Source organism: Chroogloeocystis siderophila 5.2 s.c.1 (assembly GCF_001904655.1).
In the GTDB taxonomy this organism is placed as follows: domain Bacteria; phylum Cyanobacteriota; class Cyanobacteriia; order Cyanobacteriales; family Chroococcidiopsidaceae; genus Chroogloeocystis; species Chroogloeocystis siderophila.
The window spans coordinates 1-57,671 of record NZ_MRCC01000014.1; the positions used below are offsets into that span (position 1 = coordinate 1).

Here is a 57,671-nt window from a genome sequence, read left to right on the forward strand (position 1 = left end):
CCTCATCCAGATGCTCTCAAAACTGGATAAACTGTCCTTTTCTAAATGGGCTATTTACCTCGGATTTGCTATGACAAAGCGACGCAAGCATTTCCTAAAGAAGAATTGTACGGATTGACAAGCCAAATGCGTCGTGCCTGCGTTTCAATTCCTGCTAATATTGCGGAAGGATGTGGTAGGAAAGGAGAAGCAGAATTAGCTCGATTTTTGCAGATTTCTATAGGTTCAGCTAGTGAGCTTGAGTACTACCTATTTCTGTCTAGGGATCTTCGCTTATTGACAAGCCAAGAATACGAAGACTTAGCAAAAGCCCTGAACGCACTAAAGCGAATGTTAAATTCCTTTATCCAAAAGCTTATGTACTAAATATTTGCTAATTGCTAACAGCTAACCGCTAAAAAATGACAACTCCCTCTATTCAATGGTATCCAGGTCACATTGCTAAAGCTGAAAAGGCACTTAAAGAACAGCTAAGGCTTGTTGATGTTGTGCTGGAAGTTCGTGATGCGCGAATTCCTTTAGCGACGCATCATCCGCAGGTTAAAGAGTGGGTAGGGAATAAAATGCGGGTTTTAGTCTTGAACCGCGTTGACATGATTCAACCGCAAGCGCAGCGAATGTGGGCTCAGTGGTTTAGAGAACAAGGCGAAGAACCGTGTTTCACGAATGCGCGAAAGGGAGAAGGTGTTATTGCAATTGCCAAAGCCGCACAAGCTGCGGGAGTAGCAGTGAACCAAAGAAGACGCGATCGCGGAATGTTACCGCGCCCTGTACGGGCTGTTGTGATTGGTTTTCCGAATGTTGGTAAGTCAGCCCTGATTAATCGGTTATTGAAGCGTAAAGTCGTCGAAAGCGCGGCGCGTCCTGGTGTGACGCGACAGTTACGCTGGGTGCGCATTTCGGATCAACTAGAGTTATTAGATGCGCCTGGAGTGATTCCCGCAAAGTTGAACGATCAACAAGCTGCTTTTAAGTTAGCGATTTGCGATGATATTGGTGATGCATCATATGACAATCAACGTGTTGCAGCTACTTTAGTTGACTTGCTCAAGTCTTTGACTGCCACTGCACCAGAATTATTTCCCGAAGATCCCCTAAATCGCTACAAACTCGATCCTACTTTGTTTACTGGTGAAGCTTATATTCATACCTTGGCACATCAACGCTATCAAGGCGATGTCGAGCGCACTGCACGAGCGCTCTTGACAGATTTCCGTAAAGGTGCGTTAGGAGCAATTTCTTTAGAGTTACCACCAGCTTAGAACTTTTGGCTTTATTGCGGATAACTCTAAAAATCAATCAGCGGTTCAACTATCTCAACAATGTTACACGCTGATTTCCTTGTACCAAATCTATTTTGTACTACAACATAACCTACGAGAGTAATTCCCGCAACATTGCTAACTTCTCTGGCAAAACTTGGTAATAAATCCACGTCCCACGTCGCTCTCGTTTGAGCAAACCTGCCTCATACATTAGCTTGAGATGATGACTTACGGTTGGTTGCGAAAGTCCTAACGGCTCTGCTAATTCACAAGCACAAACCTCTCTAGATGGCTGCGCTGCAATTAAACTCAGCATTTGCAACCGCACAGGCTCGCTCAACACGCGAAAAATTGCTGCTAGATGAGTCGCCTCATCTACTGTAAGACGACCAGAGAGCAAGGGTGTACAGCAAGATGTAACTTTAGGTAACTTCATACTTTTTATATTGACACATATCGATATAAGCTGCAAAATATTGATATGCTTAAATATTGACATTAATCAATATAAAGAGAATCAAACTATGTCTCGCGTTCAATTGGCGCTTAATGTTCGTGATATTGATTCTGCTGTTGATTTCTACAGCAAACTTTTTGCCACCGAGCCAGCAAAACGCCGCCCAGGTTATGCTAACTTTGCGATCGCCGAGCCTCCCTTGAAACTGGTACTGATCGAAAACCCGAAAGCAGCGGGTAAGTTAAATCATCTGGGAATTGAGGTAGAGTCATCTGAACAAGTCAAACAAGCTAGCGATCGCCTTCAAAAAAGTGACCTATCTGTGACACCCGAACACCAGACTACTTGTTGCTACGCTTTGCAAGATAAAGTTTCGGTGAAAGATCCAGATGGTGCTAACTGGGAAGTCTATGTAGTTTTGGAAGATTCGGCAACTTTTGGTGTGTCTCAGAAAACTGAAGCTCCAGTTTGTTGCTCCTAGACTGCTTACGTAGTTTTGAGCGCGTCTTTGGATAGAATTGAGTACCACCGCTAAGCTTCAAATCAATGTTTCTAGGCAAAAAATAAGCTGTATTATACGATATGTATTGTAGAAACCTGTCTTCACAGGTTTTTTCTGTGTAACTGCATTTTTACGCGCTCAGACTTGAGTAAGGTTTAGCTTCCACTTATAGAAGTCTCCAATCCCTTCACTGCGGTTTATCCATCTAAACATTGCGGTTTCGCTGTAGCTTGCAAATATCAGTAAAGTTAATCGTAAATATAAAATGTCCCTACTTTGCCACTTTTTTGTCCCGCTTTTGTTACTTTCACTGAATTAATCTATCTAAAGTTTAGAGAACTTCTACAGGAGATACATAACCCAGAAGTTCTGAAGTAACAAGTACTAAATGAAAAGAGGCAATTCCGATGAACAATATTGTTGTTATGAAAAGCGATCGCGCTTTATCCGCCCGCCAAAAGCGTTGAAAGACAAATGGCAAATACTCAGGCGCAATTCCGATTCCATCATCTTCTACACGAACAACAATACATCGCTTTTGTTGCACTATAGAAATGATAACGCTGCTCCCTGTAATTGTGTATTTAATCGCATTATCTAAGGATTGCGCAGTTCGTGCGAAGCATCCGCCGTAAATTCTTTGAGTTCGCTGAAAACTTTTTTTGATCGGTTCTAAAGCTTGCTGCGTCAGCCAAACTGCACCAATTGCAATAAATATAAGCGCAATTGCTTTGCCAATTCCTAAACCAACGACCAACCGCGCGATCGCAATTTCTGTTTCTTTTGTCGATTCACTGGCACGGATATAGCCTTCTAACTCTAATCGTTGCTAATTATTCCCGACGGTTGAACTTTGACTATCTGAGTAAACTGCGATCATCAGCGTCCGAATTTGCCCTTGCTGTTGAATAATTTAATCAGTTCGTTTCAAAGGTAAAGTGGAAAATAGCTTACCTTTTCGCGCCAAAATCTGTCCATTTGCATCAAACCATTCCAAACTCTGATCGCGTTTAAAGAGTTCGCGCCAGGGTAAATCTTGATTAATACTTTGTAGCCCTTCGGTTTTAACGTCTTTCAAACTCGGTACAGCAGCTTGCGCTAGAGTGATTAGCTGATTGTTTAAGTGTTGCTCGTGACTGCGAGTCACAAATGCGTACACTGCCATACTGGATGTTCCAAGTACGGCTGCCATCACTGTCAAGTACGATAGCAAAAGGCGACACCGCAGGTATTGAAACATTTGTTTAGGGGTTCGATTTGAGTCGATAACCCAACCCGTAAACTGTTTCAATAAGATCATCAGACGCTCCTACTCCTTTCAATTTCTGTCGCAGACGCTTAATGTGCGCCTTAACTGTATCCTCACTCGGTGGTTCTTCAAAAGACCAAAGATTCTCTAATATCGTATTGCGGTTGAGTACACTACTACCTTGACGTAAGAAAAGTTCTAAAAGGCGGTACTCTTTTGGCGTAATTTTTAACGGTTGTTGCTTATAGGTAACTTCGCAAGTATTCGAGTCAAGACATAAACCTTCCCACTCTAAAGCAGGAGGCAAAGTTGCAGTACCTCGCCGTAGTAAAGCACGAATGCGCGCCATTAATTCTTGCAGTTTATAAGGCTTAAGTACATAGTCATCAGCACCTGCATCTAGCCCTCTTACTTGATCGAGCGTCGTGTTGCAGTTAACATCAATGTGGGCATTGAATAGCCCTGTATGCGTAGTTGTTGACAAAAACTGATCCCATCTATTTTGGGTAGCATGAGATCGAGGACGAGCAGATTGTACGTAAACGATTTAACAAAATCCCAGCCCATTTGACCGTCAGCCGCGATATCAACAACATAATGTTGGTCAGTGAGAGCTTCTGCAAGCGAATCTGCAATACGCTCGTCATCTTCAGCTAATAAAATTCTCATGTTAGATGATTAACTTGAGCCTCAGCTTTAATGTGCAAAATAGCAATGTAGCTAATGATTTTTTAGCAGCAACGGCACTAAATAGCAAATGGAGAGAAATAAGATTTATTTATATTAAAAATAAAATTCGGTCTTATTTCCTCGATAGGACCGAATTCTCAAATTACCCTAATTTCATAGAACCTGTTTCCAAAGTCAATGTAATTACTGTTAGGCGCTTAATTAAGCATCTCCTAACTCTACATTCACTAAATGTTTAAATTAATACGGGTTGATGAAATTTAGATGAGAATTAAATGAGGAAATTCTTACTTTTCAAGCAAACATAGAATCTTATCATGTGCAAACTCAAGGCAGAACGTTGCTTTCTATCACAGAATCTTTCACACGGCAAACCCCATCTCGGCTAATCCTTGGCGTAACCGGTTTGCTTCGACAGGATTTTGTACTTCGTGGAGTGCTATTGACTGTTTAAAAGCAGCCAAACTATCGTTTAGCTTACCAAGTTTGAGAAGGACAACGCCCAAATTTTGATACGCTTCGGCGTATTTTGGATTGAGCGAGATCGCTTGCTGATACTTGATGATCGCTTCATTCAACAATCCCATCGCTTTCAAAGTCATTCCCAAGTTGTAGTACCCTACGGCAAATTTAGGATCGATCTGCAACGCAATTTCATACGCCAATTTTGCGCCGTTGAGATCGCCTGTTGCTTGCTTTAAGTTCCCTAAATTGTTGTACGCACCAAGTTTGAGTAAAGGATAAATCGATAACCCGATGGCTGCTTGATAGTGCGCGATCGCTTTTTGTAGCTGTTGTAAGCGACTATAAGCAATTCCTAAGTGATAGTGCAGTTCATATAAAATTTGCGCATTTAAACCACTGCGTTTCAGCCCTTGTTCTAATAATTCAATTCCGCGATGCCAAGAACCCGTCTCGACGTACAATGCACCAAGTTTGCTACACACGTACGGATCGTTCGGGTGCGTGCTAAAAAAGCCTTCCATTGCGGTTTGGGCTTGGGTAAACTTATCTTTTTGCGCGATCGCACCGCGTTGATATCCTTCGTGCAAAATTGCCACATTAGGTAAATAACCAACTTGCCATTGAGGTTCTTTGCTCATAATCCGAGCTACGCTATCATCGACTAATGCGTGATACGGGCGCGAAAAGCAAAGATTTGGGTGACGCCGAAATAAGCGTGAAACTTGCGAGTAAGGCGATTGCGCTGCGCCGACTTCTTGTCGCAATAAATTAATCAGCAAGAAGCGATCGTGTTGTATTGCTTGCTTCAGTGACGGAACAATTTCTGGAACTAAGACTTCATCTGCGTCTAACACCAAAACCCAATCCGTGCGGACATACTTTAAAGACTCATTACGTGCTTTAGCAAAGTCATTACACCACTCAAATGTATAAACCTTTGCACCAAATTTTTGAGCAATATCAGGTGTGCGATCGCTTGAACCTGTATCTAGAACAACAATTTCATCAACTAAACCCTGAACACTTCTCAGACACTGCGCTAGTGTTTGTTCTTCATTTTTCACAATCATGCACAAACTAAGTTGCATTTTCCCCGCACCCTACACATAGCAAGTGTGGCAATATTAACTTATCTTGACGCCTGCAGTGAGTAATCCCATTTCACTTTAAAGTTGCGACATCTGGGTAGCAGAGGAAGCAGAGAGAGAAATTAACTGTAGTTCTTATTTAGTGAAATGGTATAACTGTTAACGAGATAACAGTTATTAACTTACGTATAAACTTATGTCTACTAGCAAAAAAAAAGCTCCCTTGTCAGTTAATAACTAAAAAGGAGCCTTTAAATCGATTAATTACCTGTTACCACACACCGCAAGCAAGACATCCATGCATAAGTTTTAACTTTATTCAAAGCGCGGTATAACTACACTCTAATTAAAGACTAGGTGGTAACAATACTCTATCAATCGCGTGAATAACGCCATTGCTAGCTTGAATGTCTGGCTGAACAACTCTCGCATCATTTACTGTTACTCCACTTGCAGAAGTTTTAACATTAACTGCTTCACCTTCAACAGTTTTCACTTCCCCAGGCTGGAGTTCATTTGATTGAACGCGTGCGGGAACTACGTGGTAGGTTAAAATTTGTACTAAGAGTTGCCGATTTTCTGGTCTTAACAATTCCTGAAGCGCATCTTGTGGTAAAGCAGCAAAAGCTTCATCTGTAGGCGCAAAAACAGTAAACGGTCCTGTTCCTGACAAAGTTTCAGTCAAACCTGCGGCTTGTAATGCTGCTGTCAGTGTTTTGAAAGAACTATTTGCTGCGGCTAAAGCTACTATGTTGTTAGCCGCTCCTGGGGCTTCCCCTTGTGGAGGGGTCGTGGGTGCTGTAGGCGGTGTTACTGGTGCTGTAGGCGGTGCGGGTGCAACAGGAGGAGTAGCGCCTGGGGTTGTACCAGGAGTTCGGTTATAGGGAGGCTCATTAAAGATACTCGGTCTAGGGTTGAGAACGCCTTGGCTTTGTGCAACTATCGGAAAGTTCGCTGCGATACTAACGCCAACAATTCCTAGTAAGCTAGCTAACCTTTTAAGTGGAGTGCTGTGAATGTGCATTTTCGTCATGAGTCTTATTCTCAATTTTTAAGTTTTATAACATTAAACTCCAAATCTACAAAGTTTTTACCACACTATGACGCAAATCTTTCTTAAGAAAGATTCAAGTTATTAAAGTCAAATGATCACCTACATAACCATAGAGATGCACCAGACGTTTATAACTAGTACCTGTGGTATCGCCCGAAAGCAGCAGCTTGATATTGGCTTTGGCGTCAGTAACATCCAGATTCAGTACTGTGTAGCTTTGACAAATAATATCAGCGTCTGCTTAAATCCTTGTTTTTTTACTAAACAAGTCACAATTCAATTAAGTTATCTATACTACAAATTTATTGCCAGATACTCAAACAAACATTTTTCGAAAATTTCTCATGAAGTTTGTAAAAAATTAATAATTGCTACACCAAATTTTTATATGACTTTACAAAGTTTTGAAGCTCGTGTCTAAAGGAGTTTAAGCAAGCATAAAAGTACTAAATTTAGTTATGTTGGTACGCTTGATTAAAGAATAACGCACAACAAAAATTCTAACACCTTAGATTCTTACTTGCGATAGAGGCTAGCAGGATGTTGCAATTGATACTCTAATTTGTGAAAGGAAGAGAAAAAGCTAAGGTTAGGAGGATTTAAAAATGGAATTTCTAGCATGGATTGTTCTAGGTTTAATAGCAGGCGCGATCGCAAAAGCTATCTATCCTGGTCACCAAGGAGGCGGTATCCTAGCAACAATCATTTTAGGTATCTTGGGTGCATTAGTCGGGGGTTGGCTAGGTGGTGCCTTGTTTCCTGGAGCAGTAGGGGCAGCAGGAGCAGCAACAGGCGCGCTAAGTATACCCAGTATTCTTTTTGCGATTTTGGGTGCAATTATCCTTCTCTTCATCTGGGGATTGATCACTCGTCGTACTGCATAGATAGGCAATATAGTAAGCTTCACAAACGACAAAATTTTTGCTCCCCTGGTCGATACGAGGGGAGTTTCAATATATCTAAAGTAGTTGAAAAAGTCTCAAAAAACCAATAAAAATTGTTCTGCTATTTAGCGCGCACTAATAAAAAAATTCCCCTGAAACTAGAAATAAATACTAGAAAGCTCAGACTTGATACATAGGCTCAATTGAAAAATTCCTTCAGCAACTATTCTTCTAATAACTAAATACTTATAATGTTAGGTGTTTTATTGAAAAAAAACGGAGTGGCAGCAAAATGTTAGAACTCTACCAATTTGAACTATCACAATATTCAGAAAAAGTTCGCTTAATATTAGATTTTAAAGGATTAGCTTATCGCAAAATCGAGGTCACTCCTGGAGTAGGACAGCTAGAGCTTTTTCGGTTGACGGGTCAAAGACAAGTTCCCGTACTCAAGGATGGTAATCAATACATTGCTGATTCTACACAAATCGCTAAATATCTCGAACGCAAGTATCCTGATCGCCCAATTATTCCATCCGATCCAAAACAACGCGCAATGTGTTGGCTGATTGAAGAATGGGCAGACGAATCAATCGGTATCAAAAGCCGTAAAGCATTATTCGGAGCACTCACTAAAAGTGAAAGTTACCGTAAGTCACTGTTACCAATGGCAACTCCTGATGTAGTAAAAACACTGATAGGAGTTGTTCCTAATGATGTTCTAAAAGTACTAGGTTTTAGTGTGGGATATGGACCAGACGTTGTTAAATCCGCTGAAGAGGATTTAAAACAAGATTTAGAAGCACTTTGCTTGTTACTTGCAGAGAATCCCTACTTAGTTGGGGATCAACCAACGCTCGCTGATTTAGCTGTTGCAGGTTTGGCAATGTTACTCAAGTTCCCTGACGGACCTTATCTAGAATTACCAGCGACACTAAAAGGGAAAGGAATTCCTGGTTTAGGCGACAATATCGCGTATCAACCATTTTTTGAATGGCGCGATCGCCTGTATGCACAGTATCGTAAACCACTAACAGGAGTCAGTACAGTTGGTTCTACACCAACATCCATTCAAATCGACTAACTGAATTAAAAGATTGGAGATCAGGGGTCAGAGGTTAGGGAAAGACAAAAGTTTTTGCGGGAGGCATATTAAAGGTTTATCAAGTAGGAATTTCGCTGACCCCCGACCGCTGACCTCTTGAATAAATTGGTAGCCAGAAAGAAAAATCCGACGTAATATAAGGCTGCATAGGAATCGCAGGAAATGCTATGAATTCGGGACAGCCGTTAGGGTCAGTCACACACGGGTCACTCAGCCAGGGGTTAGAAGTGAGATTGCATCCGGATGTTTCTGTAGAAGATATGCGGGTAGGAAAATTCCTCATTGTCGAAGGCGTGCGATCGCGTTTCTTTTGTATGCTTACCGACGTCGCGCTTTCGACTTCTAGCCACCGCATAGTTGCTAATCCTCCTAGCCCTAATGACGATTTCTTACGAGATGTGCTAGCCGGAAGTGGAACCTATGGCACGATTAACCTCACGCCGATGTTGATGTTTACACCGGAAACCTTAGAGGAGCAAGGCAGTGCCTTGCCCATAGAGGTGAGAAACCAGCGATTGAACGTTACCAATGGCAGTTCATTAGCCTCGTTTCAGCCGCAGAGTAGTAGTAATATGGAACTCTTGCCGGTAAAGACGATTCCGAGTCACTTTAGTCAAGTTTATGAAGCTTCAGAACGTGATTTTCGCGCAGTGTTTGGCTGGGAAGACGATCCGCACCGCCGAAACTTTGCGATCGGTCAGCCATTAGATATGGATGTGCCAATTTGTCTTGACTTGGATCGTTTTGTCGAACGCAGTAACGGTGTCTTTGGCAAATCTGGTACGGGAAAATCATTTTTAACTCGCCTGCTATTATCTGGAATTATTCGCAAACGCGCAGCAGTCAACTTAATTTTTGATATGCACTCTGAATATGGCTGGGAAGCTGTATCGGAAGGAAAACAATTTAGCACTGTCAAAGGCTTGCGTCAGTTATTTCCTGGGCAAGTGCAAATGTACACCCTCGACCCTGAATCAACAAAACGGCGTGGGGTACGCGACGCCCAAGAACTGTATTTAAGTTACGACCAAATAGAAATTGAAGATATTCGCTTAGTCGGACAAGAATTAAATCTATCAGAAGCAAGTTTAGACAACGCCAATATTCTCTTTAGTGAATTTGGCAAATCCTGGATTCTTCGGTTGTTAAATATGACCAACGAAGAAATTCAGATGTTTTGCGATGAAAAGCGGGGTCACAAAGGTTCACTCCTCGCATTGCAACGTAAACTGATGCGCCTAGAAAATCTCAAGTATATGCGATCTGCGTGTCCGCACAACTATGTCGATCAAATATTACAGTCGCTTGAAGCAGGTAAACACGTTGTTGTCGAGTTCGGCTCGCAATCGGATATGCTTTCTTATATGCTCGTCACGAATATGATTACACGGCGTATTCACCGCGCGTATGTCCGTAAGGCTGAGAAATTTTTACAATCCAAAAATGCCAGCGATCGCCCAACGCCTTTGGTAATCACCATCGAAGAAGCCCACCGCTTTCTCGATCCTAGTGTTGTCGGACAAACGATTTTTGGAACAATTGCCCGAGAAATGCGCAAATACTTTGTTACCCTGCTTGTAGTAGATCAGCGCCCATCGGGAATTGATAATGAAGTTATGTCGCAAATCGGTACTAGAATCACCGCACTCCTCAACGACGAAAAAGACATTGATGCGATCTTCACAGGAGTTTCTGGCGCACAAAGTTTGCGGTCAGTTCTCGCCAAATTAGATTCTAAACAACAAGCTTTGATTCTTGGTCATGCCGTTCCTATGCCTGTCGTTGTGCGCACGCGCCCTTATGATACTCAATTCTACGCAGAAATCGGCGATGTTGCTTGGGAAGAAAAATCTGATTCAGAAGTCTTCGCAGCGGCTGAATTAGCTAAAGCCGATTTAGGCTTTTAAATACAGCAGTGAGAGGTAAGGCAGTGCCGCCTGTACTGATAGGTTCCAATGCGGAATACACGCCATCTTCACCGTAGTATCAGTACGGTTATCTCGCTACTGATGAACGCCTATTTCCGCGTTGGCTAAGTCATCATAATAAGAGTTAGAATATTTGTTTTGCTTTAAGTGCCTATCGCCCTTTACTCTTGTTGAGATTTATCATACAATTAAAAACAAAGTCATTACGACTTCAAGTTGATGGGATGTAGTAAATTGATTTTTTAACTAAAGTGCCAAGCGAGCGTGGCACTACAGTAACAAGCCCAGCCGCGCTGGGAAACTTCCCTCAAGGAGCATCGTCTCTACATCTTCTGTAGGATGCTTATCCACCAAGATTTAGCTAATGTTCCTGATATAAAGTTTGCGATTGCTTTCCCCATCTGCCCCAGCTAAAAAGTATCTGTTTTGTTTACGGAGTTGACGACGCACCAATGCCCACTGTTAACACCCCAACCGAAGAAACCACCAACACCCGCTTCACGGCTGATATGGTGCGCACTTATCTGCGCGAGATCGGTCGTGTCCCACTGCTAACTCGTGAGCAAGAAATTATCTATGGCAAGCAGGTACAGCAGATGATGTCTGTGCTAGACGCCAAAGAAGCTTTAGCAAAGAAATTGCACCGCGAACCAACCGTACAAGAGTGGGCTTCACACGTGAAAATGTCTGAAGCTGATTTGCACGACACAGTGCGGCGGGGACAACGCGCTAAGCAAAAGATGATCGAAGCAAACTTGCGTTTAGTGGTAGCTATTGCCAAGAAGTACCAAAAGCGTAATATGGAATTCCTGGATTTGATTCAGGAAGGAACGATGGGACTTGAACGCGGTGTCGAGAAGTTCGATCCTACACGTGGTTATAAGTTTTCCACGTATGCATATTGGTGGATTCGCCAAGCGATTACGCGTGCGATCGCCCAACAAGCCCGCACCATTCGTCTACCTATCCATATCACTGAAAAGCTGAACAAAATCAAGAAGATTCAGCGCGAACTTGCACAGCGCTTAGGTCGTAGTCCTAGCCCAGCCGAGATCGCAACCGAGTTAGAACTCGAACCTAGCCAAATTCGCGAGTACTTGAACCTGGCGCGTCAGCCAGTATCTCTCGATGTTCGTGTTGGCGATAACCAAGATACTGAGTTACAAGATTTGCTTGAAGATGAAGGACCATCTCCAGAGCATTACATGACTCAAGAGTCGTTACGTCAAGACCTCGACCATCTGATGGCAGAACTGACCCCACAACAGCGCGAAGTGTTAAACCTGCGATTTGGATTAGAAGACGGTAATGAGCTTTCTTTAGCCAAAGTAGGCGAACGTCTCAATCTTAGCCGCGAGCGAGTTCGACAACTAGAGCATCAAGCGTTAGCCCACTTGCGCCGCCGCAGAGCAAACGTACAAGAGTATATTGCTAGTTAATTGGCCAATATCCTCATGTACCTGCGGTGTATCCACAAGTCTGGCTTAAGTTTGAGCGTAGAGAAGCCCCCCAAGTTTCCCACTTGTGGGGACTTTGTTTTTGGAAGCTCTTTTTGTAGCAACTTTATAGTTCTATATGACTTACGCAATCTGAGCGTTTTAATCAGAACCAAGACTTGGGGGCTTCCCCCAAACCCTCTCCAAAAAAGCGGCTACTCATAAAGCAGCGATTGTTCAGGGTAGCTGTTGCGTAAGTCCTGTCCTAGTCAACATTAGGATGATTATAGAAGCTCATAATGATTTCCCTGACAAGAGTTTAACCCTGACTCCTGCTATGAAGTGAAACGGTATCAAAGGTATTGTTTTAATTGTTGGGCTAATGAATTCGTATGTCTTTAGCGAGTTGGCTCCAACCTAACGTGGCATCTCGACAGTGATTAGCAGGATCAAGCGCTTTGAATAGCGTAATGCAGTGAGGGTACTTTTGCGGCGTATATCGATACGCTGCTTGGCTATTGGCATAAAAGATCTGCAACATAGGCGCGATCGCGGACTCATCGACTAAGCGTAATTGCGACTCTTCCGGTATTAAATTAGCAATAGCTAACCATTGCCAGCGAGAAACTAATTCTGCTGTTGGCGCTTGCTATTTGCGTGTTGAGGTGCTTTCAGCCGTTGAGAATTAAGGACGATCGCAGTATAGTCTAGCAAAAACGGCAGCGTAGACCAGAGCACTGTTTTGAGCAAAACCTTGAGGCTATGACCAGGCGAAGGTTGATTCGCAGTAATTGGCGCTGGAGCATCAAAAATTGCCAAAAGTGCGACTTCTTGCCCTGCTTGCGTTAGTTGTTGCGCCATATCAAACGCAACAAGTCCCCCAAACGACCAACCACCCAAGTAATAGGAACCATGCGGCTGCACAGTTTGAATTGCTTGGATGTAATACGCTGCCATTGCTTCAATCTGTTTCAAAGGCGGTTGTTTGCCATCCAATCCCAGAGGTTGAAGTCCGTAGAAACTGCGATCGCTTCCTAGGTAATGTGCCAATTCTAGATAAAGATCGGATGAACGCAGAAAAAAGGTTGTTTGTGACCTCCAAGCGTTAAGGGAACTAACGGCGACCAAACTTCTGTAGCCTGCTTTAGAGATGGAGGATTTTGAATAACCGATTTGTCACTTGTTAACGATGATCGCAAGCGAATGTGTGCTGCGCGATCAAGCCGGACTAATGGCGAAACGTGTTGTGGTGCCGTGTTGCGCAATTTATCAATGACTACAGCCAGTTGCGCGATCGTTGGTGCTGCAAACACGCTGCGTAAAGGCAGTTTTAAACATATCACGCACGCGCGAGACAAGTTGTGTCGCTAGTAACGAATGTCCACCCAACTCAAAAAAATTGTCGTGAACACTCACGTGCTTAAGTCGTAATTCCTCCCAAATGTCGGCTAGCATAGATTCTGTATGCGATCGCTGGGCAAGCGTTGGCTTTGATGTCTGAGGTGCCTCTGGAAGCGGTAAAGCACGGCGGTCGATTTTACCTGTAGCCATTGGAACAAAGGATTCTACAGGTACAAGCACCGAAGGTATCATGTAGTCGGGTAAAGTTTGCCCTAAGTATTCGCGTAGCTACGGAACGAGTTGACGTGCAAACTGAGCTTGTAGCGGATTGTTTGTGTAATTCTTCCAAGCTTGATTCGCTTGCTACTGAGCGATCAGTAAATCAACTTCTTGACGTTTTTGTCGAATCAATACAACATCATAGCCACCCGTTTGTGTTTGTTTAGACCACGCAATTTCTACACCGTACGGCAGTACAGATTCTAAATCCCACCAATCTTGGGGATCAATCGCCAATTCTGTGGAGTCCAACGCTTCGCGCATTCGTTCAACAGTTTTTGGCGAGGTTTGATGAAATAGCCAATCGACGGTTTTGACTGCGGCGTTTACTCGACTGTTAGTAACGTTGGTTATACCAAAAATTTCTGGTTCAGCCTCTAGTAAATGATGTTGAACATCAGCAACGCTGAGTGGCTGCTGCTTCCAATCTCTCCATGCGATCAAAGTTGTCGTCGCAGTTTCGTCCATGTAGAGCAACACGTTGTAGTGAAATTGTGTCATTCCTGTTGCTTCACACCAACAAGGATGTTGTTTTAACCTATTAAGCAGAGTTAACTGGTTAAGGTTACTATCTGAATAGTCATCAACCTTTAGTCCATTAAACTGCAAGCTTACCATCAAATAGGCACTTTCTACGACTTCCCGCCACCGTTCAATTTGCTTATAGTGAGTCATCCGAAAATCTGCCCAACCTAAGTAATTTTTGCAGTGCTTGAAGCCATACTCTATCCAGGTTCTCAAACCATATAAATTGCCGATTTCTTTGTCTAGAGACTGGGGCAGTAGTTCAACTGGGTCAGTTGTAATTGTCCAGTAACGCCAGTCACGTCGTTTACCAAATATGATTTCTTGTAGATAGCGCACCTCACTCTTTCCATTGGAAAAGATGCGGTCGAAAGCTTTCCACCGATTGGTTCTTACACGTTGCTCCTTGGGCATTAACACGCCATGATTCGAGCGAATTGCTACAATCCAGGGATACTCCAGTTCGTCTAATGAACGGATGAAGGGATGGCTCTCTCCATAAAGACTGTCTGCTAAAACTAGCCCAAATTTAAAACCAAAAGCCTTTAATTCTCGGATAATTTGTTTAGCTAACTGGAATTTTAGTTTGATAAATATCTCCCGGAAGAAGTCTTTTTTGAGGCTTAAAGATTTTAAACATCAAGGGAAAAGTCATTGCTGCGCTGCGTGAATACGTTACATTTCATCGTGAAATCAGGGAGAACGTTGAATATAAAGATCGAGTTTATGATTATTTAACTTATTGTGAAAAACATAGAAAAAAAGATTTATTGGATGTGTTATTTAAAAAAAGAGAAATAAACTTTAATTCTATAAAGAGGACAATTAGGGAAACTCTATCGGTCTCTCGTCACAAAAAAACGAGGGGATAAATTGAGAGAATCAAAATTAGAAGATGAAAGAAATATTGGCATACTGCGTAATACTGCAAGTCCTGAAACTTTGAAGAATGTTGAGCTAAAAATTATACAACATGAGTTAAAACCAATTCAATACAAAGAAAAGCTTGATGATGTTTTTATGTATTTCCTCTCACTTTTTATTGTTGTTACATTTTTAACAGCATTTGAAATAGATGTAACAGAACTTAATACAAATTTAATTTACGGAATGTTCAACACTCTGACAGCAATGATAGGGCTAGTATTATTAGTAATCAAGATTTATACTCATTTGATATTTCGATATCAGCATAGAGAAATTGATAAGCGTATATACCTTGTGCAGAGAGCACAGATGAAACAACCTTCAAATGATCAAGCAAAGCATGATCAATAGTCAACCAATGATCAAAAAAAGCCGAGTCTGATGTCGCAACTTAAAAATATTAGAATTGATGAACCAGACGACTTTGCTGCAAATTTAGATTTATACTTGAGCGGCGAAAAGCGTGTCGAATAGAATATTTGTTGACAGTGGGTTTATTATTGCATTAGTTAATTACATAGATCAATACCATCAAGAAGCATGAAAATTAGCAGACAGATTTGAAAGTTCTCCTATACTTACAACTGATGCTGTATTATTAGAAATAGTAATGCTCTTGTACTTAATTACAGGCAACAAGCATCTGAAATTATTGATAAATTTTTAGCTTCCGAAGAAGTAACACTTGTTAATCTTAACCAAAACTTATTTAAACAAGTTTTAAAATTGTACAAAATGTATCAAGATAAGGAATAGAGTTTAGTTGATTGTGTCTCTTTTGTAGTCATGCGGGAAGCCAGTGTAAATCAAGTGTTAACTTTTGACCGACATTTTGCACAAGCAGGTTTTCAAGTGTTGAGTATATGAACTATGAGGCGGGCAAAAAGCCCACCTTGTCACTTATTGAATCACGCCAGAATGACCAGGGATATCTCCCATCGGTTCAAATCTTCCACCTAAGTATTTTGCCAAAAACTCCTCCGCTATAGCATAAAAGTGTAAGCGGTTTTCGGGACGTGCAAAGCCGTGTCCTTCATCGGTGTAAAGCGCATATTCTACAGGTTTACCTGCTTTCTTTACAGCTTCGACAATTTGATCGCTTTCGGCTTGTTTAACGCGCGGATCGTTCGCACCTTGGGCAATCAGTAGCGGTTTTTCGATGCGGTCAGCGTAAAATAAAGGCGATCGCGACTTTAAAAATTCCTGTTCGGTTTCCAAGTTACCAATACGATGCGCTTCCATTGCTCTTAATGGTTCCCAATATTGGGGAATACTCTCCATCATCGTAATTAAATTACTTGGACCCACAATATCTACACCCGCAGCAAAGACATCAGGGGTAAACGTTAACCCCACTAGAGTTGCATAACCGCCATACGAACCACCCATAATTGCAATCTTTTGCGGGTCAGAAATTCCTTTTTCGACTAGCCAATTTACCGCATCGATTAAATCATCGTGCATTTTTGCACCCCATTCGCGATTACCCGCGTTGAGGAAGTTTTTACCATAACCTGTAGAACCTCGGAAATTAACTTGCAACACCGCATAGCCACGATTTGCTAGCCATTGCACTTCCGGATCGTAACCCCAAGTATCCCGCGCCCAAGGACCACCGTGAACTAACAGTACCGTTGGTAAATTCTTTGCTTCGATTCCTATAGGAGTTGTTAAATAGCCATGAATTGTTAGCCCATCGCGTGCAGTATAAGAAACAGGTTGCATCGACGCAAGTTGCAAGCCTTCTAGTTTCGGCTGGTTGCTGAAGAGTAAAGTGCTATTTTTCGATTCGCGATCGTAAGTGTAGTAATAAACGGGACCATCATCAGTGAGGTAAGATACTAACCATGTTTTATCGGCTAAGTCGCGGCTACTGATACCAAATTCACCGTGACGTACTTGCGAAATTGCGGCAAAATCAGGTGCAATACTTTGATCGAGAATTTGCCACTCTTCTTTGTCTTTGTAGAAAGAAACAGCTTGAATCCGCCGCGAAAGCGGTTGCACAAGCACACCATCAACGTCATATTGAGAATCTTCAGCAATGACTGTTTCTTCACGAGTCGCTAAATTTAGGGCAATAAGTCGCTGTGTATTTGCTTCGTGGCTAGCAATGAGATACAGTGTTTGACCATCATTAGAAAATAATACTGGCGCACCTTCGTCATCAGGTCCCCAGTGGCGTAACAATTGCCAATCTTGATCTAGGGTTTCTCGATACAAAAGATCTGAACCACCATCTGGGGTAGTTGCGATCGCCGCTTTGATCTGAAACTGTGCATCAGCTAACCAGCCAACGATATTTCCTGGATTCTCGGTATCAAACTCCACTGCACCATTTTTCAAATTAACTCGATAGACATCGTGTTTACGCAAATCTTGTAAATTCAACCCAACTAAAATTTCATTGGGAAAATTCGGATCAAGCCCTACGGGTTGTGCTTGAATTCCTTGAAAGGGCGTTAAATCACGGACGATCTGTGTTGTGATATTAACCGAATACAAGTGCCAGTTTTCATCGCCATCGGTATCTTGCAGGTAAATTAACTGTTCACCTTCATACGTCCAAAAATAGACGCGGATACCACGTTTTTTATCGTCGGTGAGTTTGCGATCGTCTTCTTGTCCTACTGTACGCAACCATACTTGTAAAACGTTCTTCTCATCCGGTGCAATATATGCTAAATATTTCCCATCAGGCGATAACTGCGGACGCGCCCGTTCAGGATTACCAAAAAGAATATCACGCGGAATCAGCGGTGGTAGCTTGGATAATTCTACTTCTGTTACAGTTTGCATTGTGAGATACTTGCGTATTATGTTGCTTTTTCTACAGTAGATGAAAGCTCCTCGCAGTTGCATCGTATTTGCTAAAGTGCAAGTAGAGTAATAACACTACTTGCAGTCCACATCATATTTACAGCAAGAGGGAACTATGGAAGCTTTAGTAAAACAAAAGTGTACTGCGTGTCATAAAGATGCACCCCGCGTTACAGATGCAGAAATTGCCGAACTCAAACCACAAATTCCTGACTGGAATATTGTTGAAGTAGATGGAGAAGCGCGTTTAGAACGTACTTACAAGTTTCGCGATTTTCAAGCTGCACTCGATTTTACTAACCGCGTTGGTGCAATTGCAGAAGAAGAAGGACATCATCCCGCATTACTGACTGAATGGGGTAAAGTAAAAGTCAGTTGGTGGACTCATGCAATTTCTGGGTTACACCGTAATGATTTCATTATGGCAGCAAAAACCGATCAAATTGCAGCAGGTTGATTGCGTGAAGTTAGAGGATGAGTGATAGTGTAGCAATCTTAAATCATTGGTGAAAATCTCTCTTTATTCTTCTCTCTGTGTCTACGGACACTTTGACGCTAGTTGCTACAACGGGGGAAACCCCCGCACCTTTCATGTGTCCTCCTTTGCGTCTGGAGTGGTTCGTTGAAAAGTATAGGTAATGGTTGATGTTTGGTTGCTGGTAGAAGCGATCGCTCAATTATTGCTAATATTTTTCATTGATCTAGCGACGTAGTACCTGCAATGACACTCATCCTTTCCCTGACTGAGTTGCTTGAACTGTATGAACAACACGCTCAAAGTCACACGCATGATGTCTTAATTGATGAGTTTGAGTCGTTGTATAAATTACCTGAATGTTTGGGTGATGGATATCAACGTGAGATCAATATTGCCCCAGGAGTTGGATTAGTCATCTTCAATAACAAGTACGCTGATAATGTGGTACTTAAAGTTCCCGTACATGACCATTTGGTACAATTTTCCGTACTCTCATCAGGGTTGATTCATCACGACGAAGTTTATCCAGTTTTGGGTGGAAAATGCACGTATTTATCTGGGAGTGGTGTATCACCTGCTTATGTTGCAAGATACCAAAAGTCACAAAACATTCTAGGTGTAAGTATTGAGCTTGAGCCTGAGTTGCTACAACAATTTCTTGTAAGTGGGCATTCTTGCTTGGAATTTTTAATAAAAAACAATGATTGGAAGGAATCATTTTTTCCAGATGTTACACCAGCAATGCAAGTTGTGGTGCAGCAAATTCTTAATTGTCCCTATCAAGGGGTTACAAAGCGATTGTATCTTCAAGGAAAAGTGTTTGAATTACTGGCAATGCAGTTAAACCCAATTTTGGCAGAATGGGGTCAACTTCAGCCTTCACCTCGGCTTAAACCAGACACTATTGAGAGACTGTATCACGCAAGAGATATTTTAACAAGACAGCTAGAAAATCCCCCTTCGTTGTTAGAACTAGCGCAGCAAGTAGGAGTGAGCGATCGCACTCTCCGCCGTGGCTTCCAAAAATTGTTTGGGACAACGGTATTTGGTTACTTGACGCATCAAAGGATGAAAAGATCCGAACAGCTTTTACTTGATGGCGATCGCACCATAGCCGAGGTTGCAAATATGGTAGGTTATTGTCATTTAGGACATTTTGCTGCTGCCTTTAAGCGCCATTTTGGTATCACTCCGAGTGAATTAACAAGTAGACGGACGCTTCGTGGGTTACAAGGCGATTAACAGCAAGCAGTCACGATTGTGTGACGCAAGTCCGTTTCGGGATCTCAATTGCCGTTTGCGGATAGACGCTTTCCCACACTAAGCCTTATTGTCTGTTAAGAATCATTTTCAACTAAGCGTGTGGGCTGATGTGGAAGGAGTTGTTATGACTGGGCGTTTTTGTGGCGTGCAAGTTATTTTGTGGTCGATTGTGGTATCGAGTTGCATTCCCGATGTTATAAATTTATCGCCTGCATGGGCAGAACAATTAGAAACGGCTCAAACGCATCAACGCAAGTATCCTGCGACTACGGTTGATGAATGGATGACGCAAATTGCCCAAGCCATTACCCAAATTAATCGAGTCGAAGTCAACGCCACAGCGACAGGATTAGAAATTGTATTACAAACCGCCGCAGGTGAAATTACAGTTCCAACAACAACTATTGTAGGCAACGATGTGATCGCAGATATTCCGAATACTGTGCTAGCATTGCCAGAGGGCGATCAGTTTCAACAAGTAAATCCCAGCGAAGGCATTGAAACAGTAAGCGTTTTCAACATACCAAATAACGGCGTTCGGGTTGTGATTACAGGAATTGATGCACCACCTACAGCAGCGATCGCAACCAAACCACAAAGCTTGATAATAAGTGTAACTCCAGAAGCTGAGGAAGACACAATAGAAATAGTTGTTACAGGCGAACAAGACGAAGGTTATAACCCCTCTAGTGCAGCTACTGCGACACGAACTAATACCCCATTGCGCGACGTTCCAGCCTCGATTCAAGTGATTTCGCAACAAGTGATTGAAGATCAAGGTAGGCTTCGCTTATCAGATGCAGTCAGAAATAATGCACCAGGAGTAACAACCTCAAACAGCTATGCAGGGACAGGACAAGGCGAATTTATTATTCGGGGATTTCGACAAAATTCTAACTTTAGAAACGGTTTTCGCGATGGTCAGTTTGGCTTTATCGCAGATTTGTCTAATATTGAACAAATCGAGGTATTACGAGGTCCCGCTTCGGTCTTATTTGGGCAAGTACAGCCTGGTGGTATTGTTAACATCGTAACCAAACAACCGCTAAGTGAACCGACTTACACGGTTGGTTTCACAGGCGGACAGTTCAACTTTTATCGCCCAGAAATTGACTTTTCTGCACCTTTAACCGACGATGAAAGTTTACGCTATCGCCTCAATGTAGCGTATCAAAATGCAGGCAGTTTTCGCGATTTTGTCAACGAAGAACGTTTATTCATTGCACCCGTTTTGCAATGGGATATGAGCGAAGATACAACTTTAACACTCGATTTTTCCTACTTGTACAACGACCCAGTGTTTGATCGCGGTGTGGTTGCGCTTAATGATGGTTCTTTACCGTTACCAATAAATCGCTTTTTAGGCTATCCGTCGTTAGATGATTATTATGAAACGCAATCTCGCGCAAGCTATCGACTTGAGCATCGCTTTAGCGAAAACTGGCAAATTCGCAATGCGTTTTTCTTAACTTCAATTTTGCAGACGGGATTACGTGCTGATATTGGTGGTGCGTTAGTTGATGATCGCTTTCTCCCCAGAGATTATATAGATAGTGAATATCTCAACGAAAATTTTGGCTTGCAAACTGACTTGATTGGTCGTTTCACAACAGGTTCAATTGAACATCAACTCTTAATAGGTATCGATCTCAATCGCATCACCGATCAATATGAAGATCGTTTCGCCCCTTTACCACCAATTGATATTTTCGATCCAAATTACGATGTTGCTGTCCCAGAAGCTTTTGAACCTGGTTATTTCCAAACCATTTTCACCGATAACCTCGGACTTTATGTGCAAGATCAAATTAGCGTACTGGAAAACTTAAAATTGCTCATAGGTGGAAGACTAGATTTTGTATGGCAAGATCAAAATTTGTTTGGTGAAGAATCAACGCAATCGGATACCGCATTTAGCCCGCGTATTGGTGTTGTTTATCAACCGATTGAGCCAATTTCGCTTTATGCTAGTTTCAGCCAATCTTTCTTTCCGGTAGTAGGGCGATCGCGAACTAACACTGCATTTGAACCCGAACGCGGTACACAATACGAAATTGGTATTAAAGCTGAGATTAACGATAATTTATCTGCTACACTCGCCGCTTTTGATATTACCAAACGCAACGTCCTAACGAGCGATCCTATTGATTCAAATTTCTCAATTCAAGTAGGCGAACAACGCAGTCAAGGCATTGAATTCAACATCGCCGGTGAAATCTTACCAGGATGGAACATTATCGCAGGTTATGCCTACACCGATGCGCGAGTTACCCAAGACAATCGCCTTCCCGAAGGTGACTTTTTGAACAATGTTCCCGAAAATGCCTTGAATCTATGGACAACATATGAAATTCAGACTGGTTCGCTGCAAGGATTAGGGTTTGGATTAGGACTATTTTTTGTCGGCGAACGTCAAGGACAACTGCCTAATAGTAACTTACAGCTACCGAGTTATGTCCGTGCTGATGCTGCACTATTTTACCGTCATGAGAATTGGAGGGCTGCAATCAATATCCAAAATTTATTTGACATTGAATACTACGAAGTTGCTCAAAACAGAACCACAATTTATCCAGGCGCACCATTCAACATTCGGGCAACAATCTCGTATGATTTTTAATTTGGTAGTAGCCTCCCAAGGGCGCACTGGCTCTCCATTCTGGGGGACTTTGATTTGTGTAGTAGTCTCAGACGAACTATAAAAAACTCTCTGTCTTCACTCTCTGCGCACTCTGCGTCTCTGGGGTTCGTTTAAAAAGTAATATGTAATTCAAATAACCTACTCATGCAAATTAAAAAACTCAGTATTTGCTTAATTCCTATTCTGATTGCAGCGTGTCATCTTAATCAAGTTCCTACAGCTAGCTATAATACAGCCTCGCAATGCCGCAACGTTGACCATGAGTTTGGTAACACTCAAATTTGTGGACAGCCGCAACGAATTATCGCCTACGATCCAGGATCGCTCGATCTACTCCTAGCGCTTGGGGTTGAACCCGTTGGCTACACGGGCTTTTCTCAAGTTGTTCCTAATTCTCTCAAAGCGGGAGACTCAATCAACGAATTTGGTTATTTCAGCGATCGCCTAACAACATCACCAACTTACATTGGTAATTACAGCAGTCCTTCGCTAGAAACGATCCTCAAACTCAAACCTGATTTAATTTTAATGACTTACAGCTACGGCGATCGCACGCAATACGACCAATTCAGCAAAGTTGCACCCACATTAGCACTATCGGGTGAGGATTTCCCTTGGCAACAACGCCTACTTACCCTCGCCCAAGTGCTGAACCGTGAACCGCAAGCACAGCAGGTACTCGCACAATATCAACAAAAGGTTGCAGCAGTTAAAGTAAAGCTAGAACCTATCAGTCGCAACAACAAGGTACTACTACTTTATTTCTCACGACCCGATCATATTCCCATATCCACCGATAAAATCTTTGCAGGTGCGTTACTCAAAGATTTAGGCTTTCAGCTTGTCATTCCCCAACGCACAATTGATGTTGATGGCGTAATTCGCGGAATTTCACTAGAAGTGCTACCACAACTTGAAGCTGATATCATTATCGTCATGGCAGGCGGTTCTGAAGGGATACGCAATGTCAAACAGCTATGGAGTCAAAATCCGCTTCTGCAATCTATCAGTGACAATGTAAAGCAAGTTTATTTCGTAAATGGTTATCTCTGGGCATTTTTAGATGGACCAATCGCCGCTGAACAAATTATGAATAATGTTCTAGAACTAATGTTACCAGCATCAAATAAACTATCTCTATATTGACGTTAATTAACGTCAATATATTAAGATAAACTCGTCTACTGTCTAAGAAGAAATGTACTTATTTACTATTTACAGCACAGCTTTTCTTTGAGAAAATCGCAGTTTAAGAGAACTGATATCAAATTTTTTGACAGATTCTTGAACTAATTGAATCATTTCTTGCAATTGCAGCTTCCACGACGATACTTTAGATACTTTTAGCTCTAACTGTGTAGGATAACGCTCAAATATAATATCGAGTTGACTTTTTCCTTGAGAATTCCACAATTCTTCTATTGGCTTAAATTCTTCATTATGAGGAAAGAGAGGATTGTCAACCAACAACCCTTTTGCATATTTAGTCAAAGGTTTAAAATGAATTGAATACTCTAATTTTCCATCTGAATTTTCTCTCAAGTCAAAGCAAGGAAAGAACTCAGGAAAGCGTTTCCTAGCTTCTCGAAACCGATTGTAAACTTCTTGCTGCCAACGTCTGCGACAGAGGCTAATAAAAGTAGTGTTAATATTCTGCGTTTGTTCAAAATTCAACAAATCATCAGCCGTTAATGATTGTTGCTTAGTACGTGGAAGGAACTTTGGTGATGAAGCGAGGAAAGGAAAAGATAGTGTTGCAGTAAATAGTGGATTTTGAAGTGGTTGATTCCATTGCCCAAAACTATATAGTACGATGGGTGCAGTTATCAGTGTCGAATCATCAGATAATATACATTTTTTTGCCAATACTGTTTTGCTGCTTTGATTGGTTAGTTCTTGCATAATCTCTCACCCGATTTGATGCACAAGAGAACTTAATGTAGTTTTCAGAATATCGGTTGAGTATGGCAAGCGCATGACAAACTAGTGACAGTGGTATGGATCTGAAAGATTATTTGTTTTAATTGCAGCAAGTACATCGGGCTACAGTTGCTAGAAACTAGGTATTTTTAGTTGCTGGGTGATCGCACCTGAACCGTGCTTCATTTTCTTGAAGAGAATCACTGTGAATATGAACAATTTATCCAAGCGCACCGATAAATGTTCGGTTAACTGATTTTTACGAGTTTTAATATCTACGCAATTTTATTCATAACAACAGACTTGTGAATCAGATAGTAGCCAGGTTAAATCGATTTAACCCTCTGATTGAATTTGTCTGATTAGCTCTTGCGTAGCAGGGAAGTACGTCTCATCTCCTTGAGCGCGGAATAATCGCGATGCTTGTTCTAAATCTGCGATCGCAGTTTGCCGATTATCTAAATACCAATAAATTAATCCTCTATTAAGGTAAACTTTTGCATTGTTTGGCTGGTATCTTAGCAGTTGAGTATAGCCCTCGATTGCTTCTTCAAAATTCTGATTATCTAAATTCTGGCGAATTTGAGTATAAATAGGTGTTAAGTTAACTAACTTTTTCGACCCTAAATCATTATTGACTTTACAAATATGCTCTAGGTTAATAGTATTACCTGACATAGTGACCATAAAACAGCGAAAATTATCGGTTTGAGCAGCGGCTATGCCTTCGCCAACAGTTACTACTAAAGCAACAATTCCAGAAATAGTCATAATTTGAGCGAGGCGCATATATTAATTCCTCTTGCAATCAGCCCGCAACTAAGAGCCTGGATAGGCCAGCATTTTAATTGAATACTGTGAATTCAAAACGATAACAAACTATCAAGGCAAAGGCTATGTAGGCTCATCATCTAATATCAATGGATAAGTAGGATTGAGTTGGGTGTAGTGGTTAAACTCATACGGCGGAGATTCCCACGCATCTACCCGTAACACTTCGGGCTGTACAGGTTCTTCAGTAGGATAAAACGTTAGGTAACAGCACTCTTGTGTAAAAGCCCCGTCAATATCCTCAAGATATTGCGAACTATTCAAATACTTTGGATCGTTGCGCAGCTTAATCTCAAACACCAGCGCATAATTTTCACTCGATCCAAGCCAAAATCGTAATTCCACTTCAAAGCCATTTGAAAGCACAATTCCTTTTTTAGAATAAGGAAGTGAGAACGGAACTTTGACCGCGCGGATTGTATCATCTCGCAGCACAATCTCTTGATGTGGGCTGTAGATTTCTGGTGTCCAAATCTCAACTGCTAGATTCCTACATTCACCAAGAGTAGAAAATATATAACTTCTGGGGTGTCCAGAAAACCCTTGAGTCAGAATGTGTTCTGCTGCATGATTCAATGAGGAAAAATCAAGAGTGCCATCATACACGTGAATTAGGGAGTTATTGGGATAAAACTCCACAGCTGTCAGTCGGTTCATTTTTCAACCTAGAATCAGAAATTTGATCAGCATTTTAATTAACTCTTGTAAGTTAAAAACAAATTACCAAGGCAAAGACTGTGTAGGTTCAGCATCTAATATCAGTGGATAAGTAGGAGCAAGCGGTGTATATCGACTAAACTCATACGGCGGAGATGTCCACGCATCGATGCGCAACACTTCGGGCTGTACAGGCTTCTCAGTAGGATAAAACGTCAGGTAACAGCACTCTTGTGTAAAGGCTCCGTCAACATCCTCGTGGTATTGCGAACTATTCAAATACTCTGAATCGTTGCGCAGTTTAATCTCAAAGACAAGAGCGAATTCTGTGTTTGAGTCAAGCCGCGATCGCAATTTCATCAGCCCAAAGTTATCATCAAACATAACTCCTTCTTTGGGATCAGAAATTGAAAACGGAACTTTGACCGCACGAATTGTATCGTCTCGCAGCACAATTGCTGATTGTGAATCGGTATCTGCCTTCCAAATTTCAAGTTTGAGATTCATACATTCACCAAGAGTAAAAAATTTGTAACTCCTGGGGTGTCCAGAAAACCCTTGAGTCAGGATGTGTTCTGCTGCATAATTTAGGTAGTCAGGATCAATAACGGCATCATAAACCCAAAGTAGGGAGTTATAAGGATATAACTCTAACGCTGCCAGTCGGTTCATGTTTCAATCTAGAATTAGAAATTTGATCAGCATTTTAATTGACTGCTATGGATTCAGCAAGACAACAAATTACCAGGGCAAAGGCTGTGTAGGTTCGTCGTCTAAGATCAGTGGATAAGTAGGATCGAGTCGAGTGTAGCGACTAAACTCATACGGTGGAGATGCCCACGCATCAAGCCGTAACACTTCGGGTTGTACAGGTTCCTCAGTCGGATAAAACGTCAGGAAACAGCACTCTTGCGTAAAAGCACTGTCAACATCTTCGTGATATTGCGAACTATTCAAGTATTCTGGATCGTTACGCAGCTTAATCTCAAACACGAGAGCGAATTCTGTATTTGAGCCGAATCGAAACCGCGATTCTACTAGCCGGAAGTTATCGAAAAGTATCACTCCCTCATTAGAATCGGAAATTGAAAACGGAACTTTGACTGCACGGATTGTATCGTCTCGCAGCACAATCTCTTGATGCGGGCAGTAAATTTCTGCCTTCCAAATTTCAAGTTTGAGATTCATACATTCACCAAGAGTAAAAAATTTGTAACTCCTGGGGTGTCCAGAAAACCCTTGAGTCAGGATGTGTTCTGCTGCATAATTTAGGTAGTCAGGATCAATAACGGCATCATAAACCCAAAGTAGGGAGTTATAAGGATATAACTCTAACGCTGCCAGTCGGTTCATGTTTCAATCTAGAATTAGAAATTTGATCAGCATTTTAATTGACTGCTATGGATTCAGCAAGACAACAAATTACCAGGGCAAAGGCTGTGTAGGTTCGTCGTCTAAGATCAGTGGATAAGTAGGATCGAGTCGAGTGTAGCGACTAAACTCATACGGTGGAGATGCCCACGCATCAAGCCGTAACACTTCGGGTTGTACAGGTTCCTCAGTCGGATAAAACGTCAGGAAACAGCACTCTTGCGTAAAAGCACTGTCAACATCTTCGTGATATTGCGAACTATTCAAGTATTCTGGATCGTTACGCAGCTTAATCTCAAACACGAGAGCGAATTCTGTATTTGAGCCGAATCGAAACCGCGATTCTACTAGCCGGAAGTTATCGAAAAGTATCACTCCCTCATTAGAATCGGAAATTGAAAACGGAACTTTGACTGCACGGATTGTATCGTCTCGCAGCACAATCTCTTGATGCGGGCAGTAAATTTCTGCCTTCCAAATTTCAAGTTTGAGATTCATACATTCACCAAGAGTAGAAAATTTGTAACTTCTAGGGTGTCCAGAAAACCCTTGATAAACAATGTGTTCTGCTACATGATCTAGGTAGGCAGGATCAAGAACGGCATCATATACCCAGAATATAGAACTATATGGGTATAGCTCCAGTGCTGCCAGTCGGTTCATTTCTCAATCTAGAATCACAAACTCGATCGTATCCTGATTATCAATAGCGTAAGGAGTTGCATTCGGTCGCTCACGATAAAAATTTAACTGACTTCCGAAGCTACTGCCAGATAGCTGATTATCTCTACTCGCAATGCATTTTATATGAGCAGAGCCAACGTAAACACCTGAATTATTAGGTACGCCATTCTCTAAAAAGACTGCTGGTGGATATTCATCTCTGTCTTGCGTAGTACCATTTGGTTTTGGGGGACAGGTTCGATAAGCAGCAATTGATTGATTTCTCCGCGTAGTTGAATTTGGACGATCTACCGTCAATAAGCGTGGATAACTCCTACGCAAAGGATTCCCTGTTCGTCCTGGTCGGAGAGGCGCTACTATCGGTTGAGGTGGGATTCCTTGAGCTTCCAATACGTGCTGTGCGCTTTCAGGAAAAACGCTTAAACTTCGTGAAGCCACACATGGAAATCTGAACCTCGTCCTACAAAGTGCAATTTGGGGAAAGCCTACAGTTGTTCCAATTGTTTGCCCTGATGTTATAGCGAATTGGATATCTCTACGGTTTCCATTGCCAACTTGGGTCGAAGGAAAGATCATTCCCACTGTATTAAGCGGTATTGCTCCTGAACCTAAAGCCGTAATCGCGATTCGATTAACTCCAGGACGAAACAGATTTGCTGGAAATTGAACAACTGTGCCACTAATTGTAAGCGGCAATACATTCTTAACGGTTTGACCGTTAAAGGCGATTCTAACTGCATCTCCATCACCAGGAGCAGTTCCAGCATCATAAAATATGAGCGTGATTGGTCGTTTAACAATAGTTACCGTGAATGTTGGAACATTTGTTGCAGGACGGGCAACTGCAAATGGAACAACATCCGAAGTGCTGGGAGAAACTGATTGACTTGGGGATGGTGAAGCGAAGTCAGGAGGAAGTTGACCAGGTGGGTAAATTTCCCATCCCTCTAAGTCAGCAGGATTCGGTGGATTTCTAAGACCCTCTTGCTGTGTTCCTAGGGGTGTAGAACCAGATAACAGAGGCGCAAATCCTATAAAGATTGGCAGTCCTAAAGACGCAACGATTCTTTGTCGCAGTGAATGAAATACCATACATCTCTAACATGATTTAATAACTTTTTGGAAACATTAAAACCTCGTCAATCAGATACGAGCCTCTTTGATGAAGAGTGCGAAATTATCTCTTGAGTTGGTTTTACTGCTCTTGTTACTGACAGTTCGATACCTAGAAGCTGAAAAATTTGCTCATAGCTAGTACAAAACTTGCGGGGCAATTGCATTAAAGATCGCTGGATTGCAGACAAGTGCCATAATCCCTGTTTGCCCCCTCTCGGCTTTGCTTGGCAAAATAGACACTAGCGATTTCTTGGGTGCTTAAACTGTCTAACTGCACACCAAATTAGTGCTAACACTTAATCCAACGCTAGCGTATTTCTACCGAAAAACAAGTAGAATTTCGTAATGCTATTAATTTCTCAGTAAATGTACAGTGGTATCTGTGTGGGTAACTTGCAATGCTATCTAAGCACTCTTTTTCTTGCTGTTACTTAGAAAAAGTCGTGTTAACTTCCTGTGTAGCTATCTTCAGATACAGAGTACGATGTAGATTATGTATAAGCGCTGCATATAATCATTCTCTTGTGCGAATCCTATTTACTTCTACAATTAATAATTTGCCTTGATAGTATTCCATAATACTTTGAGTTGACAAATAATTCACTAACCTTTGCATCAGCAGAGGAATAATCTCAGGGTGATTCTGAAGTTGTATCGATATGATACCAAGATATTCAGCAGGAGGATAAGTGACGATATCTGCAAAGTCTCCATTCAGCGAGACTAGTATTGCACCTAATTCCTGTGCTTTAGCTATCACAATCTCATCAGGAGAATTAATTGGGATGTGGTCTTTAAGAACCAACACTTTATAACCATTATCCTGCAACGCTTGTCCGATTGAAGTTGGGACACAATGATCTAGAAAAAACTTTAAGCTCACGATGCTACCGTCTCAAAACTTGCCAAGTCACGGGCATAATCAAGACACGCTGCAATCTGATCAATTTGCAGATCTGGGAATTCTTGCAGAATTTGCTCGTAAGTGTTACCCGCAGCCAGATAGCCCAAAATAAGGCTTACCGGAATTCGAGTTCCTTTAATTCTCGGTTTGCCTCGTAGAACATCTGAACTACTCACAACGTGTTCGCGCCAGTTAACAGGCATAAAGAGTTCTGAAATGCAACTTCTCCGACTATTTTAGCGCTGCTCAAAAGCGATGATGCTTTCATTTGCTACTGCGATCGCTACCTTATCATTCCCACACTCACAAGTCACTCCTTGGCGCTAGCTTTACACTTCGTAATTTTTTTAAACTAAGAAAGAACTACGATTGCTCAATACCTATGGTACTGCGACCGAATCAACGACAAAAATTAGACAGTTCCGACGATCAACAGTTTTATGCCTATCCTCGGTTTGTGACTCATGTTGATGATGGCTTTATTCAACAGCTGACAGATTTGTATCGCCTCCGCCTCAAACCAAACACCCGTATCTTTGACATGATGAGCAGTTGGATTTCGCATCTACCGGAAGATATAGAATTTGCTCATGTTGAAGGACACGGACTCAATGAGGAAGAATTAGCACGGAATCCGCGATTGAATCATTATTTTGTGCAAAATCTTAACGAAAATCCCAAGTTTCCGCTCAAAGACCAAGATTTTGATGCAGTACTTAACACAGTATCAGTACAATATCTACAATATCCCGAAGCCATATTTTCTGAAATTCACCGCGTTCTCAAGCCTGGTGGAGTTGCGATTGTCAGCTTTTCCAACCGGATGTTTTTTCAAAAAGCAATTGAAGCATGGCGCGAAGGTTCAGAAGCTAGCCGCGTTGAGTTAGTCAAGCATTACTTTGAGTCAGTACCAGGATTTACGTCTCCCGAAGTGATTGCACGTCAATCAAATGCACCAAGTTTCTTGCAATGGTTAGGTGCTGGCGGGGGAGATCCCTTTTATGCTGTAATTGCTTATCGTGAATAAGAGCAGAGGGTTGTATGGTTGTATGGTAGGAGGGTTGTAGGGTTATTGAGTCTTAAAAAGCAACAACCATCAACTTTCTCCCATACTCCCACCTTAACTTCTATTAATCACTTCCAAGGAGACACGAATGATATTTCCAAATGCGCGTAGGGTTTTGGCAGCTTTTTTACTCTCAATATTGTTATTTGTTACAGCTTGTCAAACTCAAGCCCCCTCGCGTTTTGATGAGGTACAAGCGATCAGTAGCCAGCAAAAAAGCGGTCAAGCTGTAGCCAAAGATGCAACTCAAGGTGGTAGTTTTAACCAATTCTTTCCTAAGGCGAGTCGCGGTTACGAACGAGTTTACACGCAGGAGAAAAAAGGCTTTGCTGAAGCTAAGTTGAAAAAAGACGGTAAGGATCTAGCATTGATGGCGATTTCTGATACGCGCAGCCTTCCAACTGCTGCGGCAAAATTTAAGAATGCGACAAAACAAATCGCAGGTTATCCCGCATTGGAGATTGGGAATACACAAACAGCAGTGCTAGTTGCTGATCGCTATCAAGTAAAGGTAATATCCCGCGATGCATCGTTTACTGCAAGCGATCGCGAAGCTTTGTTAAAAGAATTCGATTATCAAGGGCTTGCCAAATTGCAGTAATCATATCTCAGACCGAAACAAATTTTGAATACAGGAGCTTGATGTGAGTAAACCCATCCAAAAGTTGGTTGACGATTTACCAACTAATAATCTAACAGTTTCAATGCTGCGATCTCTCGATTTTGTGATTCCAGGTCAGTGGCAAAATGTAACAGGCTTTGAAAACACGATTCGTGTTGTGACAGGCGAAACTGACGAATCACTCATTCAACAAATTGGCGAACGCGCAATTTATCTCTACAATGATCGCTCCCAAGGCTACCAGCGCGCTATGTGGTTGTATCAAACTGTCGATAGTACGGATGTTGCTTTGGGTACAGCTGCATTAGCAAACAAAGTAGGAGAAAGAATTCCACTACTAGGTTTCTTAAACCGCCTCACTCCCAAAGCTGATAAAGCACAAACAATCGATTTAAGCCTCAAATTAGTCGCGGAATTAGTTGCATTTTGCTACATCAACGGCATTCCAGGAGACAGTATTGGTGATTTTGTTGCATCTTTAGCCGACTATAGCGGCGAGTCATTAATGCGAATGGTGGCTTTAGTTTGTGTAGATGGTTTAATTCCCTTAGGACCAGATTTTATCCTCAAAGCACAATCAGTTCTCAATGATACAAGTCCCAAAGAGATAGAAAAAAACGCAACGTTCCAACGGATAAGTGACGCAATTCCAGGAGTGACATCTCTCAATAAACTGCTTTTTATTGGTGAAAGCTTTGACTCAGTTAAAGGTTGGATGAGTGGATTAGTTTCTTCACGCAATCTAACACCACAAAAAGTCGTTAGCAATTTACAACAAGCAATCGAAGTTGCTGATGATAAACTAGACTATCTTGCAGCATTTCTTGATGTCGCAACAAACTACTACGAACACACTGGTACGCAAACTTTAGCACGTCGCTTAATTGAACGCGCAGTAGCTGAAATCTAAAATCATAGGTAAATCTAATGTAGTCAAGTATACCTATGGAGTTTAGGCAATGGGTAATGGGTGATATGGTTGTTGTGCTAATTACCAGTTACCGATTACCAGTCTTATTCATCTAAATTGCTCTACTTGCACTTGCGATAAGCCTGTTGGTCTAGCTACTTGTTCTACGGTCATGCCTTCTTGTAGTAGGTTCCGAATAGTCTGTTGTAATAAAGACTGCGCTTGTTCTGCACGTTGACGTTCAGTTTCTGCACGTTGACGTTCTTGTTCTTCAGAAGTGGGTAATAATTCTCCGTCTAAAGTTGCCCAGCGTAGCCAAGTTGCTTCCACACCTTCGTGTATACCGTGCCAATGTTGTAATGCTAAACTGAGAGACTGGTTAACTAATTGGTTTTGAGCATTAGGCGTTATGGGCTGATAGACTCCATGTTGTAAGTAGAATCCTGCCCAATCATCAGGGTTAAATGGATCAAACCAAAAATATTCTGGTACGCGTAGTTGGTTTTGATAAATTAACTTCTTTTCATTTTTATCTGCTTGTGCAGTACTCTCAGAAAGTAATTCAATCACTACATCTGGTGCTTTTCCTTCTTCCCAGACTACCCAACTTTTGCGTTCTTTTTTTGGTACTCCTAATACGGCAAAAAAGTCTGGTCCTTTAAAGTCTTGATTGCGTACTTGCGCCAGACTAAAATAAACAAACATATTGCCACTTGCGTATCCATCCGATCGCTTATCAAGCCAAGGCAACAAGCCATTAATGAGTAAATTCATTTGCACTTTATGCCGTTGGGTTTCCATCGGAATACCGTCATCGCAAGGCAATTCGTCTTGAGTAGGGGGCAATGCCACACCTAATTCTTTGAGGGTAATTTCTGACATGGCTATTTCAGAGGTATCTACCCAATATTGGTACTTATATACTACTGAAAAATGAGCAAAGTTTAATGCGATCGCACTTTAGATGCAATAATCGCCTCATCCAACGGATCATTTGGTGGAATGAGTTATCAACTCAACTGCAACAACATGATCCGCGTGACTGATTAACCGTCTATATGCGCTAGAATTCTTTCAGCTTCTTGACAAAGTTGCGCGTGACAATGACCGTTACTTGCCATTAAACCACCCCACTGATTCACATCTCCGGTGTTGTATTGCAAAGGATCGCCGTTAAAGTGCGTAAATTGTCCGCCAGCTTCGGTGAGAATCAATTCTGGTGCAGCCATATCCCAATCTTTCGGTGCAGATTTCCCAGAAAGAGATATGTAGACATCTGCTTCTTGTTCAATAATTGTGGCAATTTTGCAGCCGACACTACCGACAAATTTTTGTTTCTTGCAGGGAAGATGTTCTAATAATTGATTAAAGCGCTGATCGCGGTGCGTGCGACTCACAACTAAAGTTAAATCTTCAGCTTGATTGCGATCTGAAACTTTTATCGGCTTAACTCCACCATCACGAGTTTCGGCAAAAGTACCACCACCAAGCGTTGCATAGTAAAGTTTTTCTAACTCTGGACACGCAACAATTGCCAGCACTGGGCGTTTATCTTTAACTAAAGCAAGGTGAATTGCATATTCGCCAGTTTTGTCAATAAAGTCTCGCGTTCCATCTAAAGGATCAATAATCCAAACGTAAGGTTTATTAAAATGTTCAGGAGATTGCGATTTATAAGTTTCTTCGCTCATGTAAGCAAAGTCTTCATCTCCTAAGCTACTCTTGAGTTTATCTAAAATATAGTGATTAACCGCAAGATCTGCTGAAGTTACAGGGCCATCTTTTTTGTCTTTAATTTCCAAATTACCTTCATTGATATCCGCTTGGTAATAAGAGCGTAACAAATACGATGCTCCCCAGCCTACAGAACGCGCGATCGCTAAAATTTCCTTTAAGTCCTTCATTATGCCACCAGCGTCGATGAACCCCTAGATTTTAGCCCATTGCTTTCCTTTCGTTAGATATCTAAATTCATTAGTTGGCTAAGCTAAAAGTTCCTGCACAGTAATACTAAAACCTGTCAAGACAACTTGAGTGCTTACTACATCATTAGCTGTAAACCACAAATGCTGATTTTGCGTCAAAATTAATATCCACTTGGCTTCAGGAAATACTAGCCATACTTCTGCACAATCTGATTCTAAATACTCTTTGGCTTTGGCAAATAACTCTTCCGCAAAATCTGTCGGTGAAGCAATTTCGGCAATTAACGGAAAACTTTGAGGAAAAGTTGCAAGTTGACCAAATTGGGCGAGTAATTCAGGAGTAATATAAGCTACATCAGGACGACGGACTTGTTTATTAGTGCGACATGGAGCTTCTGTACATGGTTCTCCACCTTGTCCATGGGACATTATGTAACTTCTCCAGTAGTAGGATAGTCTACCTTGAATCACACCGTGTTTAACTGTCATTCCCGTTTTTTCTACTACCTGTCCGTCTACCCATTCTGCATCATCTACAGGATGAGTGATGAAGTCTTCCAATGAATTAATTGAAACACTGGCTTCTAGTGATGGATCAGTAATATCTCTAGTAGGGTGTTGTGTAGCTAATGTCATAGTGAAGCTGCCTATCAAGGTGCTGCTTACCATGATTATGACTTAAACACGTTGATTATTTATAAGCTTGGCGAATGAATTCGCTGCTAGACACTCTAATTGCAACCCCGTGGAATCAATAACAAGACTTTTGCTCTTGAGTGTACGCAGGCACGCTTTGTTTGAATAGCCTCGACTTCAGTCGAAGATTATCTTTATTGTTGCATCCATCCAGCGCCTTGTACCAAAAAACTGGCAAGAAGCAGCAGCAACACCCGCAGCAGCGGCTAAAGCATCAGGAAAACTCGTTTGCAAAATATAGTTACAAAAAGCACCGTGAAAAATATCACCAGCGCCTAGGGTGTCAACAGCTTCGACTTGGGGAACTGCAACAGTATTATACTTACCATTCGCTTGATATTGAATTGGGTTTTCTCCCTGAGTGATGGCAATGTAAGGAATACCAACACTTGTAAGATAAGCAAGTACTTCTGTTGTAGTGTTGCAGCCTGGTGGATGAAAATTTGCCGAACATACAGCATAATCTACAAAGGGTAAGACTTCTTCAAATCCAGGCTTCCAACTTCCACCATCAATGACAACAGGGATATTATTTTCTTTGGCTTGACGTGCGATCGCACTTCCAACTGTCATTTGATGCCCGTCAATTAAAACAATATCTACTTCTTGTAAAATATCTTCAGGGAGGCGATCGCCCTTTACTTGAGTGTTCACCGCGTTTATGGAAACGACAGCCCTTTCTCCTGTTGCTTCTGTAACAATAATTGAGGATACTGGCGGCGGGTCTACTTGTGTAGGATTGAGATCTTGTAGTGTGACATGGTAAGTATCTAAATCTGCCACAATCAAATTTCGTATTGGATGCGAACCTACTACACCGAGTAATTTTGCTCGATTCCAATAACTGAATGCAATCGCAGCATTTGTCGCAGGACCGCCAGCCGTTACGGTATAGTTAGTTGCTACTATTTTTTGATTATTACGGGGAACAGATTTTGCTAGATAGATGAAATCTATCGTGATTAATCCAACAAACAACCCTAATTTGGATTCCCGCATTGAGTTATGTTAGCCTAACGCTAGGCACGAAGCACGCGAAAAAATTGAACATTTTTTTAGTGTACCGTAGCTCAGTGCGCAAAAGATTTCTGAGCCGTTAAAAACATTGGATTATTCACAATATATTGCTGTGGAATCACAGATGCTTCGTTGGGAGTTGCTAAAGCTTGACACAGAAAGGCCGCTACTTCTGCGCGTGTTGCTTGCTTATTAGGATGTAAAAACCTCACATCAGGGTAATTAACAACAATACTTCTTTCGGTTGCTGCTGCTATTTTGCTTTGAGCATACCGAGGAATTTTATTAGCATCTGCAAAATTTGTTTTTAATGTAGAGGCAACGTTTCTACTAGGAGAATAATTTAATCCACTCGCTAAAGCAACTAAAACTTGCGAACGAGTAATTCTTTGATTAGGTTTGAAAACTCTTCCTGGATAACCTGATAAAAAGTTTCTTTGATACGCTTCTGCTATATGGTTATATGCCCAGTCATATACATGAACATCTCTAAATTCTACTCGCCTGCGTGTCCGAGGAATTTGCGGAAAAGCCTTACCTACTATTGCTGCAAATTCTGCTCGATTAATGTACATCATTGGGCGAAAGCTACCATCTGGATAACCATTAATAATTCCTTGATTGGCTAATTTGACAATACAGGAATTTGCCCAATTTTCCTGGAGATCGTAAAACAAGGGATATTGGTTAGGATACTGAGCTACAGCAGGTTTTTGTGATATCAGGGTGAATCCACTCGTTATTACTCCTAGCCCAACTAATAAGGCAGGTAAGGAGCGATGTTTGATAAACATTGAATGCTTTTATCCTTAAACTATATATTTTTTGATTTATGTATAAGTAAATGAGTTTCTTATATTTGTGTATAACAATCTTTTTTATCAAAAATTCATATAAACTGGGATATTTTATTAAATTAATTTAAACTGCTAATTCGACGAAAATAATATTATACATTAATAACTTAATCAAATAAATATTACAAAATTTTGGAGGAATGTTATGTTAATTTACTTAATTTTTAGACAAAAAGGCTGATTACACCAAAAGATAGTTGATTAGAGCAAAAGTCATACAATGACCATGAGCTTATTGCTAATGGTTGTGATGTTTCTAGCGAGATTTTACGGAAAAAATGCTTTACCCGCAATTATTGTTCAATAATATTATCAGTAAATTCACTATAGTAATCTCAAATGATTTATGAAAATCCCACTCCAACTCTTTCCTTTGCGTACTTTGCGTCCTAGCCTAACGGCAACCCCTTCGGGGAAAGTGGCTCGTTTAAAAAAAATTTACAACTCAAATAGGATTGCTATATATAAAAGTTATTCTGATTATTCTAACAGGTACTACCTTTAATCCTAGAAACACAATGCAGACGGCAGCAGAAACCGGAATACTTTATGTAGTGGGAACGCCTATTGGTAATTTGGAAGATATCACATTCCGCGCCGTGCGCATTTTGCAATCAGTGGACTTAATTGCCGCAGAAGATACAAGACATACGGGAAAGTTGCTACAACATTTTCAAATTGCGACACCGCAGCTAAGTTATCACGAACACAATCGTCACAGTCGCGTTCCTGAATTGGTGCAGAAGTTGAGTGAAGGAAAAGCGATCGCTCTTGTAACAGATGCGGGAATGCCTGGAATTTCCGATCCTGGTTATGAACTGGTGAAGGCGTGTATTGCTGCAAATATTTCCATTGTCCCTATTCCTGGTGCGAGTGCAGTGATTACCGCATTGTGTGCAGCAGGATTACCGACAGATCGATTTGTGTTTGAAGGTTTTTTGCCCGCTAAAGGAAAAGAACGCCAGCAGCGCCAAGAAGCTTTAGAAACCGAATCACGGACAATGATTTTTTATGAATCGCCGCATCGCTTGCGACAGACGCTGCAAGATTTCGCGAACTGTTTTGGACAAGATCGGCAAATTGTCTTAGCGCGCGAGTTAACTAAATTCTATGAAGAATTTTGGCGGGGAAGTATTGCAGATGCGATCGCGCACTACAACCAACGCGAACCGCAAGGCGAATACACACTTGTTGTAGCGGGGGTTCCACCAAGAAAACTCCATTTAACTGAAGCAGAAATTAAAGCGGAGTTACAAAAAATCATGGCTCAGGGGATATCGCGATCGCAAGCGAGTCGTCAGTTAGCAAAAGAAATTTCGCTTTCGCGCAGTCAAATTTACCAAATCGCTTTGGCGCTACCAAATTTATCTTCTTCGGCAGATGACAGCGATTAAGATTTAGAGTGCTTGGCGTCGGAAAATTCACAAATACTACTAAATGGACAATAACGGCAGTGATTGCCAGGATTTGGCGGAAAAATTTTACTGAAATTGTGAGGATTTTGTTGATAATGGTGCATATCTTGCTGATGCTTGAGCGCCACTTGTGCTAATTGATCTTCTACAGCGTCGAGTTGTTTAGAAGTCACGCTGATTAGCGCAGAGTTTTTACACCGTTCTAAGTTGTAGAATGAAGCAACAGCCTGATAATCGGGATACAGATAGCGCGCTGCGAGTAAGTACACAAGCGCCTGACGCTCATCAAAAGCCGATCTACCCGTTTTAAAATCGAGAATGTGCAAAATTTTATCAGCTTCGATAAACACGCAATCCATTGTGGCATACAGCCGGAATTGATAATTTTTTTGATGAATCACTATTGGCTGCGGAAATCCTTCATCACCGCTGGTGAGTTGAATAATATGTTTTCCAAGTAAAACTGGACGATGATAGTAGTTTTTGAGAATTTGAATAACGCGTTGCTGAATCTCAATACTTGATTTACTCAGTTTTAGCAGTTGGGCAACTTGTTCGACACCATCAGGCTGAGTTAACCATTGACGATGATGATGAAATTCGTAAACGCCCTTTTGTGCAAGTAAACCAATTCGTTGTGGTGGACTAACTTTAGCTAAGAGTGATTTGATTAACGGTTCTTTTTGCCGCGCTTTGATGAAACCCCGCTTCATTTGACAATGCCATCTTTCTTGCCCTGTCGCTGGGGCAAATAAAGACCAAAGGTGGTAGCTGGCAAAGGGTCGCCCAGAGTTTAGCATTGTCTGGCGGTTCAGTAAGGGAAGCAACAAAAGTTACTGTGACACGTGAGAAACAATAAGCTTCTTGTACTATTAATGATGAACGACAGGGAGTGGCAAAAAATGAGCGCTAGTAACAATTCCAGCAAGATCAAGTTTGGCACCGATGGATGGAGAGGTATTATTGCTGATGACTTTACCTTCCCCAACGTACGGAAAGTAACGCGGGCGATCGCCAGATACCTGGAAACCGCCTACAACAAAAACCAACCGGTTCTTATTGCCTACGATACTCGCTTTCTCGCTGACGAGTTTGCCCAAACTGCTGCTGAGGTTTTAGCAGCAGAGGGTTGGAGTGTGAAAATTACTGATCGGGATTGTCCCACCCCAGTAATTGCTTACAACGCCCGTCACTTAAATAGTGCTGGTGCATTGATGTTCACTGCCAGTCATAATCCGGCACCCTATTGTGGGATTAAGTATATTCCTGATTACGCTGGTCCTGCCACTCCTGAGATTACTGATACTATTGTGGCAAATATCTCCGGTGCAGACGATGCACCTGTCAGTGGTAATTGGAAAGATAAAATTTCAACTTTCGATCCCAAGCCCGAATATCTTAAGTTTCTTTACACGCTCATCGATGTTGAGAAGATTCGTAACGCTAAGTTAAAAGTCAAATACGACGCGCTGTATTCGACATCGCGCGGTTATTTAGACACCGTTTTAGAACACTGCGGTTGTGAGTTAGAAACTTTTCATGCACAGCGCGATGTACTTTTCGGCGGCGGAATGCCTGAACCCAAAGGCGAACAACTCGTTGAGTTAGTTGAGGCTGTGAAAAAAGATCAAGCCGACTTGGGCTTAGCTACAGATGGGGATGGCGATCGCTTTGGAGTTGTAGACGAACAAGGCAACGTTTTGACACCAAATACAGTTTTACTGTTACTTGCGCGTCATTTAGTCAAAAATCGCGGTAAATCAGGCGCGATCGTGCGTACTGTTGCGACAACGCATTTACTTGATAACATCGCTGCAAGTTACGGCTTAGAAATTTATGAAACTCCCGTAGGCTTCAAATACATCGGGGAAAAAATGCGCGAAACTACCGTGTTAATTGGTGGCGAAGAGTCAGGCGGTTTAAGCGTCATTGGACATATTCCCGAAAAAGACGGAATTTTAGCCGATATGTTAGTTGCAGAAGCGATCGCCTACGAAGGAAAACCTTTAAGTCAGTTAGTCGAAGAAGCAATTAGTGAGGCTAATGGACCATTATCGAACAAGCGCTTAGATTTACATCTCAACGACGCGCACAAAGCTGCTGTCATCGATTCGTTTACGAACAACCCACCCGCAAACGTTGCTGGAATTAAAGTTAAAGAAGTTGGTCGCAAAGATGGCGTTAAGCTTTACCTCGAAGAGGGTAGCTGGATACTATTACGTCCATCGGGTACTGAACCACTGATGCGCGTTTACATCGAAGCAACTTCAGCAGATAAACTCAATCAAATCGCAACTCAAATGGAACAAACAATTAATCACCTCGAACCTGTAACGGTCTAGACCTGGCGATTAACGATAAACTAGAAAGGATTCCTCATAGCTAATTGCTTCTATGAGAACTCTTGCTAATTTGCTCACGATTGTAATTCTTGCAGGCTGGGTAGTGGCGATCGCAATTATTTCCGTACAAAACGCCACCCCAGTTTCTTTGCGATTTGTGACATTTCAATCAATTCAACTTCCGGTAGGGTTGGTACTAGCGTTTAGTGCCGCTTTGGGTATGCTAGCTATGGCATTGACTCAACCAATCTGGATCGCTGGTTCGAGAAGAAATAGTCTTCAATCAGATAATGAGTTTTTCGTCGATGAGTGAACAGGTGCAAAAGCGTAGTAGGGTATGAGGGAAAAATAGTATTTTAGTCTCTCCTACACTCCCCACACCTCCCACTAGCCACTAACCACTAGCTTTATTCTCCCCTTGATAGTGTTTGACATATCGCTGTTCAGGGTCAATACCTTCAAAAGTTGGTGGAATCCAAACTCGTACGATTAACAACGCAGCTAAAACAAGTAAGAAAGCACACGCTGCAAGCATTTGATTCCAAGGAACTTCCAAAACTCCCCGCACAATCACTTCACGCAGTACTGAGACAATCGATACTTCTACAGCAACGCCAATGGATACACGCTGTTCTTGCAAATAAATAATCAACAGGCGAAACAACTCCACCATAATCAGCAAAAACAAAATATCTGCGGTGACTTCGTGGAAGTTGAGCGGTGGCAACATTAAATAAAATATACCCCTCAACTGAATCACCATCGCGCAGAATAACCCAATGCACAGCGAAACGACAATCAAGTCTTGAATTGTTTCTAAGCTACGCACAAGCAGATTCCGATTCAACGCTTCGTACCAATTTAACGGGGACTTCAACGGCTGCTGCATCTAAACTTCCTCCTGCGTGTGGTGTTGTTGGGAGATTATGCTTAGATTAACTTATAGATTTGTGTTTTTGGTATTTAAATTTATTATCACATAAATTAGCCTAGCAACTTCGGTCGCAGCTAGATAAAAGAAGTCCAGATGGTGCGTGGACTTATAAAATCAGGTTGTAAAAAGCGGTTTGACCGCTAAGCCTTTAGATGTTGGCACTAAAATAATATGGGCTTAATGTGACGTAATACCTCTTGAAGTAAGCCGCCTGGACATTCACCAATCAACTCAGCACGTCTAGCGCGATTAACCTAGTGAGCGCAATTGATCAACAATCACCACTCCTATTACAATGACCGCGCTGTGGGATGTAATCTACCACACCTCATTTGCTTCTGATTTACCCCAACAAACTTCCTGACTCGGCTCAATAATTTGAGCTAGCAAGTCATATAGTGTATAGTCTTTTTGTTTCGAAACTGGCTCGATAACAATAAAGAATTAAATATAGAGATATCTAGCAAGCAAGGTATTTTCAAAAAAAATCAATGAAATGATATTATTTGAGCATATGCAAAAGATTACTAAGCTGGTATTTGACACTGACATTTAGCAGAAAATGCAATCTCTATTAAAATCAGACAACATAGAAACTTTTGATTCTAGAGAGTTAAAGAGTCTCCTATACGGTAAGATTACTCCAGAAATAAGCGAAGCTAGAGAAGACTTAGAATATTTCTTGGAGAATAAGGCTTTGAGACGTCCAGATGTATAAAGTAAGAAATAGGTATTAGTTGAATTTTATTAAAGAGGGTTAAACTACTTAACATCCATCCAGTTTTCACCCGCACGCACTTCGACAAGTAACGGTACACTTAACGACACCGCAGATTCCATTGTTGAGCGAATTTTTGGCTGTAATTCTTCCCACTCGTCTTGCGGAACTTCAAACACCAATTCATCATGAACTTGCAGTAGCAATCGCGCTTGGTAATTTTGCAATAGTTCGTGCAGTTGCACCATCGCAATTTTAATAATATCTGCACTCGAACCTTGAATCGGTGCATTAGCCGCCGCGCGGAGTAACCCCGCATCATTTGCTGTTAAACCGCGAATTTCGTCGAGGTTGATGTCTTCAGGCTTGAGATTGCGTAACTTCCGCAGGCGATCGCTTGTGAAATTAAAATACCGTCGTCGTCCTAAAATTGTCTGTACATACCCATAGGCTATGGCTTCTTGTTCCATCCGCCGCAAGTATTCAAAGACTAACGGATATTGTTGGTTAAATCTTTCAATAAACACCTTACCATCCGCAGCTTTCATCTTTGTTTCTCTAGCAAATCGCTGCGCCCCCATACCATAAATGACACCGAAGTTAATTGTTTTAGCTAAGCGGCGTTCTTCAGAAGTTACCGCATCTTTTTCAAACAGTAATCGCGCGGTTACAGTATGAATATCTTCATTATTTTGATACGCTTTTACTAAGATAGGTTCTTGCGACAAATGTGCGAGAATTCGTAACTCAATTTGCGAATAATCCGCTGCTACTAATATCCACCCGGATTCAGGAATAAATGCTTTGCGAATTTGCCGACTAAAGGCTGTACGAATCGGAATATTTTGTAAGTTTGGGTTAGAAGAAGATAATCGCCCTGTTGAAGTTGCAGTTTGATTGAAACTTGTATGCACTCGCTGTGTATCTGGGCGCACTAATGCAGGTAGCGCATCAACATACGTTGACTTTAATTTAGATAAAGTACGATACTCTAAAATCGCTTCTACTATCGGATGATCGTCGCGTAACTTTTCTAATGTTGCTGCATCGGTTGAATAACCTGTTTGAATTTTTCTTGACTTTCTCCGGTCTAAATTCAACTTATCAAATAACAGTTCACCTAACTTTTTTGGCGAACCTAAGTTAAACTTCTCTTCAGCAACTGCATAAATTTGTTCTTCAATTGCTGCTAAGTCTTTATCAAGTTGTTTAGAAAAATCTTGTAGATACGCCGTATTGATGTGAATTCCTGTGTACTCCATCTCGGCTAAAACAGGTTCAAGCGGCTGTTCGACTTCGAGTAATAACTTGTGTAATGCTGGAATTTTATCTAGTTCTGCGCGTAGCTTTGGTACTAATCCATAAGTTGCATAAACATCCATACCGCAGTAGTCGGCAACAGTAGGAATGTCTAAATCTGCAATATTTTTTCCTTTCGGTACTAACTCAGCATAGCTTTTTGATGTCAAACCCAAATAGCGCTGCGCTAGATCGCTCAAATTATGACTCGTATCAGGATCTAAAACATAGCTTGCTAGCATCGGATCGAACACGACACCTCTAAGATGAATTCCCTGACACCGCAATACTAGCCTGTCAAATTTAGCGTTTTGCAACGCTTTCGGATATTCTGCGCTTTCTAAAATCGGGCGCAATGCTGATAGTACCGTTGCAGTATCCAAATTATCTCCTGCTGTGTGACCCAGGGGAATATATGCGATCGCATCGAGTTCGCTTCCCCAGCAGCAACCAATTCCTACAAGTTGCGCATCGCGTGGTTCGAGATCTGTTGTTTCTGTATCCCAAGCAACAGGTGTTTTTGTGTTGGTATGTCTTTGTAATTGTTTTACTAATTTAGTTAATTTTGCAGGCGTATCAATGATTTGTGGAGCGATTTTAGTAAACGGTTGTTCTTGACTTGCTTCAGTATCCTCCGCACTAAAGAACCACAAATCATCACTCTCAAATGTTGGTACTGTAATGAAGTTTGAGTCGGGTGTATCTTCTGATTCGTCTTCTGGAATTGTCCCACCAAACTGTTGCTGTAGTTCGTTAACTTTACCAAGAAAAGATTTAAATTCTAATTTTTCTAAGATATGTTTAACAGTTGTTGTATCAAAACCTGTTAATTTTGCTGCTTCTAAATCAATATCTAGTGGTACATCAACAACAATTGTTGCTAAATAGCGAGATTTTTCTGCGTCTTGTTTCCCTGCTTCTAGTTTCTTTTGCGTTGCGCCTTTGATTTCACTCAAAGAATCATAAATTTGCTCAAGCGACGTGTATTGATTGAGTAGCTGAATTGCAGTTTTTTCACCAATACCCTTAACGCCAGGAATATTATCAGATTTATCGCCACAAAGTGCTTTCAAATCGACAATTTGTGATGGTAATACTCCCATCTTTTCTTTAACTTGTTCAGTTTGAAATTCGTTAATTCCTGGAGAAGAACGCTTCAATGCTTCGGAACTAAGATAGAGAACGCTAATATCTTTTTGCGGATCGACAAGTTGAAATAAATCGCGATCGCCGGTTAAAATCTTTACTTGATACCCCGCTGCGCTTGCTTTTTGGGCGAGTGTTCCTAGCACATCGTCGGCTTCGTAGCCTGGTGCAGTGATAATGGGTAAGTTCAAGCCATCGAGTAATTCGTGGAGGTTCTTGAGATCGGGAACAAAGTCTTCGGGCGTCCCTGGGCGATCTGCTTTATACGTATCGTCGGCTTCGTGACGAAAAGTTGGTAATCCGAGATCGAATGCGATCGCCATTGCTTCCGGCTTTTCCGCCGCCATGACTTCTAGTAACGCCTTGAGAAAGCCAAAACACACGCTTGTCGGAATTCCCGTTGTTGTGCGCAAACCACCATCACGCCCTTTAGCAAATGCAAAATAAGAACGAAAAGCCAGCGAATGCCCATCTACAAGGATAAATGTTGGGCGCAAAGAAGATGAAGCCACAGTAGAGGTAAAAGCTTGAGACATACTACCATTCTAGCTTTTCAAGCTTATTGTATGCAGCGTAGGTAACTTATCCAAAAAGCAAAAAGCGAATCGAAATAAATAATGCAGCCGCGATCAACTGCACAATCATCACTGGAATACCATAATGCAAAAAAGTATGAAATGAAATGCGTCGTCCATGCTGTTCTGCAATTCCTGCTGCAACGATATTAGAAGAAGCCCCAACTAATGTCCCATTTCCACCGAGCGTCGCACCAAACATCATCGCATAAAATAATGGCAAAACTTCAGGCGGTAACTCACCATGAAAGCCTGGCTGTAATATTTCTGGTGTTGCTAATCCTACATTAACGACATATTCTTTAAGCAATGGCACCATTGCAACAACTAGCGGAATATTTGGGACTACACTCGATAAAATCCCTACTAAAAATAATAAAACCAGTGAACCCAAAGTAATATTTCTCCCTAAAATATACGCAAAAATTCCAGATATACTACTAACAACACCTGTTTTTTCTAAGCCTCCAATTATGACAAATATACACATAAAAAATATCAAAGTACTCCAATCTACGTCCCTTAAAATATGATTAACTGTCTCGATTTTGCTATGATGCGAAAGGAGTAAAGCTAACGCGGCTCCCAATAATGCTACTGCCGCAGGCGAAATTGGAATTGGCAGCATTTCTCCTATAGCAAAGAATAGTAGTACAAAGGCTATAAGGACAATTCCTAAAGTTAAAACGCGGGGATGATTAATCTGAGGATGCGGTAACTGCTCTAAGCTATCCAACTTTTTCCGCCAAATTTTAGGAAATAAATAAGGTAGCATGAATACAATTGCTCCTACTGCAATAATTCCTCCTAAGCTCAACCGTCCTAAGTAAGCCATAAAGCTAATATTCACCGCATCGCCAACAATAAATGTTGCTGGATCTCCTACCAACGTTAATAAACCCGCACTATTCGCAACAAATACCATCAAAATCAACAAAGGAACAAAATTAACTCCTACATCCTCAGCAATTGGAGGAATCAGCGGTGCTAATAGCATCACTGTCGTAGCATTCGGTAATACTGCACAAATAGGAGTTGTAATTGCAACGATTCCGAGTAAAAGGCGTTTACCTTGTCCTTTAGCTAAGATAACTATTTGAGTAGCGAGATAGTCAAACACTTTTGTTGGTTCAAAAGCTCTGACTAATACCATTACTCCAAAAAATAATGCTAGTGTTGAGTAGCTTCTGGCAATATAAGTAACAGCTTCTGCCAATGTCATGATGTTGGCAAAAACTAGCAGCAGTGCACCTAAAAACGCTGCAATAGTTAGGTGCATTTTTTCTGTCATAATTAAGACAATTACACTAATAAATATTATTGAGCTAAAGATTGCTTGCCAGCTTGCCATCGCCTTGTCTCAGGTAAATTAAGTATAACAGAAATGTTAGGAAAAACTAAATTCAAGTATCGTCTAAATAGAGTTTAGCTGCTTATATGTTGTATCAAATTATCATGATTTTCGGATAGATTTTTTGGGAAACAAACTACAAAACACTCAAAGTACATGAAGAAAAGAGAATTTACAATCTATGTAACAGTGCTATCTTATTCGTCTTGAGAAAAATAGCGTTCTAGGAAGTTGAGTGCGTGATTACGGATCTCGTAATATTCTTTGGAGTTACGCATAGCAACGCGATCGCGCGGGTGAGAAAAGGGTACATCGATAATTTCCCCAATTTTAGCAGCTGGTCCATTAGTCATTAAAACAATTCGATCTGACATATAAATTGCTTCATCAACATCATGGGTAATCATCAACACAGCTTGTCGATTGTGTTCCCAAATATCTAATACCTGACGTTGCAGCTTACCACGTGTTAAAGCATCCAACGCCCCAAAAGGTTCATCCATAAGTAACATTTTTGGGCGAGTTGCTAAAGCCCTAGCAATTCCAACACGCTGTTTCATACCCCCAGAGATCTCATCAGGATATTTGTCAGCTGCTGCTGTCAAATTGACCATCGCTAGATGTTCATTGACTATGCTAATTTTTTCAGCATGTGAAGCCTTTTTTAAAACTTCATCTACAGCCAAGCGAATATTTTCTCGGACTGTTAGCCACGGTAGCAACGAATACTGCTGAAATACCATCATTCGCTCAGCACCAGGTTTGTGTATTTCTCTACCATCGAGACGTACAGAACCATAAGTAGACTTTTCTAAACCAGCGACAATTTTAAGAAGCGTGGATTTACCACAACCTGAGTGACCAATTACAGAAATAAATTCATCTTCGTTGATAGTTAAATTGATACCATCCAAAACAACAAATTCACCTCGGTCAGTAGGGTAAGATTTGACTAAGTTTTCAACTTCTAAAAAACCGCTGTGACTGAAGTTTTCTTCGCGATGATCAGTCTGATAAGAAGTAGATTTCACCTGAAAAACCTCCATAAAAATGAGTAATTGCTTTTAAGATAAAAAGAAAGATTTAGGACGATTAGCGCGGATTTCAAAACTATTGAGATACCCTACTGGATCGCTGGGGTCAAAAGCATTATTATCAATGAACTTGGCAGCAGGTACAATTTTGAAATCATCTTTGGGACACTTAATGCCCATTTCTGCGGCAATTTCACGGTAAAGATCTGTCCTCCATGCTTTTCGCGCTACTTCTTCAGCATTTTGAGGAATTGATTTGATTTGTCCCCAACGTGCTGCTTGCGTCATCAACCAAATGCTTTCTGATTGCCACATGAAAGTTGAGTGATCGTTGGGAATTTGAGCAAGGTTCGGCGGTAAATCAAAGAAAATAGTTGTATCAGGCGATCGCGCAATTCTTTTTTGGTTATCAAAACCGCCGTAATTGTATTCGCCGACAATTGCTGCGCGAGTTAAATTCAGCTTGGCACCAGTAAAAGACTTATTTGTAATAATTTCGGCAACTTCTTCTCGATTGTTAGGATTGCTGCAATACTGACAGGCTTCGATCATAGCTTTGACAAGCGATCGATAAGTCTTAGGATTTTCCTCGATGAAGGACTCCATCACAGCTAGCAGTCTGTCTGGGTGTCCTTGCCAAATCTCTTTTCCTTGGGCAAAAGTAAAGCCAATACCTTCATTTCCAGTAATTGCCCGTGTATTCCAAGGTTCTGCCACCATATAAGCTTGCATCGCACCAATCCGCATATTGACTACCATCTGTGGCGGAGGAACAATAATGATGCGAAACTCTGCGTCGGGATCGACTCCTGCTGCTGCGGCTAAATAACGCACAAAGTACTCATAAATTGCCGAACTCAGTACAACAGCCCAAACTTTTTGTTCTGCTGGCAAATTCTGAAAATAGCGACGAAAATCTTGCCCAAACTCAGCTAAATTACGGTTATACTCCTGCCAAGGACGCAAGCCTGATTCCCACATTGCTTGATTCATCGTCATTGCGTTACCGTGACGGTGAATTGTCATCGCAGCACACAAGGGTGCATGACGCGCACCTTCTGCACCTATACGGGCATTTGTGACAGCGCCACATACCACAGGAGAAGCATCAAGGCGACCAAAAATAATGCCATCGCGAGATGTACCCCAGCTTGCCTCACGACTAAGTGTGACATTTAAACCATATTTGCGAAAAAACCCTTTTTCCCATGCCACCGCAAACGGTGCACAATCATTGACAGGGACGTATCCTACAGTAAGGTTAGGTTTTTCTAATGTTTGTGGATCGACGACTTGTTCCACTGCCAAAGCAGCAGTAGATAGTCCTTGAGGTGCGCGATTAGCATTAATAGCACACGCAGATAATGCCGCACTACCTGCTGTCGCACCCATTCCTAAGAGAAAGCTTCGCCGACTCCAATAGTTCTTGTCGGTATAATTCATATCAGCAATTAGTAGTCAATATTAATAGTTCTTAACTTTTCGGGCGATGCGTTACCAATTCCTGAATATTGCCCACAGCATAATCAAGCACCAATCCTGTTAAGCCAATAACTAATACAGCTAGGAAGACTGAACTTAAATTGAGGCGACTCCATTCATCCCAAACAAAAAAGCCAATACCAACACCACCTGTAAGCATTTCTACTGCAACAATTACGAGCCATGCAATGCCGAGACTGATTCTTAAACCTGTAAAAATGTAAGGTAAACTCGCAGGTAAGATAATTTTGGTAATCTGTCGCCAACGCGGCATTTCCAGCACTCGCGCTACATCGATATAGTCTTTATTAACGCTAGAAACTCCCAAAGCTGTATTGATAATTGTGGGCCATAGTGAAGTGATGAAGATGACAAAAATAGCAGAGGGATCGGCTAAATTAAAGATAGCAAGCGAAATAGGTAGCCATGCGAGTGGCGATACAGGTTTGAAAATTTGAATTAAAGGATTGAGGGCTAGCAAGGCTTGTTTAGACATCCCAATCAGAAAACCAATCGGTATGGCGACTAAAGCACCTAGTCCAAAACCAATTAATACCCGTCTTAAACTTGCCAGTAATAACCAACCAAGTCCTAAATTTCCAGGTCCCCGTCGGTAAAATGGGTTCAAAATGTAGTCTAAATTGGCAATGAGTGCCTCAACTGGGGTAGGCATTAAGTTGGTTAAGAAAGTGGCAATAAACCACCACAGAATAATCACTCCTAAGAAACCAGCAGCAGGAAGTAGAACAGCATCCCGCACTACAATAGGTCGTACTTTTTTCCAGGTACTCTGTCCTGCAACTGCTAAAACAGCAATCAGGTTAAACACTATTAAACTCCCCTCAGGATTAAAAGCAGGCACAAAAAACTATGTGCTTTACTACCTAGGAATACTGACGAGAGCAAACTATTAGTAGTAATAGGAATGCTAACTCTTCAGTCTCCTCTCAATGCCTACGAAGTTAGCTGACGGGCTAGGATAGAGAGTTATCCCTCTGCACTTAACAGATACGCCCCAAAACTTTGGTTCCTCCGCTCTAGACTTTCCTTACAAGGCAAAAGTCTAGATTAGGCTGACTTACTCATGATAATTTTTACTACCATAGCACAGGGGTGCCACAATATCAAGATTCGTTACGTCTTAAGGATTTTCAGGGTGAACTTTATAAAGTTGCGATCGCTTCTAGCACTGCGCTGTACGATTGCCACAAAGCATGAATCAGGCTCGCGTCAATAATTCAGTGGGCGATCGCTTCACAATTACACTAAGTTAAGACAAGTAGACTTGCTTCGTGCTGTTCTAAATACTGCCAAAATGTTTGATTTTAGCCAGATATTGCTTGATAAAAGTGACACAATCATTGAAAACTGGGTAGAAGCTGTACGCCGAGATCGGCAGATTGAAAGTACTGAAGGTATGTGCTACACAGCAATACGCAATCACGTACCTTATGTCCTCAAAGCTATGGCTACAGTGCTATCAAAAACGACAGAGGATGATCTTCAAACCCTAATTGAGGCAAGTTTAGTACACGGCATTCACCGTGCGGAAGAAGGTTTTGACCCACTGGAAATTGCCCGCGAGTATCGTTTACTAAGACGAGCAATTTTCTCAGCATTAGAACCAGATTTACAGCAAGTCTTGTCAACAGAAGTTATTCGAGTTTTTCGCCTCATAGATGCAGTTGTCGATGATGCGATCGCGCGTTGTTTTCAAAGTTATGTAGATGAGCGCCTACGCGAATTACAGCAACTCCAATCGCAGTTAACACTACACAATCAAGAACTGACACGCTTAATTCGGGCAAATCAAGAAAACTTCTCACACCTTGCCCATGAACTCAAAAATCCTTTAACCTCAATCATTGGTTATTCCGATTTATTTATCCGCCTACAAAACAAAACCGAAGTCAAAGATAACTATAAAAACATTGAACATATCGAACGCGTATTGCGCAATGGTAGACATTTGCTGCGCCTAATTAATGATGCGCTAGAAATATCGCGGTATGAAGCAGGGAAAATGACACTTCATCCTGCACCAACCGACACGTGCGTCGTTATCCAAGATGTGCTAGATATGCTACAACCGATGGCGCAAGAAAAAAATTTGCAGATCGCTGTAGACTTAGCAAACGCTCCGAAACAAGTCATCACAGACGCGTTACGTTTTCAGCAAATTGTTACAAATTTGGTAAGCAATGCCATTCGTTACACCCCCGCAGGAAGTATAACCATCAAATGTTATACACTAGAAGACAAATGGGCGATCGCCGTCAGCGATACCGGAATTGGTATCGCCCCCGAAGATCAATCAAGAATTTTTGACCCCTACTACCGCGTTAGCGACATTCCAGAATCACATCTACCAGACAGCACTGGGTTAGGACTCGCAATCGTGACTCGCTTAGTTAAACTTTTGCAAGGCGAAATCAAACTTGTTTCCCAACTTGGAATCGGTTCAACATTCACGGTAATCTTACCAATGGAAGTAAATGAGAGTTCAGAAGTCGGGGATCAGAGATCAACGTCAAAATAGTACTGTTGAGTGTTTTAATCTGCGCAAAGATGTGCAAGATATAAGCATTCCCATATTATAAAATACCCCTGACCTCTGACCTCTAACCTCCGATCCCTCTTTAGTAAAAACAATGCCTGTACTCAACACCTCCTCAACTGTGACAGCATTTCCCTTAACCGCTGTTGTTGGTCAAGAAGCCATAAAATTAGCACTGCTACTCGCAGCCGTCGATCCAGGCTTGGGAGGAGTCGCGATCGCAGGTCGTCGGGGTACGGCAAAATCAGTGATGGCACGCGCCCTGCACGCACTATTACCCCCAATTGAAATCGTCAAAAGTTCGATGTGTAACTGCGATCCTAACCGCCCCGAAGAATGGGACGATCAGTTAAGAGACATCTGCGATCGCACACAAGTAGAAACCGAAGTTATTCCCGCGCCGTTTATCCAAATTCCTTTAGGCGTCACCGAAGACAGGCTATTAGGCTCAGTTGATGTTGAACAGTCAGTCAAACAAGGAGAAACCGTTTTTCAACCAGGATTACTTGCCCAAGCGCATCGTGGCGTTCTCTACGTCGATGAAATTAATTTGCTCGATGACAACATCAGCAACCAGCTACTAACCGTTTTAACCGAAGGACGTAACCAAATCGAACGCGAAGGCATTAGTTTTCAGCATCCTTGTCAACCACTCTTTATTGCTACCTACAACCCCGAAGAAGGCGCACTCCGCGAACACCTCCTTGATCGTATTGCGATCGCACTTTCAGCAGATGAAGTCCTAGGAATCGACGAACGCGTTCAAGCCGTCGAACAAGCAATTTCTTATGCGCGATCGCCTCAAGAATTTCTCCAGCAATACAGCGAAGACATCGATAGTCTCAAAACGCAAATTATCCTAGCGCGAGAATGGTTAAAAGATGTTCGCATCAGCCACGAGCAAATCGCTTATCTCGTTGATGAAGCCATCCGCGCCGGAGTGCAAGGACATCGCGCAGAATTATTTGCTCTCCGCGTCGCCAAAGCCGCAGCTGCACTCGATGGACGCACCACAGTCAGCGCCGAAGATTTACGTCGGGCGGTGGAATTGGTTATCGTTCCCCGCGCAACGATGATACAAATACCTCCCGAAGAGGAAACACCACCGCCACCACCGCCACCACCGCAAGATCAATCCGAACAACCGCAAGACGAACAAGAAGAACAAGAAGAAGACGAAGAGGAACAAGAGCAAACACCACCGAGTATTCCTGAAGAATTTGTATTTGATCCGGAAGGCGTGATTCTCGATCCAAGCGTGCTGTATTTTGCGCAAATGGCTAAACGCCAGGGTAAAGCTGGTAGCCGCAGCGTCATTTTCTCGGAAGATCGCGGGCGATATGTTAAGCCAATGTTACCGAAAGGTAAAGTGCGCCGTATTGCCGTTGATGCGACACTCCGCGCCGCCGCCCCCTATCAAAAAGCGCGTCACGAACGCCAACCAAATCGCAAAGTCATTGTCGAACAAGGCGATATTCGCGCCAAGCGGTTAGTGCGCAAAGCTGGGGCGTTAGTTGTGTTTGTCGTCGATGCTTCTGGTTCAATGGCACTCAACCGAATGCAAGCCGCAAAAGGTGCGGTGATGCGCTTACTCACCGAGGCGTATGAAAATCGCGATCAAGTTGCTTTGATTCCCTTCCGAGGCGAACAAGCAGAAGTACTACTACCGCCAACGCGTTCGATCGCCGCAGCCCGAAGAAGACTCGAACGATTGCCGTGTGGAGGTGGTTCGCCGCTAGCGCATGGTTTAACACAAGCTGTTCGCGCCGGAACAAATGCCCAAATGTCTGGCGATATCGGTCAGGTTGTTATTGTAGCAATTACCGATGGACGCGCTAATATTTCTTTGTCACGATCGCTGGGTGAACCCCAGATCGAAGGCGAAAAACCTGATATTAAAGGCGAATTGCTAGATATTGCTGCGCGGATTCGCGCCTTAGGAATGCAGCTTCTTGTAATTGATACCGAAAGTAAGTTTATTTCGACAGGATTTGCCAAAGAACTGGCGCAAAAAGCCGGAGGAAAGTACTATCACTTACCAAAGGCAACCGATCAAGCGATCGCCACCATGACGAAGAATGCAATATCAAGTTTGAAGTCTCGCTGACATGAGACAATAAGAGCAAACCAAGAGGGGTAAGGCATTCCTTACCTATATTAGTAGTTGATTGACAGTGCAACAGGAATTGCCACCAGGATGTTCTGTACGCCCAGCCGCTAAAAATGACCTATGGGCGATTCGGAAATTGGTGCTAAGCGCTAAACTCGATCCAACTCAATTAAATTGGTCGCAGTTTTGGGTGATTGAGTGTCATCAAAAAATTGTCGCTTGTGGACAGTTACGCAACTTCAATACAGTACAAGAACTGGGTAGTTTAGTCGTCTCACCCGCTTGGCGCGATCGCGGTTTGGGAAGTTATTTAATTAACCATTTGATTGCGCAAGCAACGCAGCCGCTTTACTTAGAATGTGTTGGTAACAGATTAGCTTTGTACTACACTCGCTTTGGTTTTGTGCCAATCTCCTGGCAAGCCTTACCCCAAAGCCTTAAACTCAAGTTTGGGATTTCGCAGTTAGCCGCAGTCCTAATTCCTTTTTTAACAGTGACGATTATGCAGTATCAGGGGAATGCTCGCGAGCAAGCGGTGATCGCTACTCAGTAAAATAAGTAAAAATCAACTCAACTTGATAGCTGGTAACTAGGCAATAGTAATTAGCGATTAGAGAGAATAAGAAGCAACATCCCGATTACCTAACAATAGTTGACAGTTTATGAGCTTCTATAATGTCCTAACTCTATTGACTAGGGCTATAGGTGAAAATCAACTTAACTTGATGGCTGATAACTGGTCATTAGTAGCAATTAGCGCTCTTCGGTTAGCTGTTAGCGTCTGTTGTAGCTAAATGCTAATTGCCAAGTGCTAAAAGCTTTCCCATTACCTAACAATAGATAATTATCTTTATTCGTGTATACTGCCATCGGGCATCGTAGCGCCACTTAGCCTCGCAGATTCTAGATTTGCTCCACTCAAGTTTGCACTGGCAAGATTTGCTCTTTCTAAGTTGGTATTCCTTAAATCTGCGCCACGCAAATCTACTGATACTAAATTCACTGCACTTAAATTAGCTTGACTCAGGTTTGCACCACATAGGTTAGCTTCACTCAAGTTGGCTCCGCTAAGATTTCCTTGAAACACAACCCCAACTAAATTAGCTTGTATCAAAGTAGCACCGCTCAAGTTTATTTTGTCAAGATACGTGTTTTGCAAATTCGCATGACTTAAGTTAGCTGCTGTAAAATTTGCTCCCTCTAAACTTGCTCTACTTAAGTTTGCCTCAGTGAGATTCGCTGCAATTAAATTTGCGTATTTCAGGTTAGCTTCACTCAAATTAGCAGCACAAAAGCTTGTTTGCAGCATAATTGCACCACTGAGATTCGCCGCGCTGAAGTTTGCTTGATTGCAGTTGGCTTCACTTAAGTTTGCTCCACTCAAATTCGTCGTATAAAAGTTTGTTTCTCGTAAATCTGCCTTAGTTAAACTAACCTCTTTGAGGTCGTAGCCTGCTAAATTAGCCTTTGATAAAACAGTACTAGGAGCAATCAGATAAGCTTCTGCTGCTGTTAAGTCAAAACCTTCAGGGAATATTGTGGAAAAGTCATAAACTGCTTGTCGTAGGTTCGCATTTTGAAGATTGGCTTCAGTAAAATCAGTAGCTAATAAATTAGCACGACTTAAATTCGCTTCGCGCAAATTAACTTTATAGAGGTTGGCTTTCTGTAAATTCCCTTTACTAAGATTTGCTCTCCTGAAGTTAGTTTCTTCAAGCTTTACCTGAAAAGATAAGTTGACTCCACTTAAATTAGCATCGCTTAAATTAGCTCGCTCTAGCTTAGTTTTAGAGAAAATAGCTTGTCTTAAATCTGTATTTTCTAAGTTTGCTTCAGTTAAATTTGTCTGTTCTAATACTGCTTCAGAAAGTTGAGCATCTTTTAGATTGGCGTGACTTAAGTTTACTAAACTAAGATTGGCTTTGCTTAAGTTTGCCTGTACCAAGTTAGCGTGACTAAAATTCCAGACACTCGCGTTTAAAGATTCTCCACTTAAATTAATTTGTGCCAGATTACAACCGGAAAAATTACGCTGTCCATTATTATATCGCTGCCAAAATTCTTCAGTGGTGATATTTAGTTCAGTATCTTCATCGGTGCGATCGTCTGTATCTAAGTCGTCACGAATAAATTGGCTATTGAGATCGGAGGCTAAGCTAAAAGTGTTAGGTTGGGTTAGGTTGAGTTCTTGTAGTCTAGCTAATGCATCTTGCAGTTTAGTAATCTGCTGTAGCTCTGGTCGATTGTCAAACTGCTCACTCAGGCTATCTAAGCGCCGTTTTAATTCTGTTAAATACTTAACAAGCACATTTTGCTGTTGTTGTAACTGTTCGACTTGAGAAACTAGCAGACGGTAATCGTCTGGTGTTTCCCTTACAGGATCTAATTCTGAGTTAGACATGACTTAGACATGACAAGGTTAAAAAACAGTTAGGCAACTTAATCTATTATGCGATCGCCTCCAGTAATGGGGTATTTTTCGCGAATAAAAATAAGTTTTGCTCTAACTCTTCTCGAATACTACAGGTGACACATCCAGCATCTATACTATCAAATAATACTTTGGACATATCATAATATTGCTGTAACGCCTGCTTCTGGTGATCGCTAAAACGACATCTTTGTAGTTTTTGAGCCGCAGAATTCAACTTTGGTGAATCAGCTTCTAGATCGCTTGATAAATTGCTATCTAAAGCACCAGAAATCTCAAAATCAATACCAAGAATACACTCGATATAAAACGCACGAACTGCTGCGGGTTTGTAATCATAATTTATCTTCAGTGATTGATGTTTTAACCAAGTTAGAAAAGGTTGCAAAGTTACTTGTGATTCAATTAAAGTATCAATTTTAGACTTCATTAGTAGCAAGAGATAGTCTGTATTCGGTAACATACTTGCTACTAGAGTGCAAATTTGATGCCAGCGATTTTCCGTTAATTGCTCTACAAGCTGTTTGAGCGCTTGCTCTAATCCCTGTACAGTATATCCTTCTACAATTGCTTTTGCAGCTAAATATTCATGAAAAGAAAGAACTGAAAAAGCATAAATACCAGACGTCCATTCGGTAAAGAGTTCGTAATGAGCTTGAATAGATTGTAGAACTTCCTTGGCTTGCGCACGTGTTTCTGGCTCAATTTGGGTTTTGAATATTTTTTGTAGATAGTCACTGATATACTGCTCTAGCTGCTGTTGCTCAAAAAAGTATTCTCCTTGTGCAAAAGTCATCCAAGCAACATAAGTTAGCAAACCTTCTTTTTGTTGCAACGACAAGCTTGTGAAAATTTTGTCTTTTGCATCTTCAGTGCTACCCCACTGCTTTAAGAGAATTTGTAATCCTACATGATAAAGCTGGGCGCGCTGTAGTGGAATTTCGCCTGTTTCTTCAAAAACTATACGTAATAAAGTTAACAATAAAGGGTGGCTAAGTATCTGTTTAACAGTTTCATGATCTTGGATTTTTCCAGGTAGTTGCGGCTTTTGAGTTTTAAGCCATATTTTTTTATACCTTACTTGCTTTTGCTCGTCGAGCTTAATATTTTGTTCTATAGATAAATTTTTTCTTTTTCGTGACTCTACAGTTACGTTGAGCATGAGAATTGGATAGTGGTAATGATATAATTTTGTAATGAACTGCTTACTTATAGCGTTGCAGTTAAGAATAAATTAACAAAGTAAGTATTAAGCTCCGGCTGCTAAGGCTGGTGCTTGTAATAGATTAACTAACTGTACTTTA

The 57,671-nt window shown here is 41.7% G+C and carries 55 protein-coding genes, 1 pseudogene and 1 riboswitch (1 of these 57 running past the window's edge); of the genes and pseudogenes, 21 read left to right on the plus strand and 35 right to left on the minus strand.

Annotated elements, in window-relative coordinates:
* Positions 1-45 precede the first annotated feature (45 nt).
* Both NIES1031_RS16485 and ylqF read left to right on the plus strand, forming a co-directional pair.
* On the plus strand, positions 46-366 hold the full coding sequence (locus NIES1031_RS16485; protein WP_073550609.1) for a four helix bundle protein: 321 nt from the start codon (positions 46-48) through the stop codon (positions 364-366).
* Between the two features lie 35 nt (positions 367-401).
* Positions 402-1,262, plus strand: coding sequence for a ribosome biogenesis GTPase YlqF (gene ylqF / locus NIES1031_RS16490; protein ID WP_073550610.1), 861 nt, complete (start codon positions 402-404; stop codon positions 1,260-1,262).
* Positions 1,263-1,374: 112 nt separating this feature from the next.
* Here ylqF and NIES1031_RS16495 read toward each other — a convergent pair whose 3' ends face one another.
* Positions 1,375-1,701, minus strand: coding sequence for an ArsR/SmtB family transcription factor (locus tag NIES1031_RS16495; protein ID WP_073550611.1), 327 nt, complete (start codon positions 1,699-1,701; stop codon positions 1,375-1,377).
* 88 nt (positions 1,702-1,789) lie between these two features.
* On the opposite strand from NIES1031_RS16495, the gene NIES1031_RS16500 reads away from it, so the two are divergent.
* On the plus strand, positions 1,790-2,203 hold the full coding sequence (locus NIES1031_RS16500) for an ArsI/CadI family heavy metal resistance metalloenzyme (protein ID WP_073550612.1): 414 nt from the start codon (positions 1,790-1,792) through the stop codon (positions 2,201-2,203).
* A gap of 352 nt (positions 2,204-2,555) precedes the next feature.
* On the opposite strand, the gene NIES1031_RS23885 is transcribed toward NIES1031_RS16500, so the two are convergent.
* From NIES1031_RS23885 to NIES1031_RS16525, 5 genes and pseudogenes are all read right to left on the minus strand, one after another.
* The gene (locus NIES1031_RS23885; protein ID WP_073550613.1) at positions 2,556-2,981 is read right to left on the minus strand and encodes an ATP-binding protein; all 426 of its coding nucleotides are present in this window, start codon (positions 2,979-2,981) and stop codon (positions 2,556-2,558) included.
* Positions 2,982-3,137: 156 nt separating this feature from the next.
* Positions 3,138-3,464: a hypothetical protein gene (locus tag NIES1031_RS23890; RefSeq protein ID WP_143167797.1), complete on the minus strand. Its 327-nt coding sequence runs from the start codon at positions 3,462-3,464 to the stop codon at positions 3,138-3,140.
* 4 nt (positions 3,465-3,468) lie between these two features.
* Positions 3,469-4,142: pseudogene (locus NIES1031_RS16515) on the minus strand (response regulator transcription factor).
* Between the two features lie 383 nt (positions 4,143-4,525).
* A complete protein-coding gene (locus NIES1031_RS16520; RefSeq protein WP_218596839.1) occupies positions 4,526-5,716 on the minus strand; it encodes a tetratricopeptide repeat protein in 1,191 nt (396 codons plus the stop codon).
* 346 nt (positions 5,717-6,062) lie between these two features.
* Positions 6,063-6,749, minus strand: a complete 687-nt coding sequence (locus tag NIES1031_RS16525) for a fasciclin domain-containing protein (RefSeq protein WP_084544380.1) — start codon at positions 6,747-6,749, stop codon at positions 6,063-6,065.
* Between the two features lie 626 nt (positions 6,750-7,375).
* Between NIES1031_RS16525 and NIES1031_RS16535 the strand changes: the two genes are divergently transcribed.
* The 4 genes from NIES1031_RS16535 to NIES1031_RS16550 all read left to right on the plus strand — a co-directional run bounded on the left by NIES1031_RS16535 (position 7,376) and on the right by NIES1031_RS16550 (position 12,126).
* Complete coding sequence (locus NIES1031_RS16535; protein ID WP_073550617.1) at positions 7,376-7,654, plus strand: GlsB/YeaQ/YmgE family stress response membrane protein; 279 nt, start codon at positions 7,376-7,378, stop codon at positions 7,652-7,654.
* A 292-nt stretch (positions 7,655-7,946) separates the two neighbouring features.
* A complete protein-coding gene (locus NIES1031_RS16540; RefSeq protein WP_073550618.1) occupies positions 7,947-8,738 on the plus strand; it encodes a glutathione S-transferase family protein in 792 nt (263 codons plus the stop codon).
* Positions 8,739-8,926: 188 nt separating this feature from the next.
* Positions 8,927-10,666 carry a helicase HerA domain-containing protein gene (locus NIES1031_RS16545; protein ID WP_073550619.1) on the plus strand — a complete coding sequence of 580 codons (1,740 nt, stop codon included), beginning with the start codon at positions 8,927-8,929 and terminating at the stop codon, positions 10,664-10,666.
* Positions 10,667-11,139: 473 nt separating this feature from the next.
* On the plus strand, positions 11,140-12,126 hold the full coding sequence (locus tag NIES1031_RS16550) for an RNA polymerase sigma factor, RpoD/SigA family (RefSeq protein ID WP_015190882.1): 987 nt from the start codon (positions 11,140-11,142) through the stop codon (positions 12,124-12,126).
* A gap of 624 nt (positions 12,127-12,750) precedes the next feature.
* Here NIES1031_RS16550 and NIES1031_RS25050 read toward each other — a convergent pair.
* The 4 genes from NIES1031_RS25050 to NIES1031_RS25740 all read right to left on the minus strand — a co-directional run bounded on the left by NIES1031_RS25050 (position 12,751) and on the right by NIES1031_RS25740 (position 14,865).
* A complete protein-coding gene (locus NIES1031_RS25050; RefSeq protein WP_073550620.1) occupies positions 12,751-13,173 on the minus strand; it encodes a thioesterase domain-containing protein in 423 nt (140 codons plus the stop codon).
* 2 nt (positions 13,174-13,175) lie between these two features.
* Positions 13,176-13,436, minus strand: a complete 261-nt coding sequence (locus NIES1031_RS25055; protein ID WP_073550621.1) for a hypothetical protein — start codon at positions 13,434-13,436, stop codon at positions 13,176-13,178.
* On the minus strand, positions 13,393-13,674 hold the full coding sequence (locus NIES1031_RS16565) for a phosphopantetheine-binding protein (protein WP_178378162.1): 282 nt from the start codon (positions 13,672-13,674) through the stop codon (positions 13,393-13,395). Before NIES1031_RS16565 ends, NIES1031_RS25055 begins: the two co-directional genes overlap by 44 nt.
* Positions 13,675-13,827: 153 nt before the next feature.
* Positions 13,828-14,865 carry a transposase gene (locus tag NIES1031_RS25740; protein WP_330219969.1) on the minus strand — a complete coding sequence of 346 codons (1,038 nt, stop codon included), beginning with the start codon at positions 14,863-14,865 and terminating at the stop codon, positions 13,828-13,830.
* A 276-nt stretch (positions 14,866-15,141) separates the two neighbouring features.
* Here NIES1031_RS25740 and NIES1031_RS16575 point away from each other — a divergent pair, with 276 nt between their 5' ends.
* Positions 15,142-15,546 (plus strand): hypothetical protein, encoded by a 405-nt coding sequence (locus NIES1031_RS16575; RefSeq protein WP_073550624.1) that lies wholly within the window; start codon positions 15,142-15,144, stop codon positions 15,544-15,546.
* Between the two features lie 549 nt (positions 15,547-16,095).
* Here the strand turns inward: NIES1031_RS16575 and NIES1031_RS16585 are convergent.
* Positions 16,096-17,994 carry a S9 family peptidase gene (locus NIES1031_RS16585; RefSeq protein ID WP_073550625.1) on the minus strand — a complete coding sequence of 633 codons (1,899 nt, stop codon included), beginning with the start codon at positions 17,992-17,994 and terminating at the stop codon, positions 16,096-16,098.
* Positions 17,995-18,130: 136 nt separating this feature from the next.
* Here NIES1031_RS16585 and NIES1031_RS16590 point away from each other — a divergent pair, with 136 nt between their 5' ends.
* The 4 genes from NIES1031_RS16590 to NIES1031_RS16605 all read left to right on the plus strand — a co-directional run bounded on the left by NIES1031_RS16590 (position 18,131) and on the right by NIES1031_RS16605 (position 23,543).
* Positions 18,131-18,472: a 4a-hydroxytetrahydrobiopterin dehydratase gene (locus NIES1031_RS16590; protein WP_073550626.1), complete on the plus strand. Its 342-nt coding sequence runs from the start codon at positions 18,131-18,133 to the stop codon at positions 18,470-18,472.
* Positions 18,473-18,736: 264 nt separating this feature from the next.
* Positions 18,737-19,735: an AraC family transcriptional regulator gene (locus NIES1031_RS16595; RefSeq protein ID WP_073550627.1), complete on the plus strand. Its 999-nt coding sequence runs from the start codon at positions 18,737-18,739 to the stop codon at positions 19,733-19,735.
* Between the two features lie 145 nt (positions 19,736-19,880).
* Positions 19,881-22,376: a TonB-dependent siderophore receptor gene (locus NIES1031_RS16600; protein WP_073550743.1), complete on the plus strand. Its 2,496-nt coding sequence runs from the start codon at positions 19,881-19,883 to the stop codon at positions 22,374-22,376.
* Between the two features lie 165 nt (positions 22,377-22,541).
* Positions 22,542-23,543: an ABC transporter substrate-binding protein gene (locus NIES1031_RS16605; protein WP_073550628.1), complete on the plus strand. Its 1,002-nt coding sequence runs from the start codon at positions 22,542-22,544 to the stop codon at positions 23,541-23,543.
* 69 nt (positions 23,544-23,612) lie between these two features.
* Here the strand turns inward: NIES1031_RS16605 and NIES1031_RS16610 are convergent, their stop codons facing one another.
* The 9 genes from NIES1031_RS16610 to NIES1031_RS16650 form a co-directional block, all read right to left on the minus strand.
* A complete protein-coding gene (locus tag NIES1031_RS16610; protein WP_073550629.1) occupies positions 23,613-24,299 on the minus strand; it encodes a hypothetical protein in 687 nt (228 codons plus the stop codon).
* A gap of 354 nt (positions 24,300-24,653) precedes the next feature.
* Positions 24,654-25,106: a tetratricopeptide repeat protein gene (locus NIES1031_RS16615; RefSeq protein WP_073550630.1), complete on the minus strand. Its 453-nt coding sequence runs from the start codon at positions 25,104-25,106 to the stop codon at positions 24,654-24,656.
* Positions 25,107-25,211: 105 nt separating this feature from the next.
* Entirely contained in the window at positions 25,212-25,805 is a 594-nt protein-coding gene (locus NIES1031_RS16620; protein WP_073550631.1) for a hypothetical protein, read from the minus strand.
* A gap of 63 nt (positions 25,806-25,868) precedes the next feature.
* Positions 25,869-26,477, minus strand: coding sequence for a hypothetical protein (locus NIES1031_RS16625; protein WP_073550632.1), 609 nt, complete (start codon positions 26,475-26,477; stop codon positions 25,869-25,871).
* 69 nt (positions 26,478-26,546) lie between these two features.
* Entirely contained in the window at positions 26,547-27,158 is a 612-nt protein-coding gene (locus NIES1031_RS16630; RefSeq protein ID WP_073550633.1) for a hypothetical protein, read from the minus strand.
* Between the two features lie 69 nt (positions 27,159-27,227).
* On the minus strand, positions 27,228-27,674 hold the full coding sequence (locus tag NIES1031_RS16635; RefSeq protein ID WP_073550634.1) for a hypothetical protein: 447 nt from the start codon (positions 27,672-27,674) through the stop codon (positions 27,228-27,230).
* Positions 27,675-27,842: 168 nt separating this feature from the next.
* On the minus strand, positions 27,843-28,952 hold the full coding sequence (locus NIES1031_RS23895; protein WP_073550635.1) for a hypothetical protein: 1,110 nt from the start codon (positions 28,950-28,952) through the stop codon (positions 27,843-27,845).
* Between the two features lie 538 nt (positions 28,953-29,490).
* Positions 29,491-29,859 carry a DUF5615 family PIN-like protein gene (locus NIES1031_RS16645; RefSeq protein ID WP_073550636.1) on the minus strand — a complete coding sequence of 123 codons (369 nt, stop codon included), beginning with the start codon at positions 29,857-29,859 and terminating at the stop codon, positions 29,491-29,493.
* Positions 29,856-30,083, minus strand: a complete 228-nt coding sequence (locus NIES1031_RS16650; protein WP_073550637.1) for a DUF433 domain-containing protein — start codon at positions 30,081-30,083, stop codon at positions 29,856-29,858. Before NIES1031_RS16650 ends, NIES1031_RS16645 begins: the two co-directional genes overlap by 4 nt.
* Positions 30,084-30,262: 179 nt before the next feature.
* Here NIES1031_RS16650 and NIES1031_RS16655 point away from each other — a divergent pair, with 179 nt between their 5' ends.
* From NIES1031_RS16655 to NIES1031_RS16665, 3 genes are all read left to right on the plus strand, one after another.
* Entirely contained in the window at positions 30,263-30,907 is a 645-nt protein-coding gene (locus tag NIES1031_RS16655; protein WP_073550638.1) for a class I SAM-dependent methyltransferase, read from the plus strand.
* A gap of 127 nt (positions 30,908-31,034) precedes the next feature.
* Positions 31,035-31,547: a hypothetical protein gene (locus NIES1031_RS16660; protein ID WP_073550639.1), complete on the plus strand. Its 513-nt coding sequence runs from the start codon at positions 31,035-31,037 to the stop codon at positions 31,545-31,547.
* A 43-nt stretch (positions 31,548-31,590) separates the two neighbouring features.
* Positions 31,591-32,478, plus strand: a complete 888-nt coding sequence (locus NIES1031_RS16665; RefSeq protein ID WP_073550640.1) for a hypothetical protein — start codon at positions 31,591-31,593, stop codon at positions 32,476-32,478.
* 108 nt (positions 32,479-32,586) lie between these two features.
* Here the strand turns inward: NIES1031_RS16665 and NIES1031_RS16670 are convergent, their stop codons facing one another.
* From NIES1031_RS16670 to NIES1031_RS16690, 5 genes are all read right to left on the minus strand, one after another.
* The gene (locus NIES1031_RS16670) at positions 32,587-33,360 is read right to left on the minus strand and encodes a Uma2 family endonuclease (protein WP_073550641.1); all 774 of its coding nucleotides are present in this window, start codon (positions 33,358-33,360) and stop codon (positions 32,587-32,589) included.
* A 164-nt stretch (positions 33,361-33,524) separates the two neighbouring features.
* On the minus strand, positions 33,525-34,382 hold the full coding sequence (locus NIES1031_RS16675) for a 3'(2'),5'-bisphosphate nucleotidase CysQ family protein (protein WP_073550642.1): 858 nt from the start codon (positions 34,380-34,382) through the stop codon (positions 33,525-33,527).
* Positions 34,383-34,460: 78 nt separating this feature from the next.
* A complete protein-coding gene (locus tag NIES1031_RS16680; protein ID WP_073550643.1) occupies positions 34,461-35,039 on the minus strand; it encodes a Uma2 family endonuclease in 579 nt (192 codons plus the stop codon).
* Positions 35,040-35,216: 177 nt separating this feature from the next.
* Entirely contained in the window at positions 35,217-36,098 is an 882-nt protein-coding gene (locus tag NIES1031_RS16685; RefSeq protein ID WP_073550644.1) for a sugar kinase, read from the minus strand.
* Positions 36,099-36,169: 71 nt separating this feature from the next.
* On the minus strand, positions 36,170-36,910 hold the full coding sequence (locus tag NIES1031_RS16690; protein ID WP_073550645.1) for an S-layer homology domain-containing protein: 741 nt from the start codon (positions 36,908-36,910) through the stop codon (positions 36,170-36,172).
* 581 nt (positions 36,911-37,491) lie between these two features.
* Between NIES1031_RS16690 and rsmI the strand changes: the two genes are divergently transcribed.
* Positions 37,492-38,367, plus strand: a complete 876-nt coding sequence (gene rsmI / locus NIES1031_RS16695; protein WP_073550646.1) for a 16S rRNA (cytidine(1402)-2'-O)-methyltransferase — start codon at positions 37,492-37,494, stop codon at positions 38,365-38,367.
* Here rsmI and NIES1031_RS16700 read toward each other — a convergent pair.
* Positions 38,364-39,188, minus strand: coding sequence for a PD-(D/E)XK nuclease family protein (locus NIES1031_RS16700; protein ID WP_073550647.1), 825 nt, complete (start codon positions 39,186-39,188; stop codon positions 38,364-38,366). The two genes, rsmI and NIES1031_RS16700, sit on opposite strands and share 4 nt — an antisense overlap.
* A gap of 102 nt (positions 39,189-39,290) precedes the next feature.
* Between NIES1031_RS16700 and NIES1031_RS16705 the strand changes: the two genes are divergently transcribed.
* On the plus strand, positions 39,291-40,730 hold the full coding sequence (locus NIES1031_RS16705; RefSeq protein ID WP_073550648.1) for a phosphoglucomutase/phosphomannomutase family protein: 1,440 nt from the start codon (positions 39,291-39,293) through the stop codon (positions 40,728-40,730).
* 52 nt (positions 40,731-40,782) lie between these two features.
* On the plus strand, positions 40,783-41,043 hold the full coding sequence (locus NIES1031_RS16710; RefSeq protein WP_073550649.1) for a LapA family protein: 261 nt from the start codon (positions 40,783-40,785) through the stop codon (positions 41,041-41,043).
* 81 nt (positions 41,044-41,124) lie between these two features.
* On the opposite strand, the gene NIES1031_RS16715 is transcribed toward NIES1031_RS16710, so the two are convergent.
* The 6 genes from NIES1031_RS16715 to ntrB all read right to left on the minus strand — a co-directional run bounded on the left by NIES1031_RS16715 (position 41,125) and on the right by ntrB (position 50,098).
* Entirely contained in the window at positions 41,125-41,619 is a 495-nt protein-coding gene (locus NIES1031_RS16715; protein WP_073550650.1) for a phosphate-starvation-inducible PsiE family protein, read from the minus strand.
* A gap of 807 nt (positions 41,620-42,426) precedes the next feature.
* Positions 42,427-45,339: a DNA polymerase I gene (gene polA / locus NIES1031_RS16725; RefSeq protein ID WP_407919504.1), complete on the minus strand. Its 2,913-nt coding sequence runs from the start codon at positions 45,337-45,339 to the stop codon at positions 42,427-42,429.
* 70 nt (positions 45,340-45,409) lie between these two features.
* Entirely contained in the window at positions 45,410-46,753 is a 1,344-nt protein-coding gene (locus tag NIES1031_RS16730; RefSeq protein WP_073550652.1) for an ArsB/NhaD family transporter, read from the minus strand.
* A 197-nt stretch (positions 46,754-46,950) separates the two neighbouring features.
* Entirely contained in the window at positions 46,951-47,799 is an 849-nt protein-coding gene (locus tag NIES1031_RS16735; protein WP_073550653.1) for an ABC transporter ATP-binding protein, read from the minus strand.
* An 18-nt stretch (positions 47,800-47,817) separates the two neighbouring features.
* Entirely contained in the window at positions 47,818-49,230 is a 1,413-nt protein-coding gene (locus NIES1031_RS16740; RefSeq protein WP_073550654.1) for an ABC transporter substrate-binding protein, read from the minus strand.
* A gap of 31 nt (positions 49,231-49,261) precedes the next feature.
* On the minus strand, positions 49,262-50,098 hold the full coding sequence (gene ntrB / locus NIES1031_RS16745; RefSeq protein WP_218596840.1) for a nitrate ABC transporter permease: 837 nt from the start codon (positions 50,096-50,098) through the stop codon (positions 49,262-49,264).
* A 107-nt stretch (positions 50,099-50,205) separates the two neighbouring features.
* A riboswitch (cyclic di-AMP (ydaO/yuaA leader) is annotated at positions 50,206-50,354 on the minus strand.
* Between the two features lie 230 nt (positions 50,355-50,584).
* On the opposite strand from ntrB, the gene NIES1031_RS16750 reads away from it, so the two are divergent.
* From NIES1031_RS16750 to NIES1031_RS16760, 3 genes are all read left to right on the plus strand, one after another.
* Positions 50,585-51,808: a sensor histidine kinase gene (locus NIES1031_RS16750; protein ID WP_073550655.1), complete on the plus strand. Its 1,224-nt coding sequence runs from the start codon at positions 50,585-50,587 to the stop codon at positions 51,806-51,808.
* 112 nt (positions 51,809-51,920) lie between these two features.
* Entirely contained in the window at positions 51,921-53,933 is a 2,013-nt protein-coding gene (gene bchD, locus NIES1031_RS16755; RefSeq protein WP_073550656.1) for a magnesium chelatase ATPase subunit D, read from the plus strand.
* A 67-nt stretch (positions 53,934-54,000) separates the two neighbouring features.
* Positions 54,001-54,489, plus strand: a complete 489-nt coding sequence (locus NIES1031_RS16760) for a GNAT family N-acetyltransferase (RefSeq protein ID WP_073550657.1) — start codon at positions 54,001-54,003, stop codon at positions 54,487-54,489.
* A gap of 297 nt (positions 54,490-54,786) precedes the next feature.
* Here the strand turns inward: NIES1031_RS16760 and NIES1031_RS16765 are convergent, their stop codons facing one another.
* The 3 genes from NIES1031_RS16765 to NIES1031_RS16775 all read right to left on the minus strand — a co-directional run.
* Positions 54,787-56,337, minus strand: coding sequence for a pentapeptide repeat-containing protein (locus NIES1031_RS16765; protein WP_084544382.1), 1,551 nt, complete (start codon positions 56,335-56,337; stop codon positions 54,787-54,789).
* Between the two features lie 46 nt (positions 56,338-56,383).
* Positions 56,384-57,529: an NACHT domain-containing protein gene (locus NIES1031_RS16770; RefSeq protein ID WP_073550658.1), complete on the minus strand. Its 1,146-nt coding sequence runs from the start codon at positions 57,527-57,529 to the stop codon at positions 56,384-56,386.
* Positions 57,530-57,616: 87 nt separating this feature from the next.
* Positions 57,617-57,671: the end of an RNA polymerase sigma factor SigF gene (locus tag NIES1031_RS16775; RefSeq protein ID WP_073550746.1), read on the minus strand. 731 nt of this gene lie beyond the right edge of the window; 55 of the gene's 786 nt are visible here — the last part of the coding sequence; the start codon falls outside the window, past its right edge; it ends in the stop codon at positions 57,617-57,619.

Excerpts from the sequence above, each read along its gene's own strand:
- NIES1031_RS16485 (WP_073550609.1), top strand. The coding sequence starts at position 46 with ATGGGCTATTTACCTCGGATTTGCTATGACAAAGCGACGCAAGCATTT.
- ylqF (WP_073550610.1), top strand. The coding sequence starts at position 402 with ATGACAACTCCCTCTATTCAATGGTATCCAGGTCACATTGCTAAAGCT.
- NIES1031_RS16495 (WP_073550611.1), bottom strand. The coding sequence starts at position 1,701 with ATGAAGTTACCTAAAGTTACATCTTGCTGTACACCCTTGCTCTCTGGT.
- NIES1031_RS16500 (WP_073550612.1), top strand. The coding sequence starts at position 1,790 with ATGTCTCGCGTTCAATTGGCGCTTAATGTTCGTGATATTGATTCTGCT.
- NIES1031_RS23890 (WP_143167797.1), bottom strand. The coding sequence starts at position 3,464 with ATGTTTCAATACCTGCGGTGTCGCCTTTTGCTATCGTACTTGACAGTG.
- NIES1031_RS16520 (WP_218596839.1), bottom strand. The coding sequence starts at position 5,716 with ATGCAACTTAGTTTGTGCATGATTGTGAAAAATGAAGAACAAACACTA.
- NIES1031_RS16525 (WP_084544380.1), bottom strand. The coding sequence starts at position 6,749 with ATGACGAAAATGCACATTCACAGCACTCCACTTAAAAGGTTAGCTAGC.
- NIES1031_RS16535 (WP_073550617.1), top strand. The coding sequence starts at position 7,376 with ATGGAATTTCTAGCATGGATTGTTCTAGGTTTAATAGCAGGCGCGATC.
- NIES1031_RS16540 (WP_073550618.1), top strand. The coding sequence starts at position 7,947 with ATGTTAGAACTCTACCAATTTGAACTATCACAATATTCAGAAAAAGTT.
- NIES1031_RS16545 (WP_073550619.1), top strand. The coding sequence starts at position 8,927 with ATGAATTCGGGACAGCCGTTAGGGTCAGTCACACACGGGTCACTCAGC.
- NIES1031_RS16550 (WP_015190882.1), top strand. The coding sequence starts at position 11,140 with ATGCCCACTGTTAACACCCCAACCGAAGAAACCACCAACACCCGCTTC.
- NIES1031_RS16565 (WP_178378162.1), bottom strand. The coding sequence starts at position 13,674 with ATGGCTACAGGTAAAATCGACCGCCGTGCTTTACCGCTTCCAGAGGCA.
- NIES1031_RS16585 (WP_073550625.1), bottom strand. The coding sequence starts at position 17,994 with ATGCAAACTGTAACAGAAGTAGAATTATCCAAGCTACCACCGCTGATT.
- NIES1031_RS16590 (WP_073550626.1), top strand. The coding sequence starts at position 18,131 with ATGGAAGCTTTAGTAAAACAAAAGTGTACTGCGTGTCATAAAGATGCA.
- NIES1031_RS16595 (WP_073550627.1), top strand. The coding sequence starts at position 18,737 with ATGACACTCATCCTTTCCCTGACTGAGTTGCTTGAACTGTATGAACAA.
- NIES1031_RS16600 (WP_073550743.1), top strand. The coding sequence starts at position 19,881 with ATGACTGGGCGTTTTTGTGGCGTGCAAGTTATTTTGTGGTCGATTGTG.
- NIES1031_RS16605 (WP_073550628.1), top strand. The coding sequence starts at position 22,542 with ATGCAAATTAAAAAACTCAGTATTTGCTTAATTCCTATTCTGATTGCA.
- NIES1031_RS16610 (WP_073550629.1), bottom strand. The coding sequence starts at position 24,299 with ATGCAAGAACTAACCAATCAAAGCAGCAAAACAGTATTGGCAAAAAAA.
- NIES1031_RS16615 (WP_073550630.1), bottom strand. The coding sequence starts at position 25,106 with ATGCGCCTCGCTCAAATTATGACTATTTCTGGAATTGTTGCTTTAGTA.
- NIES1031_RS16620 (WP_073550631.1), bottom strand. The coding sequence starts at position 25,805 with ATGAACCGACTGACAGCTGTGGAGTTTTATCCCAATAACTCCCTAATT.
- NIES1031_RS16625 (WP_073550632.1), bottom strand. The coding sequence starts at position 26,477 with ATGAACCGACTGGCAGCGTTAGAGTTATATCCTTATAACTCCCTACTT.
- NIES1031_RS16630 (WP_073550633.1), bottom strand. The coding sequence starts at position 27,158 with ATGAACCGACTGGCAGCGTTAGAGTTATATCCTTATAACTCCCTACTT.
- NIES1031_RS16635 (WP_073550634.1), bottom strand. The coding sequence starts at position 27,674 with ATGAATCTCAAACTTGAAATTTGGAAGGCAGAAATTTACTGCCCGCAT.
- NIES1031_RS23895 (WP_073550635.1), bottom strand. The coding sequence starts at position 28,952 with ATGGTATTTCATTCACTGCGACAAAGAATCGTTGCGTCTTTAGGACTG.
- NIES1031_RS16650 (WP_073550637.1), bottom strand. The coding sequence starts at position 30,083 with ATGCCTGTTAACTGGCGCGAACACGTTGTGAGTAGTTCAGATGTTCTA.
- NIES1031_RS16655 (WP_073550638.1), top strand. The coding sequence starts at position 30,263 with ATGGTACTGCGACCGAATCAACGACAAAAATTAGACAGTTCCGACGAT.
- NIES1031_RS16660 (WP_073550639.1), top strand. The coding sequence starts at position 31,035 with ATGATATTTCCAAATGCGCGTAGGGTTTTGGCAGCTTTTTTACTCTCA.
- NIES1031_RS16670 (WP_073550641.1), bottom strand. The coding sequence starts at position 33,360 with ATGTCAGAAATTACCCTCAAAGAATTAGGTGTGGCATTGCCCCCTACT.
- NIES1031_RS16675 (WP_073550642.1), bottom strand. The coding sequence starts at position 34,382 with ATGAAGGACTTAAAGGAAATTTTAGCGATCGCGCGTTCTGTAGGCTGG.
- NIES1031_RS16680 (WP_073550643.1), bottom strand. The coding sequence starts at position 35,039 with ATGACATTAGCTACACAACACCCTACTAGAGATATTACTGATCCATCA.
- NIES1031_RS16685 (WP_073550644.1), bottom strand. The coding sequence starts at position 36,098 with ATGCGGGAATCCAAATTAGGGTTGTTTGTTGGATTAATCACGATAGAT.
- NIES1031_RS16690 (WP_073550645.1), bottom strand. The coding sequence starts at position 36,910 with ATGTTTATCAAACATCGCTCCTTACCTGCCTTATTAGTTGGGCTAGGA.
- rsmI (WP_073550646.1), top strand. The coding sequence starts at position 37,492 with ATGCAGACGGCAGCAGAAACCGGAATACTTTATGTAGTGGGAACGCCT.
- NIES1031_RS16700 (WP_073550647.1), bottom strand. The coding sequence starts at position 39,188 with ATGCTAAACTCTGGGCGACCCTTTGCCAGCTACCACCTTTGGTCTTTA.
- NIES1031_RS16705 (WP_073550648.1), top strand. The coding sequence starts at position 39,291 with ATGAGCGCTAGTAACAATTCCAGCAAGATCAAGTTTGGCACCGATGGA.
- NIES1031_RS16710 (WP_073550649.1), top strand. The coding sequence starts at position 40,783 with ATGAGAACTCTTGCTAATTTGCTCACGATTGTAATTCTTGCAGGCTGG.
- NIES1031_RS16715 (WP_073550650.1), bottom strand. The coding sequence starts at position 41,619 with ATGCAGCAGCCGTTGAAGTCCCCGTTAAATTGGTACGAAGCGTTGAAT.
- NIES1031_RS16730 (WP_073550652.1), bottom strand. The coding sequence starts at position 46,753 with ATGGCAAGCTGGCAAGCAATCTTTAGCTCAATAATATTTATTAGTGTA.
- NIES1031_RS16735 (WP_073550653.1), bottom strand. The coding sequence starts at position 47,799 with ATGGAGGTTTTTCAGGTGAAATCTACTTCTTATCAGACTGATCATCGC.
- NIES1031_RS16740 (WP_073550654.1), bottom strand. The coding sequence starts at position 49,230 with ATGAATTATACCGACAAGAACTATTGGAGTCGGCGAAGCTTTCTCTTA.
- NIES1031_RS16750 (WP_073550655.1), top strand. The coding sequence starts at position 50,585 with ATGTTTGATTTTAGCCAGATATTGCTTGATAAAAGTGACACAATCATT.
- bchD (WP_073550656.1), top strand. The coding sequence starts at position 51,921 with ATGCCTGTACTCAACACCTCCTCAACTGTGACAGCATTTCCCTTAACC.
- NIES1031_RS16765 (WP_084544382.1), bottom strand. The coding sequence starts at position 56,337 with ATGTCTAACTCAGAATTAGATCCTGTAAGGGAAACACCAGACGATTAC.
- NIES1031_RS16770 (WP_073550658.1), bottom strand. The coding sequence starts at position 57,529 with ATGCTCAACGTAACTGTAGAGTCACGAAAAAGAAAAAATTTATCTATA.